The sequence below is a fragment of the Glycomyces sp. NPDC049804 genome (genome assembly GCF_040674615.1).
Classification (GTDB): Bacteria; Actinomycetota; Actinomycetes; order Mycobacteriales; family Micromonosporaceae; genus Glycomyces; species Glycomyces niveus.
This window is the reverse complement of record NZ_JBFAMQ010000022.1, coordinates 1-53,543: the sequence shown is the minus strand read 5'-3', so window position 1 is coordinate 53,543 and position 53,543 is coordinate 1. Positions and strand designations below refer to the sequence as shown.

At 69.5% G+C, this 53,543-nt stretch carries 57 protein-coding genes, 1 pseudogene and 1 riboswitch; of the genes and pseudogenes, 41 read left to right on the top strand and 17 right to left on the bottom strand.

Annotation, left to right across the window (positions count from 1 at the left end):
• The first annotated feature begins 509 nt into the window (after nt 1–509).
• Complete coding sequence (locus AB0K52_RS23705) at nt 510–1,163, top strand: hypothetical protein (RefSeq protein WP_363536316.1); 654 nt, start codon at nt 510–512, stop codon at nt 1,161–1,163.
• Nucleotides 1,164–1,167: 4 nt separating this feature from the next.
• Here the strand turns inward: AB0K52_RS23705 and AB0K52_RS23700 are convergent, their stop codons facing one another.
• A complete protein-coding gene (locus AB0K52_RS23700; protein ID WP_363536314.1) occupies nt 1,168–1,905 on the bottom strand; it encodes a DUF2306 domain-containing protein in 738 nt (245 codons plus the stop codon).
• 142 nt (nt 1,906–2,047) lie between these two features.
• Here AB0K52_RS23700 and AB0K52_RS23695 point away from each other — a divergent pair, with 142 nt between their 5' ends.
• A complete protein-coding gene (locus AB0K52_RS23695; RefSeq protein WP_363536311.1) occupies nt 2,048–2,737 on the top strand; it encodes a TetR/AcrR family transcriptional regulator C-terminal domain-containing protein in 690 nt (229 codons plus the stop codon).
• A gap of 58 nt (nt 2,738–2,795) precedes the next feature.
• On the opposite strand, the gene AB0K52_RS23690 is transcribed toward AB0K52_RS23695, so the two are convergent.
• Together AB0K52_RS23690 and AB0K52_RS23685 are read right to left on the bottom strand one after the other, a co-directional pair.
• Entirely contained in the window at nt 2,796–3,440 is a 645-nt protein-coding gene (locus tag AB0K52_RS23690) for a DNA-binding response regulator (RefSeq protein WP_363536308.1), read from the bottom strand.
• Between the two features lie 20 nt (nt 3,441–3,460).
• The gene (locus AB0K52_RS23685) at nt 3,461–4,636 is read right to left on the bottom strand and encodes an ATP-binding protein (RefSeq protein WP_363536305.1); all 1,176 of its coding nucleotides are present in this window, start codon (nt 4,634–4,636) and stop codon (nt 3,461–3,463) included.
• Between the two features lie 159 nt (nt 4,637–4,795).
• On the opposite strand from AB0K52_RS23685, the gene AB0K52_RS23680 reads away from it, so the two are divergent.
• The 6 genes from AB0K52_RS23680 to AB0K52_RS23655 all read left to right on the top strand — a co-directional run bounded on the left by AB0K52_RS23680 (nt 4,796) and on the right by AB0K52_RS23655 (nt 8,644).
• Complete coding sequence (locus tag AB0K52_RS23680; RefSeq protein WP_363536302.1) at nt 4,796–5,038, top strand: helix-turn-helix transcriptional regulator; 243 nt, start codon at nt 4,796–4,798, stop codon at nt 5,036–5,038.
• Between the two features lie 219 nt (nt 5,039–5,257).
• Complete coding sequence (locus AB0K52_RS23675; RefSeq protein WP_363536322.1) at nt 5,258–5,506, top strand: hypothetical protein; 249 nt, start codon at nt 5,258–5,260, stop codon at nt 5,504–5,506.
• 161 nt (nt 5,507–5,667) lie between these two features.
• Entirely contained in the window at nt 5,668–6,384 is a 717-nt protein-coding gene (locus AB0K52_RS23670; RefSeq protein WP_363536300.1) for an ABC transporter ATP-binding protein, read from the top strand.
• On the top strand, nt 6,381–7,910 hold the full coding sequence (locus AB0K52_RS23665) for a hypothetical protein (RefSeq protein ID WP_363536297.1): 1,530 nt from the start codon (nt 6,381–6,383) through the stop codon (nt 7,908–7,910). The genes AB0K52_RS23670 and AB0K52_RS23665 overlap by 4 nt, the downstream gene beginning before the upstream one ends.
• On the top strand, nt 7,849–8,124 hold the full coding sequence (locus AB0K52_RS23660) for a hypothetical protein (protein WP_363536294.1): 276 nt from the start codon (nt 7,849–7,851) through the stop codon (nt 8,122–8,124). The genes AB0K52_RS23665 and AB0K52_RS23660 overlap by 62 nt, the downstream gene beginning before the upstream one ends.
• A gap of 40 nt (nt 8,125–8,164) precedes the next feature.
• Nucleotides 8,165–8,644 carry a hypothetical protein gene (locus tag AB0K52_RS23655; RefSeq protein ID WP_363536292.1) on the top strand — a complete coding sequence of 160 codons (480 nt, stop codon included), beginning with the start codon at nt 8,165–8,167 and terminating at the stop codon, nt 8,642–8,644.
• Nucleotides 8,645–8,757: 113 nt separating this feature from the next.
• Here the strand turns inward: AB0K52_RS23655 and AB0K52_RS23650 are convergent, their stop codons facing one another.
• Nucleotides 8,758–10,119: a dicarboxylate/amino acid:cation symporter gene (locus AB0K52_RS23650; protein ID WP_363536289.1), complete on the bottom strand. Its 1,362-nt coding sequence runs from the start codon at nt 10,117–10,119 to the stop codon at nt 8,758–8,760.
• 127 nt (nt 10,120–10,246) lie between these two features.
• Entirely contained in the window at nt 10,247–10,330 is an 84-nt protein-coding gene (locus tag AB0K52_RS23645) for a putative leader peptide (protein WP_363536319.1), read from the bottom strand.
• 114 nt (nt 10,331–10,444) lie between these two features.
• Between AB0K52_RS23645 and AB0K52_RS23640 the strand changes: the two genes are divergently transcribed.
• The 7 genes from AB0K52_RS23640 to AB0K52_RS23610 all read left to right on the top strand — a co-directional run bounded on the left by AB0K52_RS23640 (nt 10,445) and on the right by AB0K52_RS23610 (nt 16,730).
• Nucleotides 10,445–10,891, top strand: a complete 447-nt coding sequence (locus AB0K52_RS23640) for a CrcB family protein (RefSeq protein WP_363536286.1) — start codon at nt 10,445–10,447, stop codon at nt 10,889–10,891.
• Nucleotides 10,888–11,250: a fluoride efflux transporter CrcB gene (gene crcB, locus AB0K52_RS23635; protein ID WP_363536283.1), complete on the top strand. Its 363-nt coding sequence runs from the start codon at nt 10,888–10,890 to the stop codon at nt 11,248–11,250. The genes AB0K52_RS23640 and crcB overlap by 4 nt, the downstream gene beginning before the upstream one ends.
• Nucleotides 11,251–11,551: 301 nt before the next feature.
• Nucleotides 11,552–14,047: a S8 family serine peptidase gene (locus AB0K52_RS23630; protein ID WP_363536280.1), complete on the top strand. Its 2,496-nt coding sequence runs from the start codon at nt 11,552–11,554 to the stop codon at nt 14,045–14,047.
• A 349-nt stretch (nt 14,048–14,396) separates the two neighbouring features.
• Complete coding sequence (locus AB0K52_RS23625) at nt 14,397–14,699, top strand: hypothetical protein (protein WP_363536277.1); 303 nt, start codon at nt 14,397–14,399, stop codon at nt 14,697–14,699.
• Nucleotides 14,696–15,499 carry a hypothetical protein gene (locus AB0K52_RS23620; protein ID WP_363536274.1) on the top strand — a complete coding sequence of 268 codons (804 nt, stop codon included), beginning with the start codon at nt 14,696–14,698 and terminating at the stop codon, nt 15,497–15,499. The genes AB0K52_RS23625 and AB0K52_RS23620 overlap by 4 nt, the downstream gene beginning before the upstream one ends.
• Nucleotides 15,500–15,636: 137 nt before the next feature.
• On the top strand, nt 15,637–15,966 hold the full coding sequence (locus tag AB0K52_RS23615) for a hypothetical protein (protein ID WP_363536271.1): 330 nt from the start codon (nt 15,637–15,639) through the stop codon (nt 15,964–15,966).
• Nucleotides 15,967–16,181: 215 nt separating this feature from the next.
• Nucleotides 16,182–16,730: a hypothetical protein gene (locus AB0K52_RS23610; RefSeq protein WP_363536268.1), complete on the top strand. Its 549-nt coding sequence runs from the start codon at nt 16,182–16,184 to the stop codon at nt 16,728–16,730.
• Between the two features lie 53 nt (nt 16,731–16,783).
• Here AB0K52_RS23610 and AB0K52_RS23605 read toward each other — a convergent pair whose 3' ends face one another.
• Both AB0K52_RS23605 and AB0K52_RS23600 read right to left on the bottom strand, forming a co-directional pair.
• Complete coding sequence (locus AB0K52_RS23605; protein WP_363536265.1) at nt 16,784–17,167, bottom strand: hypothetical protein; 384 nt, start codon at nt 17,165–17,167, stop codon at nt 16,784–16,786.
• Nucleotides 17,164–18,828: a hypothetical protein gene (locus tag AB0K52_RS23600; protein WP_363536262.1), complete on the bottom strand. Its 1,665-nt coding sequence runs from the start codon at nt 18,826–18,828 to the stop codon at nt 17,164–17,166. The genes AB0K52_RS23605 and AB0K52_RS23600 overlap by 4 nt, the downstream gene beginning before the upstream one ends.
• Before the next feature lie 315 nt (nt 18,829–19,143).
• Between AB0K52_RS23600 and AB0K52_RS23595 the strand changes: the two genes are divergently transcribed.
• The 4 genes from AB0K52_RS23595 to AB0K52_RS23580 all read left to right on the top strand — a co-directional run bounded on the left by AB0K52_RS23595 (nt 19,144) and on the right by AB0K52_RS23580 (nt 22,726).
• A complete protein-coding gene (locus AB0K52_RS23595) occupies nt 19,144–19,461 on the top strand; it encodes a hypothetical protein (RefSeq protein ID WP_363536259.1) in 318 nt (105 codons plus the stop codon).
• Nucleotides 19,462–19,470: 9 nt separating this feature from the next.
• The gene (locus AB0K52_RS23590; protein ID WP_363536256.1) at nt 19,471–21,279 is read left to right on the top strand and encodes an alpha/beta hydrolase; all 1,809 of its coding nucleotides are present in this window, start codon (nt 19,471–19,473) and stop codon (nt 21,277–21,279) included.
• Nucleotides 21,280–21,287: 8 nt separating this feature from the next.
• Nucleotides 21,288–21,962, top strand: coding sequence for a hypothetical protein (locus tag AB0K52_RS23585; RefSeq protein ID WP_363536253.1), 675 nt, complete (start codon nt 21,288–21,290; stop codon nt 21,960–21,962).
• Between the two features lie 128 nt (nt 21,963–22,090).
• The gene (locus tag AB0K52_RS23580; protein WP_363536250.1) at nt 22,091–22,726 is read left to right on the top strand and encodes a hypothetical protein; all 636 of its coding nucleotides are present in this window, start codon (nt 22,091–22,093) and stop codon (nt 22,724–22,726) included.
• Between the two features lie 82 nt (nt 22,727–22,808).
• Here AB0K52_RS23580 and AB0K52_RS23575 read toward each other — a convergent pair whose 3' ends face one another.
• Nucleotides 22,809–23,549 carry an SDR family NAD(P)-dependent oxidoreductase gene (locus AB0K52_RS23575; RefSeq protein WP_363536247.1) on the bottom strand — a complete coding sequence of 247 codons (741 nt, stop codon included), beginning with the start codon at nt 23,547–23,549 and terminating at the stop codon, nt 22,809–22,811.
• Nucleotides 23,550–23,640: 91 nt separating this feature from the next.
• Nucleotides 23,641–23,850: riboswitch (cobalamin riboswitch) on the top strand.
• A gap of 40 nt (nt 23,851–23,890) precedes the next feature.
• On the opposite strand from AB0K52_RS23575, the gene metE reads away from it, so the two are divergent.
• From metE to tsaD, 7 genes are all read left to right on the top strand, one after another.
• Nucleotides 23,891–26,134 carry a 5-methyltetrahydropteroyltriglutamate--homocysteine S-methyltransferase gene (gene metE / locus AB0K52_RS23570; protein WP_363536244.1) on the top strand — a complete coding sequence of 748 codons (2,244 nt, stop codon included), beginning with the start codon at nt 23,891–23,893 and terminating at the stop codon, nt 26,132–26,134.
• 77 nt (nt 26,135–26,211) lie between these two features.
• Nucleotides 26,212–27,399 (top strand): alanine racemase, encoded by a 1,188-nt coding sequence (gene alr / locus AB0K52_RS23565; protein ID WP_363536241.1) that lies wholly within the window; start codon nt 26,212–26,214, stop codon nt 27,397–27,399.
• Between the two features lie 81 nt (nt 27,400–27,480).
• Entirely contained in the window at nt 27,481–28,683 is a 1,203-nt protein-coding gene (locus tag AB0K52_RS23560; RefSeq protein ID WP_363536238.1) for an alpha/beta hydrolase, read from the top strand.
• 52 nt (nt 28,684–28,735) lie between these two features.
• A complete protein-coding gene (gene tsaE, locus AB0K52_RS23555; protein WP_363536235.1) occupies nt 28,736–29,212 on the top strand; it encodes a tRNA (adenosine(37)-N6)-threonylcarbamoyltransferase complex ATPase subunit type 1 TsaE in 477 nt (158 codons plus the stop codon).
• Nucleotides 29,209–29,859, top strand: coding sequence for a tRNA (adenosine(37)-N6)-threonylcarbamoyltransferase complex dimerization subunit type 1 TsaB (gene tsaB, locus AB0K52_RS23550; protein WP_363536233.1), 651 nt, complete (start codon nt 29,209–29,211; stop codon nt 29,857–29,859). The genes tsaE and tsaB overlap by 4 nt, the downstream gene beginning before the upstream one ends.
• 10 nt (nt 29,860–29,869) lie before the next feature.
• A complete protein-coding gene (rimI, locus tag AB0K52_RS23545; RefSeq protein ID WP_363536230.1) occupies nt 29,870–30,331 on the top strand; it encodes a ribosomal protein S18-alanine N-acetyltransferase in 462 nt (153 codons plus the stop codon).
• Entirely contained in the window at nt 30,328–31,386 is a 1,059-nt protein-coding gene (tsaD, locus tag AB0K52_RS23540) for a tRNA (adenosine(37)-N6)-threonylcarbamoyltransferase complex transferase subunit TsaD (protein WP_363536227.1), read from the top strand. The genes rimI and tsaD overlap by 4 nt, the downstream gene beginning before the upstream one ends.
• Here tsaD and AB0K52_RS23535 read toward each other — a convergent pair.
• Nucleotides 31,288–31,794, bottom strand: a complete 507-nt coding sequence (locus tag AB0K52_RS23535; RefSeq protein WP_363536224.1) for a hypothetical protein — start codon at nt 31,792–31,794, stop codon at nt 31,288–31,290. The genes tsaD and AB0K52_RS23535 overlap by 99 nt on opposite strands.
• Before the next feature lie 59 nt (nt 31,795–31,853).
• Between AB0K52_RS23535 and AB0K52_RS23530 the strand changes: the two genes are divergently transcribed.
• Entirely contained in the window at nt 31,854–32,444 is a 591-nt protein-coding gene (locus AB0K52_RS23530) for a TetR/AcrR family transcriptional regulator (protein ID WP_363536221.1), read from the top strand.
• Here the strand turns inward: AB0K52_RS23530 and AB0K52_RS23525 are convergent.
• Nucleotides 32,437–33,567 carry a Cmx/CmrA family chloramphenicol efflux MFS transporter gene (locus AB0K52_RS23525; protein WP_363536218.1) on the bottom strand — a complete coding sequence of 377 codons (1,131 nt, stop codon included), beginning with the start codon at nt 33,565–33,567 and terminating at the stop codon, nt 32,437–32,439. The genes AB0K52_RS23530 and AB0K52_RS23525 overlap by 8 nt on opposite strands.
• A 216-nt stretch (nt 33,568–33,783) precedes the next feature.
• Between AB0K52_RS23525 and AB0K52_RS23520 the strand changes: the two genes are divergently transcribed.
• From AB0K52_RS23520 to AB0K52_RS23500, 5 genes are all read left to right on the top strand, one after another.
• The gene (locus AB0K52_RS23520; protein ID WP_363536215.1) at nt 33,784–34,374 is read left to right on the top strand and encodes a DUF664 domain-containing protein; all 591 of its coding nucleotides are present in this window, start codon (nt 33,784–33,786) and stop codon (nt 34,372–34,374) included.
• A 697-nt stretch (nt 34,375–35,071) separates the two neighbouring features.
• On the top strand, nt 35,072–36,019 hold the full coding sequence (locus AB0K52_RS23515; RefSeq protein ID WP_363536212.1) for a phosphotransferase: 948 nt from the start codon (nt 35,072–35,074) through the stop codon (nt 36,017–36,019).
• Between the two features lie 80 nt (nt 36,020–36,099).
• On the top strand, nt 36,100–37,563 hold the full coding sequence (locus AB0K52_RS23510) for a serine hydrolase domain-containing protein (protein WP_363536210.1): 1,464 nt from the start codon (nt 36,100–36,102) through the stop codon (nt 37,561–37,563).
• Nucleotides 37,560–38,561 carry a histidine kinase gene (locus AB0K52_RS23505; protein ID WP_363536207.1) on the top strand — a complete coding sequence of 334 codons (1,002 nt, stop codon included), beginning with the start codon at nt 37,560–37,562 and terminating at the stop codon, nt 38,559–38,561. The genes AB0K52_RS23510 and AB0K52_RS23505 overlap by 4 nt, the downstream gene beginning before the upstream one ends.
• The gene (locus tag AB0K52_RS23500; protein WP_363536204.1) at nt 38,558–39,211 is read left to right on the top strand and encodes a response regulator transcription factor; all 654 of its coding nucleotides are present in this window, start codon (nt 38,558–38,560) and stop codon (nt 39,209–39,211) included. Before AB0K52_RS23505 ends, AB0K52_RS23500 begins: the two co-directional genes overlap by 4 nt.
• Before the next feature lie 94 nt (nt 39,212–39,305).
• Here the strand turns inward: AB0K52_RS23500 and AB0K52_RS23495 are convergent, their stop codons facing one another.
• The gene (locus AB0K52_RS23495) at nt 39,306–40,127 is read right to left on the bottom strand and encodes a CPBP family intramembrane glutamic endopeptidase (RefSeq protein WP_363536201.1); all 822 of its coding nucleotides are present in this window, start codon (nt 40,125–40,127) and stop codon (nt 39,306–39,308) included.
• A gap of 335 nt (nt 40,128–40,462) precedes the next feature.
• Between AB0K52_RS23495 and AB0K52_RS23490 the strand changes: the two genes are divergently transcribed.
• From AB0K52_RS23490 to AB0K52_RS23465, 6 genes are all read left to right on the top strand, one after another.
• Nucleotides 40,463–40,999, top strand: coding sequence for a hypothetical protein (locus AB0K52_RS23490; protein ID WP_363536198.1), 537 nt, complete (start codon nt 40,463–40,465; stop codon nt 40,997–40,999).
• A gap of 71 nt (nt 41,000–41,070) precedes the next feature.
• Nucleotides 41,071–41,769: a hypothetical protein gene (locus AB0K52_RS23485; protein ID WP_363536195.1), complete on the top strand. Its 699-nt coding sequence runs from the start codon at nt 41,071–41,073 to the stop codon at nt 41,767–41,769.
• An 18-nt stretch (nt 41,770–41,787) separates the two neighbouring features.
• The gene (locus tag AB0K52_RS23480) at nt 41,788–42,351 is read left to right on the top strand and encodes a hypothetical protein (RefSeq protein WP_363536192.1); all 564 of its coding nucleotides are present in this window, start codon (nt 41,788–41,790) and stop codon (nt 42,349–42,351) included.
• Between the two features lie 9 nt (nt 42,352–42,360).
• Complete coding sequence (locus AB0K52_RS23475) at nt 42,361–42,900, top strand: GrpB family protein (RefSeq protein WP_363536189.1); 540 nt, start codon at nt 42,361–42,363, stop codon at nt 42,898–42,900.
• A gap of 47 nt (nt 42,901–42,947) precedes the next feature.
• On the top strand, nt 42,948–43,862 hold the full coding sequence (locus tag AB0K52_RS23470) for an aminoglycoside phosphotransferase family protein (protein WP_363536186.1): 915 nt from the start codon (nt 42,948–42,950) through the stop codon (nt 43,860–43,862).
• On the top strand, nt 43,852–44,655 hold the full coding sequence (locus tag AB0K52_RS23465; RefSeq protein WP_363536183.1) for a TIGR02569 family protein: 804 nt from the start codon (nt 43,852–43,854) through the stop codon (nt 44,653–44,655). Before AB0K52_RS23470 ends, AB0K52_RS23465 begins: the two co-directional genes overlap by 11 nt.
• Here the strand turns inward: AB0K52_RS23465 and AB0K52_RS23460 are convergent.
• On the bottom strand, nt 44,649–44,750 hold the full coding sequence (locus AB0K52_RS23460) for a DUF1963 domain-containing protein (protein ID WP_363536180.1): 102 nt from the start codon (nt 44,748–44,750) through the stop codon (nt 44,649–44,651). The genes AB0K52_RS23465 and AB0K52_RS23460 overlap by 7 nt on opposite strands.
• 301 nt (nt 44,751–45,051) lie before the next feature.
• Here AB0K52_RS23460 and AB0K52_RS23455 point away from each other — a divergent pair, with 301 nt between their 5' ends.
• Complete coding sequence (locus AB0K52_RS23455) at nt 45,052–46,089, top strand: endonuclease/exonuclease/phosphatase family protein (protein ID WP_363536177.1); 1,038 nt, start codon at nt 45,052–45,054, stop codon at nt 46,087–46,089.
• A 98-nt stretch (nt 46,090–46,187) separates the two neighbouring features.
• Nucleotides 46,188–46,754 (top strand): dihydrofolate reductase family protein, encoded by a 567-nt coding sequence (locus AB0K52_RS23450; RefSeq protein ID WP_363536174.1) that lies wholly within the window; start codon nt 46,188–46,190, stop codon nt 46,752–46,754.
• Nucleotides 46,755–46,800: 46 nt separating this feature from the next.
• Here the strand turns inward: AB0K52_RS23450 and AB0K52_RS23445 are convergent, their stop codons facing one another.
• The 5 genes and pseudogenes from AB0K52_RS23445 to AB0K52_RS23425 form a co-directional block, all read right to left on the bottom strand.
• Nucleotides 46,801–47,301 (bottom strand): GNAT family N-acetyltransferase, encoded by a 501-nt coding sequence (locus tag AB0K52_RS23445; protein ID WP_363536171.1) that lies wholly within the window; start codon nt 47,299–47,301, stop codon nt 46,801–46,803.
• Between the two features lie 126 nt (nt 47,302–47,427).
• Nucleotides 47,428–47,859: pseudogene (locus AB0K52_RS23440) on the bottom strand (integrase core domain-containing protein); the annotation flags it as partial.
• A gap of 118 nt (nt 47,860–47,977) precedes the next feature.
• Complete coding sequence (locus AB0K52_RS23435) at nt 47,978–49,966, bottom strand: hypothetical protein (RefSeq protein WP_363536168.1); 1,989 nt, start codon at nt 49,964–49,966, stop codon at nt 47,978–47,980.
• Between the two features lie 282 nt (nt 49,967–50,248).
• Nucleotides 50,249–51,238, bottom strand: coding sequence for an LD-carboxypeptidase (locus AB0K52_RS23430; protein ID WP_363536166.1), 990 nt, complete (start codon nt 51,236–51,238; stop codon nt 50,249–50,251).
• A gap of 84 nt (nt 51,239–51,322) precedes the next feature.
• Nucleotides 51,323–52,387 carry a hypothetical protein gene (locus AB0K52_RS23425; RefSeq protein WP_363536163.1) on the bottom strand — a complete coding sequence of 355 codons (1,065 nt, stop codon included), beginning with the start codon at nt 52,385–52,387 and terminating at the stop codon, nt 51,323–51,325.
• 96 nt (nt 52,388–52,483) lie between these two features.
• Between AB0K52_RS23425 and AB0K52_RS23420 the strand changes: the two genes are divergently transcribed.
• The gene (locus tag AB0K52_RS23420) at nt 52,484–53,062 is read left to right on the top strand and encodes a histidine phosphatase family protein (RefSeq protein ID WP_363536160.1); all 579 of its coding nucleotides are present in this window, start codon (nt 52,484–52,486) and stop codon (nt 53,060–53,062) included.
• The last annotated feature ends 481 nt before the right edge of the window (nt 53,063–53,543 follow it).

Genomic DNA, 53,543 nt, shown 5'->3' with positions numbered 1-53,543 from the left:
CCTACTCGCCACCTGTACGTTTTCCGCATCCCCGTGCGTACTACAAGTATCCCGCGAACCGCCTTCGACCGTCATCACCCACAAGGGCAAAGAACCCTCACATTCCCCGCCCCCGATCCGATGCGACGCAACGCAACAGGCGACGACCAGCCCCGGCGGTCGAGAGTGTCACCGGCCCCGACACCAACCCGCCACCCGCCAACCGACCCGCCCCGACATCCACCTCCTCGTCGCCGCCGCCTTGACGACGAGGCGGACGGATCGCACACCCGCCACCGCGCCTCGCGGTCGCTGACGCGTCGGAGACCGGCACGGGACCGCCCGCTTGGCGGCGTCCCGATAAGGTGGCGGACCGACGCTTGAGAAGGAGGTAACCAATGGGTTACCCACCCCCCGGACCTGCCACGCCCGCACCGAATTACGGCATGCCGCAGCCACCCGGCCACCCTGGTGCGCCGCGGAATGCTCCCGCGTCCGCTCCACCGCCGAAGAAGCGGAAGAGGACCGGGTTGACCGTCGGTCTGGTGATCACCGCGGTCGTCCTCTGCGTGGCGGGCTTCGGCCTCTGGTTCTTCGTAGGCGGCGGTGACGACGTGCTGGCCGGAGTCGAAGACCCCGCCCTGCCGCAGGCCTATGAGCCGCTCGCCGAGCCGTACAGCGGCGAGGGCGTTTTCCAGCCCACGGACGGGTTCGACCTGTGCACGGCCTTCTCGCATCAGGGAATCGAGACAGTACTGCCGGTCACGCGAGCCGATTCCGTCGGGGGAGCCCCCGGAGACCATCAATGCAACATGCACCTCTCGAACAGCGGCGATGGCGTGGGGGACTACAGCTCGCAGGGCGACATCTGGATGCGGGCGAGCGTCCTGGGCTCCGCCGAGGACGCCGCCGACGCGTTCAACGCCTCTTTGGAGGGCCGTGCTGCCAGCGACCCGCAGCCCCATGCCGCAATGGCCGTGGATTCGTTTGTGCTGTTTTACGACGAGCGCAACGGCAAGACCGCCTGGCTGGAGGCCTACAGCGGCAACCTGCTCGTCCAAGCGCAGTTCAACATCAACCGGCCCTACCTCAACCACGGCCCGCCGGAGGTTCCGGACGAGGTGCTGGGGGACGTCCTCGCGGACATCACTAACGAGGCGATGACCGCCCTCGCCGGGGCCTGACCCGTCAGGCCGCCGCGGTCTGCCGCGATCGGCTGTGGCGCTTCGGCTTCCGGTCGAGCCACCACTGGGCGATCATGAGGTTCACGACCCAGCTCATCCAGATGGAGGCGACGGCCGAGTCCTCGATGAGCTGGTCCATGTCGCCGCCGTAGTAGGAGTCCTGGAACGGCAGGAGCGCCACCATGATGACCGCGAACCACACTCGGTTGACCACAATGGAGGTGCAGAGGGCGAAGCTGCGGATCATCCAGCGCCGGTGCTCCTGGAAGCGGCGGCGCCGGGCCGCGACGAGGCCCGCGGCGGTGGTGCCGAACCACAGGAGCGTGAGGAGCACGTTCCCGATCTTGCCGTCCGGGCCGATCACCGACACGATGCTCACGGCGAGGGCGAACAGGCCGGAGGGCAGGACGCCGGCGAAGACGTAGACACGCCCGGAGACGCGGTGGACCTTCGGGTGGTGCCGGCGCAGCCAGGGCCAGACCTGCATGGAGCAGGTGATGATCGCGATCGAGCCGAACAGGATGTGTCCGGAGAGCATCAGGTAGTGCGTCTCGGGGAAGGCGTCCTGGAGTTGGACGAGCGAGTCGCCGGTGTCGAAGGTGAGGTAGGCGGGCAGGCGGGCGGCGACGAAGAGGCCGACGATGACGAAGAGCGGGACGATCCAGGGGCGGCGGTACCACTTCGGTCTCGCTGGCGCGGGCGGCGTCTCGGGGTTCGGGGCGAGGAGGGTGGACTCGGCCATGGGGTCTCCGATCACGGGGATCCGAACGATGCGTATGCGATACGCTAATTAGCGTACCTCATACGCACGAATGAGGCGTGCCATCCGATCCGGGCGCGACGTAGGCTGCGGTGCACGGGACGCGAGCGGAGGGGAAGCGCCAGTGGGACAAGCGGAGTACGACCTGCTCTGGGGCGAGGCGACCCGCGCCGGGCGCGGCCGCCCGGCCGCCCTCAGCCGCGAGCGCATCGTCGCCGAAGCCGTCGCCATCGCCGACGCCGAAGGCCTGCAGAAGGTCTCGATGAAGCACCTGGCCGAACGGCTCGGCAGCGGCGTCATGTCCCTCTACCGCCATGTGCCCGGCAAGGACGAGCTCGTCGTCCTCATGTACGACTCCCTCATGACCGGCCCGCTCCCCTTCGCCGAGGCCGACAACTGGCGGGACGTCCTGCGCCACTGGGGACTCGGCGTGCGCGACCTCTTCACCGCCCACCCGTGGGCGCTCGGCGTCGCCACCGGCGAACGCGCCATGGGGCCCGGCGAGGCCGGCTGGGTCGACGCCGTCATCGGCCGCCTCACCGCCGTCGGCATGCCCGCCGAACTCGGGCTCATCGCCGTGCTCACCGTCGACTGCTTCGCGCTCGGCGCCGTCCGCCCCGAGATAGGCGGCGCCGGCGGCGACACCGAGTTCTTCCAGTTCCTCGCCGACCCGGCCATGCGCGCCCGCTTCCCGAACCTCGCCGCCCTCGCCGAACCCGGCACCGCCGCCGAGGGTTCGATGGAGGACTACTTCGACTTCGGCCTCGAACGCGTCCTCGACGGCCTCGAGAGTTTCATGGAAGCCCAGGGGTGATCGCTACCGAAACCTCCCGATCGCCTTCGGCCAGGGCCGAACGGCGTTGGATCCGCCGTCACTGATGAGGATCGACGGGCCAGAAGTCGACGAGGTCACCGGGTCCGAGGCCGAGGGCGCGCTCGATGTCGCCGGGCGACGTCTCCTGAAGGTACCGGGAGACCGTATCGGTGAGATCCCGCCAATATCCCCGCAGCGTGGATTCCGACAGAAAGAGGAAGCGGCTCAGTTCGGCATAGGTCAGGCCGCGGGCGCGGCCGGCCAGGACCTCGCGCTGCCGGGCCGTCAGGATGGTGAGCGCGCCCCGGCGTGCGAGCACCTCGATCAGGCCCGTGACCGTCGGCGGCGCCACCAGCTCCCCGTCCGCCACCGCCTGGAACGAGAGCTCGGTGTCCTCGAGCGACGACGATTTGGACACCACTCCCAGTGCTCCGGCGGCGAGGCAGGCTGCGAGGACGAACCGGCGTTCCTCCTGCGTGTACACGCACACCCGGTACCCGGCCTCGATGACCTTCCTGATGGCCGCGATGCCCTGGCTGGCACTCGGCTGGAGGGCGTTCGCCAAGTGCAGGTCGAGGATCACGACATCGGCGGTCGGGCGCTCGTCGAGCAGCTCCTCGACATTGCGGTGGACCGATGCGAAGCGCAGCGCGGGCAGCAGGCTCGCGATCGATGCCCGCAGCGCCGTCGCATCGTCCACCATGACGAACCGCGTGGGTGGCATCAGGACTCCTCGCCGTGCGTCTTCGAGTATCGCGCGACCATGGTGACCATGGTGCCCAAGCCGGGCATGCTCGTCACCTCGGTGGTCACCCCGAAGGTCGAGAGCTGGTCGATGACGACCTGGCGCAGGCCGACCCCGTAGGTCTCCGGGGCCGGCTCGAATCCGATGCCGTCATCGTGCACGGTCACCGCCCAGCCCGCGCCGTCGGCGGACTCCTCGGCGTGGACCACCACCTGCTCGGCTTTGGCATGCTGGCGGACGTTCAGGAGCAGACTGCGCAGGGCCGCGGCGAGATCGGCGGCGAGACCGGGTTCGAGACGCACCCCGATGGCGAGGTCGGCGACGACGGTCAGGGGCATGTCGGAGTGCTCTTCACCGATCGAGGCCACCAGCGCCGCCAGGTCGGTCCGTTCGTCGTCGGCGCGGGGCGCCCCGCGCAGATAAGCGCGCATCCGGTTGGCCTCGGCTTCGGCCTGCACCCGCAGCCGCTTGCGCGTGGTCTCGTCCGCGGACTCGTCGGAGAGCAGCCGCAGCAGCGCGGTGCCATTATGGACGGCAAGTTTGGCGCGGCGCTCCTCCTCCTCGCGGGCGATGCGCGCGGCGTAATCGCGGGCCTCGTCCGCCTTGTCGCCCAGGCGGAGGATGACGCCGGCGCAGATCCAGGTGAACGGACCGAGAGCGAGCAGGGTGAGCAGGTTGCCGACCGCGGTGGGGACGCCGGCGGTGTTCTGGACCGTGGGAGCCAGGTACACGGACTCGGCCGCGGCCAGCGCGACGAACAGCGCCGTGTACATCTTCGGGCTGCGAACGCCCGCAAGCGAACAGGCGATGCACAGCGTGTAGGCCATCTGGAAGCCCTCCCAGGTTCCGAAGCGGAGCGCGGGCGGCACCGTCCAGAGCCCGGCGACCAGCAGTCCTACCGACACCGCTACATCGAGGACCGCGATCCGGGGCCCAGGGGCCTTCCGGCGGGCGATGGCGACTGCGGCGACACCGATCAGCATGCCCAGCGCCGCGGTCCAGCTGACCGCGGCCAGCAGCGGATGTTCGGTCCGGCTCAGGGCGAGGGGGGCGGACGGCACCATCTGGATCAGCGTGGCGAGGCGAAAGCCGCCGACGAAGTACGCCACCAGACGCTGGGCTTCGAAACGGGTGGAGCCGATCGGTTCGGGCACCGGTCCATTTTGGCTCCCCGGTGCCAGGGGCGCCGGGCCGCCTCCGCGAAGACTGCGGATTCGTTGGTATCGGTACCGGCACAGACGGTTCTAGCCTGAGGTAATTGAGGGCGAAACGCCCGTCCTCGACTTCCCGACACCCCACCTTAGGGAAACGCAATGCAGATAGAGCCAGTGCACAACGACACCATCAGCTATCTGACCCCACGTCAGCGCAAGGTGATCGCCTGTATCGCGCAAGGCATGTCGAACGGCGACATCGCGAGCGCCCTGTTCATTTCGCTCAGCACGGTCGAACGGGAGGTGCGGCGCGCCTGCAAGACGCTTCGCGTCGCCAACCGGGCCGAACTCGCGGCGATCGCCGCGGTTCGAGGACTGATCGCCGTTCGGAGATCAAGTTGAAGGGGAACCGTCGCGGATCGACGGCGTCCCCGCAGTGCATCCGCGACCGCTTGACCGCACTGCGCTAGCGCCATCACCATCGAAGAGGGCGCGGGACGAAGGTCCGGCCCCGCGGCCCCGAGTAGCCGGATCAGCTCGACGGCTGACGCGATGCGCAAGGGCCGCAACCAGTTTCCTCAGGATCCCCAACGAAAGAAAGGCATCATCATGACTGAGCTCATGACACTGTTCGGCGCCAAGGCCGCCACATCCGGCGCCGCGCTGGTGGAGAAGGCCAAGGAGCGTTTCGACAACGCGCTCGTCCGCTATGACGCGTGGTTCCTCGTGCTCGTCGCCGTTCTCCTCGCGCTCGGCGCGACGATCCTGCTCGGCATGGCCATCTGGTGCGTCGTGAACCAGAAGGGCCGGTTCTCCGGCTCGTGGCACTGGGCGAACGGCTGGACCATCAGCATGGAGTGCATCCGGTAGAGGGACGCACCCCATGTACTGACGCTGTCAGTGTCGAACAGTGAGGGGTTCGTCCGCTCCGGTGCCGAGAAGCGCCGTGCCTGGCGCGATCGACTTCGTCCGGACGGGCGGACCTCTCCACTCCCATGCTAACCGACAGGCATCAGAAGGGGAAGCAGCACGTGAACGACCTTGAGATCACCGGCCTCAGCTATTCCTACGGGCGCGACGTGAAGGCCCTGGACGACGTCGGCTTCTCCGTTCCGCGCGGATCGATCGTGGGACTGCTGGGCCCCAACGGGTCGGGCAAGTCGACGCTCATCAAGAACGTGTTCGACCTGCTGCAGTCGCAGTCCGGATCGATCACAGTCGCCGGCGCCCCTCACACCACTTCGCAGGCCAAGCGGGAAGCGATCTACCTGTCCAGCAACGACTATCTTCCCGAGTTCCTCACCGCCGCCGAATACGCGGCCATGATCGCCAGGTTCTACGATCTCGAAGTCGAGCACGACCTCGCCCGCGAGCTCTTCTCCGAGTTCTCTATGGACGGACGCTACGACGACCTGATCGAGAACTACTCGCACGGCATGAGGAAAAAAGCCCAGCTCATGGTGGCGCTGCTGGTGCGCCGCCGCCTCACCGTCATCGACGAGACCCTCAACGGCATCGACATCGAGGCCCTGCACCTGGCCGAGAAGGAACTGGCGGGGCTTCGCGACGAAGGACTGTCGGTGCTGCTGTGCACCCACGACTTCCCCGTGCTCGAACGGCTCGCCGACGAGATCGTGTTCCTCGACCACGGGCGCACCGTCTACAACGCGCCGACCTCCGCACTCGTCGCCGAACACGGTTCGCTCGAGCGCATGGTCTACGACTACCTCGAATCGGGCGACCGGTGAACGTCGGCGTGCGGCAGTCGGCGAGGTTGGCCGGACTGCTGCTGCTGTTCTTCCGCCGGCGAGTGCTACGGGTGGGCCTCCTCCGCTCCCGGACCGTCCGAACGGCCGCCGCGGCCCTGGCCCTCGTCTTCTTCGGCGTGCTGTGCGCGGCGGCGTACCAGTTCCTGGAACCCCTGGCCCTCACCCGGGAGCTGTGGGACCTGATGTTCGAGATCGGCACCGTCTCGCTCGTCATCTGGGCGATGGGCGCGTTCCTGGTCGTCAAGGTCCTGTTCATCAACGCGGCGGACATGCTGGAGCTGTCCTACCAGCTCCCGGTCACCAACCGCGAGCGCGCGCTGGCGTTCCTCATGTACGAGGCCGCCATCACCGCCATCGTCGTCGCGCTGGGGTTCTCGGCGCTCGCGGTGACCTCGGTCGCGCTCCTGGGCCTCGAAGCGCTCCCCCACCTCCTGACCGCGTTCGTCATCCCCGCCGCGATCGTCTACTTGGGACTGAGTGTGCTGCACCATCTGCTGGTGCGGGTCTGGACCTTCCTCCGGCTCGGGAACATCGCCGGCCTCCTCTCCGTGATCGCGCTGTTCATGCTGCTCGTCCTGTACTCGACGACAATGAACGACACCGTCTTCGCGATCACGGACGACTACTTCGAAGGAGGCGGCGCGTTCCAGTGGCAGTCCGCGGTCTCGTGGTTCTGGGGGCACAGCCCGGTGCTAACCGGGGCGGGTTCCCTGGCCGCGATCGCCGTCCTGATCGGCGTGAACCTGGTCTTGACGCCGAACCAGTACGTCCGCCAGTCCAAGTTCCTGGCGGTGTTCACCGGTCGCCACGCCCGCCACGTCCTCCACCCCTACGACTACTGCCTGTTCCGCAACTCGCAGACAGCGGTCGCCGCAGTCATCGCCGTCGCGCTGTTCGCCTACCTGCTCCTCGGAGGCGGCGAGACGAATCCGATGTGGAGCCTGGCGGCACTGTCGACGGCGGGCCTCTACCACTACTCGGGCACCGAGCCGCTTCGCAGGCTGCCGGTCTCGACGCGTTCCGCGCCGGCCGTCTACGCGCGGCTCGTCAAGGGCCAGGCCATGCTGCTCGCCGCGTTCGCCGTACCGGAGTTCCTGATCGGAGCGATCGTCGATCCCGCACGGATGGGCGACTCGGCTCTGGCGCTGCTCGGTGCGGCCTCGGGCATGGTCCTGGCCGTCTGGGTCTCCGTCGTGTTCCCGTCGGAGAAGAACAACCCGTTCTCCGTCCTGCTCGGCATCGCCTGCGCTGCGGTCATATTCGGCCTCATCGTCATCGGACTGGGCATGCTGCGCCTTCCGGCACCGGTCACACAGCTGATTCTCGCCGTCTGCGGCCTGGCGGTCATCGCCCACTCGATCATCGAGATCCACGACAACGAAATGAGAAGGAGACACAGTGAAGACGATCAGAATCGTCCTGGTCTCGCTGGGGAGTTCCCTGGTGATCACCGCGACGGCGACCGTGGTGGCCCTGATGCTGCTCATGTTCTCGACCAGCGGTGACGAACCGATCCGCAAGACCGGGCTGTTCGGCGCCGTGTTCTTCGAGGTCACCGAAGCCACCGCCGACACGACGAACGTGACGATGGGCGTGGGCGGGGCCGTTCCGCTGGCCGTGATCTTCGTAGCGGTCGCGGGCTTCATCGCTCTGGTCCAGGTGATTCTCGGCGGGCTCCGGACCCGCCGCCGCCAGCTCCTGGCGCAACGGAGTGAGTAGGCTCGCCGCCGGCACGCGCTCCGGACTTCCCCTCCGGAGCGTGGCGCTGGCGGTGGCGGGGCAGCTCTGGCCGCTGCTGCTGTTCGTCTCGCTGGCCCTGGGGACGGCGGCCGCTTGGGCGGCGGGCACCGGCGACACCACGCAGCTGCCGCTGGCGGGGTGGATCTTCGCCGCCGCCGTCGCAGGACTGACGGCGTCCTTCACGCTTCACGAATGCGCCCATGCCGCTGTTCTGGGTCGCATCGCCACCGTTTCGGAGGTGTCGATCGAGCGCACCTTGGGGCGCGTCTCGCTGATCCCGCACGGGCACATGACCGGACGGCAGGCGGCGGCGGTGGCCGTCTCGGGTCCGGTCGCCTGCGCGGCCGTCGGCGCGGTGCTCGCCGTGCCGGAGGCGACCCGCCCGCTCTCCTGGTGGTATCTCGGCCATGGGCTGTTCCTGCTGCCGGTCTTCGGCGACGGGATCGCCCTCGTTAAGGGGCTGCTGGCCGGATCGCGCCGGATCGACCTCGCGCCTTGACCCGTCCGCTCGTTCGCCGCAGCCCTGCCTGCACGGCATGGACTTTCAAGGCGAAACGGGGGCCGGCCCTTGTGCGGACCGGCCCCCGATCTTTCAGGAGAGAGAGAAAAGCCTTAAGCGGGCTGCAGCGCGGGCTCGCCCTTGCGCGGCGGCTCCTCCGAGCCGTCGAGCCCAGTGCCGCCGAACGCCGACTCGGCGTCGAGCGGGACCGGCTTGGCGTCGTACACCTCGCGGTCGAGGAGCTTCTCAGACTTCGCCACGATCACCGGCACCACCATCTGCCCGGTCACGTTCGTGGCCGTGCGGATCATGTCCATGATCGGGTCGATCGCCAGCAGCAGGCCCACGCCCTCGAGCGGCAGGCCCAGCGTCGACAGGGTCAGCGTCAGCATCACGGTCGCGCCGGTCAAACCCGCCGTCGCGGCCGAGCCGATCACCGAGACGAACGCGATGAGCAGGTAGTCCTGCACGCCCAGCGGCACGTTGTACACCTGCGCCACGAAGATCGCGGCGATCGCCGGGTAGATCGCGGCGCAGCCGTCCATCTTCGTCGTCGCCCCGAACGGCGACGCGAACGACGCGTAGTTGCGGTCCACGCCGAGGCGGTCGGTGACGATCCGCTGCGCCAGCGGCAGCGTGCCCACCGACGAGCGCGACACGAACGCGAACTGGATCGCCGGCCACGCCTTGCGGAAGAACTGCACCGGCGAGACCTTCGCGACCAGGCGCAGGAGCACCGGGTAGACCACGAGCATCACGATGAGCGCGCCCACGTAGATGTCGATGCTGAACACCGCGAGCGGCTCCAGCAGGTCCCAGCCGTACGCGAACACCGCGTTGCCGATGAGCGCCGCGGTGCCGATGGGCGCCAAGCGGATCACCCACCACAGGGCCTTCTGGATCAGCGCCAGCGCCGACTCGTTGAACTTCAGGAACGGCTCGGCCTTGGGGCCGAGCTTCGCGGCGGCCGCGCCGACGACGATCGCGACGAACACGATCTGCAGCACGTTGACGTTCACGAACGCGTCGACCACGTTCGTGGGGATGATCCCGGTCAGGAAGTCCGTCCACGACCCGGTGGTCTCCGGGGCGGCGGCCGGGCTCGTGAGGGTCACGCCCTCGCCGGGGTCGGTGGTGAGGCCGATCGCGAGGCCGATGCCGACCGCGATGGCCGAGGTGAGCGCGAACCAGCCGAGGGTCTTGGCGACCAGGCGGCCCGCGTTCGCGAGGTTGCGCAGGTTGGCGATCGAGGCGACGATCGCGGTGAAGACCAGGAACGGGACGATGAGGAACAGCAGCTGCACGAACAGCGAGCCGACCGTCTCGAGGGTGGTGCCGAGCCAGGCCAGGGACCATTCGCGGGCCGCGAAGCCCAGGACGAGGCCGAGGGCGAGGCCGATCAGGAGCTGCCACGCGAACGGGATCTTGAACCGCTTGCGCTGCTTGGTGTCGTTTGCTTCCGCGGTTGCGGACATGGTGAACCTCTTGGATTCTGGGCGTGCAAGGGCACGCCCTGCTGCTTTTTCGGGAACGCTGGGGTGGGCTCAAGGCCAGCGGAAAGAAAGGGAGTCATCGGCGAGCCCGCCGGTGAAGAGGTTCGGGCTAACGACAGAGCACGGTGGAGACGCGGCAGAGATCGATGTGAAGTCTGCGCGTCAGATCCTGGAACGTGGTCGTGTAGCTCATCGCCTGACCACGTTAGCGGTCCTCGCATATCGGGCGCAAGGACCAGTGAGTGATCGCATACGGCACGCGCCTAGGGAATAACGGCGGGTCCGCAGGTCACGCTAGATTCAGGGCGTGTCCGATTCAGCGCCCGCGCGTCCGCCCCTGCGCCGCTTGCTCCGCTCCGTCTCCAAGCCCGCCCTCGCCGCGGTCGCGGCCGGCGGCGCGATCGGCGCGCTCGCCCGCTACGGGCTCACCGCGGCCTTTCCGACCGAGCCCGGCTCGTTCGACCTGGCGACCTTCATCGCCAACACGGTCGGCGGCCTGCTCATCGGCGTCCTCATGATCCTCGTGACCGAGGTCGCGCCCGGCCTGAGCATGATCCGGCCGTTCGTGGGCGTCGGCATCCTCGGCGGCTTCACCACCTTCTCCACGTACATCGTCGACATCGGCCGCGCCGCGAACGCCGGGGCCACGCTGCTCGCGGTCGTGTACGCGTTCGCGACCATGGCCGCGGCGTTGGGGGCCGCCGCGCTCGGCATGTACGCGACCCGCAGGCTCCTCCTGCGGAGGCGCGCATGACGCTCATGCTCATCGCGCTCGGCGCGGCGGTCGGCGCACCGGCACGCTTCCTCACCGACCTGGTAGTCGCCCACTACGCGGGCCGATTTCTCCCCTGGGGCACGTTGGCGGTCAACGTGTTCGGCTCCGGCCTCGCGGTGTTCCTCGTGGTGGCCGTCGCCGACCCGGGCTGGTCCGCGCTGCTCGTCACGGGCTTCTGCGGGGCGCTCACCACGTACTCGACCCTCTCGTACGAGACGCTGCGGCTGGTCGAGGAGGGGCGGTGGCGCCACGCGGTGTGGAACATGGCCGCGAACCTCGCGGGCGGCCTCGGCGCGGGCCTGGCCGGCTTCGGCCTCGCGCACCTGATCACCGGCTGAGCGACGGCCGCATCCGGATCACGGGCCTCCGAATGTCAGACCCTGATGCGACCGTGGTCTTTTTCGGTTGGTCGGAGGCGGATGCGGGTGGGAAGGGGCATGCCCTACGGCCCGTGGCACACCGCCCCGCCGCCAGACCGCCCCCGCCGATGCCCTCGTCCCGACACGCGACCCGCCCCAGGCGGCAAATCCCCCGTTCGGGCAGCCCCATGCCCCACGATCGAGGTCCTGCCATAGCTGTCGGCCGGGGCGCCCGGGCTTCCGCGGCGTCCCGGCCGGCACGACTCGAAAGGGACCCCTGATGCCGGGCTTCAGCGCACACCCGCGCCCGCGAATCGACCGCCGCGCCATTCGGCCGACCATAGCCGCCGCGATCGCCCTGCCCCTGCTGGTCGCTTCGGCGCCGGTCTCGGGCGCGGACGCCGACCCGGCCCAGGTCTGGCTCGTGGAACTCGCGCCCGGCGCGAACGCCGCCGCCCTCGAAGCCACGTCGCTCGGGCTCGACTACACGGTCCGCCATGACTTCTCGCGCGTGTGGAACGGCGTCTCGGTCGAGGCCGACCCGGCGACGGCCCGCCGCCTCGAACGCCTCGACCTCGTCGAAGAGGTGTGGTCGGACCGGTTCGTGATGGGCCCGGCCCGGGTCAGCGCATCATCCGACCCGCAACCCGAACTGGCCCAGGCGATCCAGACCACGCGCGCGGCGGACGCGCACGCCCGCGGCATCACCGGCGAGGGCGTCAAGGTCGGCGTCATCGACACCGGCATCGACTACACCCACCCCGACCTGGGCGGCTGCTTCGGCTCCGGCTGCCGGGTCGCCTACGGCACCGACTTCGTCGGCGACGACTTCGACTCCGACGACCCCGAGCACGACGAGGTCGTCCCCGACGCCGACCCGTCCGACTGCGGCGGCCACGGCACGCATGTGGCGGGCATCGTGGGCGCGGACGGCAAGGTCACCGGCGTCGCCCCCGACGTCGAGTTCGGGGCCTACAAAGTGTTCGGCTGCAGCGGCTCCACCAGTTCCGAGGTCATCATGCAGGCCCTCGAAGCGGCGCTCGAGGACGGCATGGACGTCGTCAACCTCTCGCTCGGCCAGTCGTTCCAGTGGCCGGGCTACCCCACCGCGCAGGCGGCTGACACGCTCGTCGAAGAAGGCGTCACGGTCGTCGCCTCGATGGGCAACGACGGCGAGGCAGGCGTCTTCTCCGGCTCAGCGCCCGGCGTCGGCTCCGAGGTGATCGGCGTGGCCTCCACGGACAACCCGCAGCAGCGCATGGACGCCGCGTTCGTCCCGGCCCTGGACCGCAGCATCGGCTACCGCTCCATTGCGGACACTCCCGAGCCTTCGGCCGCGACCGACCCCCTCGTGTGGTTCGGCCGCGCCTGCGCCGACGACGCCTCGGAAGGCGACGTCGCCGGGAAGGCCGCGCTCATCATCCGCGGCACCTGCACGTTCAAGGAGAAGTACGCGCGGGCCATCGCCGAGGGCGCCACCAGCGTCGTCATCTTCAACGACCGCTCCGGCCCCTTCGGCGGCGGCGGCATCGAGGACGCCACCGTCCCGGCCATCGCGCTCACCGACACCGACGGCGAAGACCTCCGCGACCTGGCCTCCATCGGCAAGGCCCCGGTCCTCGAGTTCAACGGCGAGACGGTGCTGGTCGACATGCCGCGCGGCGGCTTCGCGTCCTCGTTCACCGCTTACGGACCCTCGCCCGACCTGTCGCTCAAGCCCGACCTGACCGCGCCCGGCGGCGGCATCTGGTCGACGGTCCCGGTCGCCGACGGCTCGTACGAATCCCTGTCGGGCACTTCGATGTCGAGCCCGCACGTGGCGGGAGCGGCCGCGCTGCTCATCGACGACGACCCGAACCTGCGACCTCGCGACATCCGCACCCGCCTGGCCAACTCCGCCAAACCCGTCCTGTGGGGCGACAATCCCGACCTGGGCGAACTCGAAGCGGCCCACCGCCAAGGCACCGGCGTCATCGACGTGATCGACGCCCTCGACGCGAAGGCCTGCCTCTACCCGACCGGCGTCAACACCGGCGACGGCACCGCGCCGCGCACCTTCGAACTCCAGCTCACGTCCCGCGACACCGCCGTCCGCACCTACGAGCTCACCCACGCATCCACCATCGCCACCACGGGCGACGAACGCGACCCCGGCTTCAACGCCGCCGAACCGAAGGTGACCTTCGAGCCGAAGACCCTCGACCTGTTCCCGGGCCAGACCGCGAAGATCAAAGTCACCGTCGAACCCAGCGCCGACCTGCCCCTCGGCAGCGTCTTCGGCGGCCGCATCACCGCCCGCCCGGACGCCGGCGAGTCCCTGACCGCCGTCTACTCCGGCTACCAGGGCGACTACCTGTCGATTCCCGTCCTCGAACACCCGGAGTTCCCGCGCCTCGCCGCCATCGTCGGCCAGGACCCGGTCACCCACGAGTTCGACTACCGCGACCTCGAAGAGAGCGAGACCTTCAGCCTCCAAGACCCGGCCCTCGCGGCCCTCGTCTACCTCGGACACCAGGTCGCCGCCCTCGAGATCACCGCCGAGAACACCAAGACCGGTCAAACCGTCATCTGGGAGCGCCAGCACTACCTCCAGCGCTCCCCCGGCCCCGACGACGCCATGGGCATCCACCTCAGGGACCTCATCGCCGAACGCCCGAACGCCTTCGAGCCCGGCCAATGGACCCTCAACATCAAGGTCCTCAAAGCCCTCGGCGACGAGTCGAACCCGTCCCACTGGGAACACTGGCAATCCCCGACGTTCACCCTGACCGAGTGACCGCAAGGTGCGCCCCGCCGCAAGAGTTCCGGTGGGGCGCACCTGCTTCGCAGTCACCCGCATTTCGCCCGTACCGCACCACGGGTCACCATCCACTAACATGAACCAAGTCAACAATCCCATCAAACCCCCTTAAGTCGAACGCTTCCCACTCCACGCCCCGGCCGGACCAACGCCGTTCCGCCTCCCGCCCGCGATCCCCGGGAGTCCCCCTCGAAATATCGACTCCGAAGCAACCCGCGAAGTCGCCACCAACGACGTCCCCGCACTGGCCGACGCCTACGAGCACCTCGAACAGCTCATAGTCGACGCCGGCGGCTACCTGAACGGCTCCGGCGTTTCCGAAGAGATGTCGACCGACTTCACCGACTACCATCTCCTACTGCGCAACGCGGTCGTAGAGTCGCGCCAGAACTACGAAGACCTCAGCACTGCCTTGGAGCAGATCGCGGACGACGACGAACGCACCGAGGGCGAGATCTCCGCGACACTCGGGGCCTTGGCCGAAGAGACCGAAGGTGCTTTCAGCGCCGAGGGATACACCACGATGGTCGAAGGCCAGCACGGTGATTCGCTGACCGAGGCGCCCAGCGAGTTCGACAAACACCTTGCCCCCGAGACCGAGACGCGCGGGGAAGGGGTGGCCCTATGAGCTTCTGGGATGAGGTCGCCGAGACCGCCGAGGGCCTGGTCACCGACCCGGTCGGCACCGTGTCTGACAGTGTCTCCGAGGCGGGCCAAGCTTTCGAGTGGGCCGGGAACGAGTTCCAGGAGCAATTCCTGCAGCCGGAAGAAGGCACCTTCACTCCGGCTCCACCGCAGCCGGAAGGCCCCTATGACCAGACCGGCGTCCCGACGAAGCCAGAGATCATGGATTTCGTCGACGGGTTCGAGCCGCCGGTGCGCGATGCGATGGCCCGCGAGTTCGCGAAGGAGCTCTACCCGGGGTACGCGGGGTACATCGACATGTCGAAGGATCAGTGGGAGCAGCAGAAGTCAGCGTTCGGCGACGACATCACCATCGGCGGGGACGGCTGGGGCTCGGAAACCTACACGGCGTTCAAGTGGTACGACGAGATCGAGATGGTCCTGCCCACTGTGGAGGGCATGAACTACTACCGGATGCAGGACCCGATCGGACCCGACCCCGAGACGATGATCGGCGAAATCGCGCTCGCAGGGGAGGCGCGGTCGGGGATGCTGGTCGGCGATCTTCGCACGGCGTGTGAGGAAGCGCTGAAGTTCCACGATCTCGACGGTATTTCCATACCGCGAAGGCGCACTCGGGCCTGTACGCGGCGTTCGTGTCGGCCCAGAGTGACCTGTCGGGCGCCATCGCCCACATCGAGGCACTGGGTGCGGACTGGGAAGGCGATGACGCCGATCAGTTTCGGATCCAATATGCGGGATCCGTCCGTACGGCGCTTGATAGGCATGCCGCCATCGCACTGAACCTCAGTAGGGGCGCTGACTCTGATCTTGGGCTCCAGGTCGCCCCGCACTTCTCGATAGCCGGTGTTCTTCGGGCCGGACAGAAACGGATCGACGAACTTTCGGTGCGACGGCTCTTCGGAGACAAAGGCATCAGTGTGCTCACCGCAGCGAGCACCATCGGCGGCATCGTAGGGTTGTATCCAGTGCTGAGCACCGGAGTCGCGATGGCGATCGGCTTGAGCGGTCTCGCAATGACCGCCGCCAGCTCGGCGGGGGCGGATGCCAAGCTGAACCCGAAGACCGAGCTCATTCCTTCCAGTGAAGACATCCGGGAGATCATGACCACGATGACCGAGGGCATCAGGCAAGTCGCCGAGGACGATTCAGTGCTTCGTAAGGACTGTGCCGCCCAGATCAGAACCCTCTCCAGCGCAGACTTCAATCTGACAGGGAGCAACGATCTGGTACCAGGAAGCGGGTACTGAAGGTGACAAGGTTTCCTCGACTGATCGCAGGAGTCGCAGCGGCTGCTTGCGCAACGATCTTCGTGGCTGGATGTACCCCTGAGGCCGAGGATGTGCCCCGAAATGAGACGCCGGAGCAGGAGAGCGCTTCGCCCGCTACTCCTGTGCCCCCCGATCCGCAGTCTTTCCAAGAGCGCGCTTCACAGATGGCGAACTGGGAAAACACTTGCGACGCCATGGATCTCGCGCCCCTTGCCGACCAGTTCGGGGAGGTCGAAGCCGTCGAGTACCAGCCCGGGGACTCCTATCGACCCGAAGGCCTCTGGAACGGCTCCTGCGTGATCTGGCTTGAACTGAACGACGGAAACACGATCGATGCGGTGTACCTGCACATTGAAGCGTTCGAAACCAATACGCTCGCTTTCGAATACTTCCACAAACTGGTGATCAAAACTCCCGAGATCTTCAGCGATACGGCAGTCGACCAGGAATTCAGTCTCGGATCGGACTCGGATTGGATCGAGTCGCGCGTCACCGCTCAGGAAACTCCGACCGTGCAGTCCGCTCAAAGGGCCCAGGCGAGCGCAGCGCTGCTCGGAGACTTCTACACCATTCAGCTATTGGTGCGGTTCCGCCCGGGCGAGGTCAACCGCACCGACTGCGGGCCCGGGGCCTCCGAGGACTGCACCATGACGGCAACGACCATGGCCGAGTTCATGGCGACCAGCGGGTTTCTTGAAGATGTGCATGCCGGCATCGAAGCCTCAATCGAGGCCGGGGCGTGAGTGCCGGGTGTGCCGACGGATTGATCCGGCGGCGCACCCGGCATTTGGTTTCGTTAGTGGTTGCAGGACTTGGTGTTGGCGGTCCAGATTCGGGTGGCGGTTTCGGTGAGGGCTTGCTCGTTGGTGAGGGCCCATTCGGTGTGGGTGGGGTCGGAGATGATCAGGCGTGGGTTTGGTGTTTCGAGGTCGATGATGTGGCCGATGAGGTCCGGTCGGTTGTACTTGAAGGTCAGGCGGAAGCGGGTTTGGCCGAGGACCAGGGAGTACTGGACCTGGTGGTGGTCGATGGTTTCGGTGCCGAGGATGGGGAGTCCGGCGAGGTCGATCGGGAGGACCTGGTCGGGCGGGTCGGTGCGGCGGACGGGGAGCGGGATCGCATTGAGGGCCTTGATGTAGCGGGCTCTGATGCGGCGGGTGGTGTAGCGGTCGGGGATCATGCGGCACCGCCGAAGATCAGTGTCGTGCTGGTGTCGAAGGCGTGTTCCCATGCCGTCATGTAGGTGCTCGGTTGCGGGCGCGGTGAGGGGCGGGGCCTGTTCTGGCAGGGTTGGGTGCGCCAGTGCACGGTGCCTGGCGTGGACGGGCTGGTTCGGTTGGCGCTGTTGCGGACTGCTGCCGCGAGGTCGTGGTTGGTGCGGGTGGTGCGGTCGGCGATGGTCTTTCGGGCGGCGCGCGCGCCGCCGATGGCGGCGGCCATCGCCACGCCGGGCCGACGTGAAGCATCCGCCTCGACCGGTTGCGGCCTTGCAGCCGGTGATGCTGGGGTGTGGATTTCGTCTGCGGGCCAGGCTTTCTCCGCTCGCTCAGCCTCCTTCTCGCGCGCGTCAGGAACGTGTTGCATCGGGATCGGGTGCGTCGCAGCCGATCCGTGGGGATGCTGTTGCTGCTTGAGTGGTGCGGGCATGGGCACAAGCCCGATGGCGAACACCCACACCAGCCACCGCAGCATCCAGGCGGCGCGTTCGCGGAGGTAGGGCTTTTGGGGCGCGAAGTGCGCGGCGCGCAATTGGGCGGAGTTGGCGATGAAGCGGTCGAAGGCGTCTTCGCGGAGTTTCGAGAAGCGATGGGCTGGTGGGTCTTCGGGTTCCGTGTTGTCATTGGTCGGGATGTCGCAGGCGCCGCTGATCCAGCCCCAATCGCCCGTTGCGCGGGAGCTGCCCCAGCGCGGGTGCTCCCTGTCGGGCCAGAACCGGGGACGGCGCGGTTCCTCTTCGCGCGCTTCGGGTTCGTCGGGCTCGGAGGGGACCGGGCGACCGCGCAGGCCCCATGGCGGGGGCCGGTCGGCGCCACCGCGACGGCCTTGAGGCTCGTCCCGGTGGCCGGAGCCGCCTCGGCCTTGGGATTCGTCTCGGCGGTCGTGGTCATGGTCGTGACCGCCTCGGCGGTGGGCGCGGGTGGGGGCCGGTATCGGTTCGGGTTCGGGTTCGGGCCAGTCGGCGGTGCCGGGGAACCAGGCGTTCGCCGGTGGGATCCAGTCTTCGGCTGGCAGCGGGTCGGGGGTTTCGTCTCGGCGGTGGCGGCCGGTGCGTTCGTCCTTGTACCAGCCGGGTGAGCCGTAGGGGCCGGGGTCGAACGGGTCGTAGGGCCGGTTGGTGTCGATGATCCAGGTGTCGCCGGGCTTGTGGCGCAGGTGCATCGGCTCGTAGCGCGGGCTGCGCGGGTCCGAGTCCGGTGCTTCGAGATCGCAGCACGCGGGGTTGTGCTGGTACCGGTAGGCGCCGGGGCACATCGGATCCGGCTCGCCATCGGCGAGGAAGAGGCGGCGGCCCGCCCAGTCGTAGTAGCCGTCGCCTTCACCCTGTCCGGTGATCTCGCGCAGCGGCGCGCCCGGGCCGAGGTGATCGTGCCGGTAGAAGGCCTGTTGAAGGAGCACGCGCATGCGTGCCTGGTTCACGGTCGTCGTGAGTTGATGAGTTGCGCCATGCCTGTTTTGGCGTAGGGTGGACTCTGCCATGGGAGGCTCGCCTTCCTTGGATGAAAGGTGGGCCGCCGGATGTTTTTGCGGACAAGGGGCGGCCCACCGGCCATATTCAATTGGTTCTTCGACGTGCGATTCGCACGTGAGTTCAGGCTGACACAGCTTTTCGCGCAACTGCAAGCGCGACACACCTTCGCGTGCAAAAGCGTCTAGAAGCCCTCCGACACCCCACGATCATCAACGGTGCCTTGGTGTACCCCACGCAGGGCAGCGGTCCGCTACCCTGGGTTGCGGCTCTTGAACATTCCCGGCATATCCCCTCGGAGGACCCCATCCGAACCCCAGCACACCCTCGATCCCGCGCGACCCAAAGCGCCCCAGCACAAACACGCGATCTCGTCCCGCTTCCCCAGGCCTTCGGTTCACTGGAGGTGTCCAGTGGCCGGAGCTGATGTCTTCGCCATGGAGCCCGACCAAGTCCACCAAGCGGTGGAGGTGCTGTTCGGCATCGAGGCGGAGGTCGACACGATCACCAGCGGGATTCGCACCGAAACCGAAGGCATCGCTTCGACGCTCTCCTCCGCGAATTGCGCAATCGGCGACGCCCTCAAGACCGCCTCGGACTTCTGGTGTGTGCAACGCGTTATCGGCTTCACCGGCCTCGTCGGCAATCTCGGTGAGTACCTGGCCGTTTGCGCCGAAGAGGCCGTCGAGATCGACGACTACAACGCCCACGATTTCGCGACCCTTGCCGACCTCGATCGGTACCCCGGCCGAGCCGCCGAGAACGCTTCGGCACGACCGGACTGGTAGGGGCCGACAATGAGCGAAATGCACTGGAAGGACCTCAAGGAGACGGACTTCAGCGCGCTCAAGACGCTGGCCGACCTGTGGGGCACCTACATCAACGACATGACGGCGCAGTCCGAAACCATCTCCGAGGACGTGGTGAACAAGCACCTCAGCGTCGACAACTACGAATCCGAGACCGCCGACGATGTACGCCACCAGGCGGAACTGCTCGCCGACTCGCTTCAGGATGACCTCCACGAGTACGCGATGGTCAAGATCAAGGCGACCCTCGAAGACGCTCACGACGAACTCGTCGCATGCCAGGCTCAGCTGTTCGAGCTCATCGATACGGTCACCGGCTCGTACCGTTTCGAAGGCGGGGCCGATGATCCGTACGTGGTCATTTCTGATGGTCACAGGGAGCGGATCAGTAATCTTGATCCGGATTCAGACGTCATGGCGCGCGTCGGCGTCACCGAGACGATGCTCAGCGGCGATCCGATCTATGTCCAGGGGCTGCTCCTCGACGGCGCCCAGCAGATCGCGGACGAGTACGGAAGTGTGCTCCAAGCCATCATGACTCGTGCCCATAATTCCGACGACCAAGCCGCCGCAATCCTGAAATCGATCGTCGACACCCCGGCCGAGCAGCCCCCACCACTCGGTGCGACCTACGACGACCTCATCGACGACTACGAGACCGCCGATGCCGAACGCAACCGCGATTTCCTCCATGAGCTCGCTTCTGGAGAGTCCGAGGCCACTGCAAATGGCGTCAACGACTGGTGGACCTCCTTGGCCGAAGAAGAGCGCGCGGCGCTGATCGAGTCGCATCCAGATCTCGTCGGTGGCCTCGACGGCATCCCCTCGGGAACTCGCGACGGTGTCAACCGCGACCTCCTCGAGGCGGAGATCCCCGCACTGGAGAACCAGATTGCAAATCTGGAGACCCAGATCGATCACATGGAAGCCGGCGGCTCTCCTTACGGTGCTTACGATGGCAAGGATCTTTCGGAGCTCCAAGCCGAGCTCTCGGAGGCCCAAGGCCGGCTGGCCAACGCAGAGGCATTGCAAACCGCTCTGGCCAACGGATCGCAATCAGGAGCGCCGCTGCTCTTGATCGACTACGACAGCGGCGAAGACGGCAAGGCCGTGGTCTCGATCGGAAACCCCGACACCGCTAGCCACAACGCGGTCTATGTACCGGGGACCACTGCGGACATGCAAGGCGTCGATGGCCTGATCGCAGACGCGGGCGTCATGCAATTCGACGCAGATAAGGCGGGTAACGGCGAGACGGCCGTAACGATGTGGCTGGACTACGACGCTCCAGATGGCGCCTACCCCGGGCACAGCGGCGATATCAGTCCCGAGGCATGGGAAACCGATCAGGCTGAGGAGGCAAGAAGCAGCCTCAACTCTTACCTCGACGGTCTCACCGCAACGCATGACGGCGAACCGCACACCACCGTGCTCGGCCACTCGTACGGCAGTTCAGTGGTCGGAGCCACCGCAGCCGAATACCAAGTCGAAGCAGACCAGATCATCGACTTTGCCAGCCCCGGACTCATGGTCGACACCGCCGACGAACTCAGCGTCGGCGGCGACAACGTTTACTCCAGCCGAGCCGACCACGACGTCATCAACGCCGCCGTCAGCACTGGTGCCCTCGGCGCCGATCCGACAGGAGAGTTTTACGGCGGCAACACTTTCGAGTCCGATGCCATCGGCAGCGGCCCGATCGACATTCACAGCGGCTATCTGAGGGAAGACGCAGAAGGAAACCCGAACCAGGCTCGAGACACGATGGCCCAGATCATTACTGGGCAGCAGGGATGATCGCCCGTATGCGCTACCGAATCTCCATCTTGCTCGCAGCTCTCACCTTGGTCCTCGGAGGATGCTCGATGTTCCAAGACCCGCCGCCCGCCCGCGAATTCGACGAGGCCGAGGCCTATCCGCTCATGGAGCAGATCGTGCTCGACACCATCGCCGAACTCCCCGACTTTCCAGGATTCGAAAAGCGGGTCTACCTTCGCCCGCAAGATTGCGCCGAATCACTCGGTGAGCAGTACGAGGGCTGGGTCGCCCTCGAAATCAGCTACACGTTCAGTGACGAGAATTCCGCACTGCCACGGGTCCAGACCGGCTACACACCGATCCTCCGGGAGCAGTGGGAGGCGGCCGGATACGACATCCACCGCGACAACATCGACCCCGAGACCGGACATGGATCGCTGGAGGCGGAACGGCCCGATGGGATCAATCTGTGGTGGTGGGTCATGGACGGGGTCTCCCTGACGGTCCAGACCGGTTGCGTACCGAAGACTCCCGATTTCGACAATCCTGATTACATCCCCCCGGCAGGCGGCGTGCTCCCGGAGAACGACGCGGCCGCGCAGAACCGTATGAACCCGCCGGAGGAGGCCACCGACGAGGCCACCGACCCGTTCGCGACCGCCCGGCCCGCCTCCGCACCGGTGCCCTTCGATTCGCCCGAGAACTACGACGGCCTGATCTGAATGCAGATAACGAACAGGCCGTTCATCTCTGCGGCACACTTTCCAAGACCGACGCAATGGGTCGAATGAAACGCCATTTGGAAGCCGCTCCAACCACCATCTTCCTCACCCTCGGAGGATGCACGTCCATGCCTGAAGAAGTCACGCTGCCAGAACGCGAGTTCAACAACGACGAGGTGTATCCGCTCATGGAGCAGCTCGTCGCCGAGGCGGTCGAAGTCCTACTCGACTTCCCGGGCTTCGTAGAGCGCAGAGGCCTCTTCCACGAGTGCACAGACGAGAGGGACAACCCCATCGACGGATGGGGGAGCATCGAACTCAAATACGCCTTCAGCGACTCCGCCTCGTTGACGGAGCAGGTCCGCCAGGAGTACACGGACATACTCCGTGATGCCTGGACCGAGGCCGGTTACGAGATCTCGTGGGACGAGGCCTCGCCAGATGGTTCGCAGTACAACCTCGAAGCGTCCCGATCCGATGGCATCGTGCTCTGGTGGAGGGTCTTGGGAAGGACGAGCCTGACTATCCAAAGCGGTTGTGTGCCGCTCGCTGGTGACGATGTGCATCCCGATACGTATATCCCGCCCATCGGTGGAGTTCTGCCGGAGAACGATCCCTTCGGAAACGCCATCGACCTGGAGGTCTACAACACTGAAACGCCAAGCGGCCAATCGACTGATGCGGCCGTGAATCCCTTCAGCGATGGAGCGGTGGTTGCGTACAGCGCGCCGCTCGACTCGAATCCGTTCACTGGCGAGCTCTGAGATACGCCGCAGACCTCACTTGCTCGACTCTGCGATGAGAACGGCCCGGCGAAAGCCCGCCGGGCCGATTTGTTTGCGCTGCTTATTGGTTGCGGCGGTGGACTTGTTGGGCTCCGATCTGGTCTCGGGGCATGATGGTGATCTGGTCGACGTTCACGTGGGCGGGGCGGGTGGCGACCCAGGCGATCGTCTCGGCGATGTCGTCGGCGGTCAGGGGGGTCATGCCGGCGTAGACGGCGTCGGCCCGCTCTCTGTCGCCGTCGAAGCGGACCAGGCTGAACTCGGTTTCGACCATGCCGGGGTCGATCTCGCAGACGCGCACGGGCTGGCCGACGAGTTCGAGGCGGAGCACTCGGGTCACGGCCGCTTCGGCGTGTTTGGCCGCGTTGTAGCCGCCGCCGCCCGGGTAGGGCTGGCGGGCCGCGATCGAGCCGATCACGACGACTTGGCCGTTGCCGGAGGCGACGAGTTTCGGCAAGAGCGCCTTGGTGACCCGGATGGTGCCGAGGACGTTGACGTCGTACATCTGCTGCCAGAGGTCGAGGTCGGCCGTGGCGATGGAGTCGAGGCCGAGGGCGCCGCCCGCGTTGTTGACCAGGAGGTCGCAGCGGCTGATGACGGCGGCGAAGGCGGCGACCGAGTCCTCGTCGGTGACGTCCAGGGGCAGTGCGGTCCCGCCGCACTCGGCGGCGACCTCGGCGAGGCGGTCGGTGCGGCGGGCGCCGAGGATGACGTCGAACCCGGCTTTGGCGAGGGCTTTGGCGGCGGCGGCCCCGATGCCGCTGCTGGCTCCCGTGACTACTGCTACAGGTTTGGTGCTCATGGGCCCCGAGCCTACCCATTCGACGACATTTCCGATCTGCGCTCGTCCCACTCTGCGGCCTTGTGCCGGATGCGGACCCGCAGCCGGCCGTACCATCGGTTCCGACGCTGGTTCCGGCGCGGTGCACTTGCCGCTCCGGCTAAGAGGGAATCTGGTGCGAATCCAGGACTGCCCCGCAGCGGTGAGAGGGAACGAAACCCGCCATGAGCACTGGGCCCGGAACCTGGGAAGCGGCGGGAAATAGGAGCCGGAGACGGCACGCCCTCGAGTCCGAATACCTGCCCGCGTACCGCGCGCGACCGCGCGCGGTCCCGTTGTCGCAAGTTCGAGGGAACTGACACATGAACACGACTACCAGCGTGCCCGCGAAACCGCAGGCCACCGCACTCGGATACCCGCGCATCGGCCCGAACCGCGAGCTCAAGCGCGCGCTCGAGGCCCACTGGTCCGGCCGGCTCGACGCCGCCGGCCTGGAGGCCGCCGCGGCGGCCGTCCGCTCCGGGATGCTCGACGACCTCTCGGTGCTCGACACGGTTCCGACCGGCACCTTCTCCTACTACGACCACGTGCTCGACACGATCTGCGCCGTCGACGCGCTCCCGCCTCGCCACCGGCGCGACAGCGAGCTCGCCTCGTACTTCGCCGCCGCTCGCGGGGACGACGCGGCCGTGCCGCTCGAGATGACCAAGTGGTTCGACACGAACTACCACTATCTGGTGCCGGAGATCGGGCCGAAGACCGCGTTCGCGGCCAAGCCCGCCAAGGCCGTCGCCGAGTTCATCGAGGCCAAGGAACGCGGCCTGGACGCCCGCCCGGTGCTGCTCGGTCCCGTCTCATTCCTCCTGCTCGCCAAGCCGAGCGAGGACGCGCCCGAGGGATTCGCGCCGCTCGACCGGCTCGAGGAGCTGGTCGAGGTCTACGTTGCACTGCTTGGCGCGCTTCACGATGCTGGAGCTGGGCTGATTCAGATCGATGAGCCTGCGCTCTGCGCCGACCGCACTGAAGCGGAGCTCGCAGCTACCGCTGCGGCGTACCGGCGACTCGTCGCCGAAGCCGAGATCGTCGTCGCGGGTGGCTATGGACCGTTCGGCGAGGCGCTACCGGTGCTCCTGGAGGCCGGCGTCGAGGGCATCGCCCTGGACCTCGTGCGGGGCCGAAGTGACCTCGATGCACTTGAGGCACTGGATGTTTCACGTGAAACATTTTTCCTCGCCGGTGTCGTCGACGGCCGCAACATCTGGCGCGCCGATCTCGCCAAAGGGGCGGCCGATCTCGCACGGCTGCAGGCGATCAGCGATCGCGTCGGGGTGTCCTCGTCGTCCTCGCTGCTGCACGTCCCCGTCGACCTCTCGCCTGAGACCGAGCTTCCCGAGGGGTTGTTCGAGCGGCTTGCTTTCGCCCGTCAGAAGCTCGCCGAGATCACGGCCATCGCTGATCCGGCCGGATCCCGTGAGACCCGGCCCTCGACGCCCGCCGCATGGCGCGACGAGGCCGTGCGCGAGCGGCTTTCGGCGCTCGGCGCGGACGCCGACCGGCGGCTGCCTTACGCCGAACGGCAAGCGGCCCAGGCCGAGCGCGTGCCGCTCCCGCCGCTGCCGACGACCACCATCGGGTCGTTCCCGCAGACCGCCGAGCTGCGCAACGCCCGCGCCGCGCACCGGCGCGGGCTCATGATCGACGCCGATTACAAGGCCCGCATGAAGGCCGAGGTCGCCGCCGTCATCGCCGAGCAGGAGAAGCTCGGACTCGATGTGCTGGTGCACGGCGAGCCGGAACGCAACGACATGGTCCAGTACTTCGCGGAGCAGCTCACCGGGTTCGCCACGACCGCCGCGGGCTGGGTCCAGTCGTACGGTTCGCGCTGCGTGCGCCCCCCGATTCTGTTCGCCGACGTGGCGCGGCAGGCCCCGATGACCGTCGAGTGGACCTCGTACGCGCAGTCGCTCACCGAGAAGCCGGTGAAGGGCATGCTGACCGGCCCGGTCACCATCCTGGCCTGGTCGTTCGTGCGCGACGACCAACCGCTCGCCGACACCGCCGACCAGGTCGCCCTCGCACTGCGCGACGAGGTCGCCGACCTCGAAGCGGCCGGGACCGCGATCATCCAGGTCGACGAGCCCGCCCTGCGCGAACTGCTGCCCGTGCGGGCGGCTTCCCGTGCGGCGTACCGGGACTGGGCCACCCGCTCGTTCCGCATCGCCACCGCGGGAGTGCGCCCGGAGACCTCGATCCACACGCACCTCTGCTACTCCGAGTTCGGCGAGGTCATCGACGCGATCGCGGCCCTGGACGCCGACGTCACCTCGATCGAGGCGTCCCGTTCGAAGATGGAGGTCCTGGCCGACCTCGACCGCGCGAACTACCGCAGCGCCGTCGGCCCCGGCGTGTGGGACATCCACTCGCCGCGCGTCCCGGCCGCCGAGGACATGGCCGAGGCGCTGCGCCTCGCCGTGGCCGCGCTCGGCCCCGAGCGGGTGTGGGCGAACCCCGACTGCGGGCTGAAGACCCGCCGCTATGAGGAGGTGCGCCCGTCCCTGGAGGGACTGGTGGCCGCCGCGCGGACGGTCCGCGAACAGCTCGCCTGAGGTGAGGAGGTGCGTGCCCGCGGACGCGGCTTCGGCGCTGTCCGGGGTCGCGGCGGCGGGCACGTACCCTTGCATATGTGGCGATCGACAACTACCGCGTCCTGAGCGAGCCTGAATTCGGCACTATGTCCGGTCTGGCGAAGGCCAGCGCCGACTGGCGGCGCCTCGCGCACAACGTCGAGGCGCTCGCGGCCCTGGCCGGGGTGCCGATGATGGCGATGGTGAAGGCCGACGGATACGGGCACGGCATGGTCCCGACCGCGCGCGTCGCGGTCGAGGCCGGGTGCGCGGCGCTCGGCGTGGTGACCCTCCGGGAGGCGTGGCGGCTCAAGCGCCTGCCCGACCTGACCGACACCACCGTGATGGCGTTCTTCTTCTCCCCGGACCAGCCCGGACTCGCCGAGGTGATCGGCGAGGGCATCGAACTCGGAGTCTCCTCGATGCCGCAGCTCGACGCCGTCGCCGCGGCGGCCGAGAAGGCCGGCCGGCCCGCGCGGATCCATGTCAAGGGCGACACGGGGATGTCGCGCGGCGGCGTCGCGGAGCCCGAGTGGGCGTTCGTGGCGGAGGCCGCCGCGAAGCACCAGGCCGCAGGTTCGCTGACCGTGGTGGGCGCGTGGAGCCACCTGGCGTGCGCCGACGAGATCGGGCACCCGGCGAACACCGACCAGAAGGCCGCGTTCGAGCGGTTCCTGGAGACCGTGGCCGCGTCGGGCCTGGAGCCCGAGGTGCGGCACCTGGCGAACTCGGCCGCGCTCATCTCGGACCCGGAGACCCGCTACGACATGGTGCGACCGGGCATCGCGCTCTACGGCTACAACCCGGTGCCGCAGTTCGACGTCGACCTGCAGCCGGTGATCGAGATCCGGTCGGTGGTGATGTCGGTGAAACGGCTCCCAGCGGGTACAGGGATCTCGTACGGGCACACCGTGCACCTGGAACGGGACGCGAACGTGGCGCTCGTGCCGCTCGGCTACGCCGACGGCGTGCCGCGCGCCGCCTCCGGCAAGGCCGAGGTGTACCTGGCGGGCAAGCGCCGCCGGGTGCTCGGCCGGATCTGCATGGACCAGTTCATGGTCGACTGCGGGGACGACGCCGTGAAGCCGGGCGAGCCGGTGATCCTCATCGGCGCGGGCGAGCAGCACCCGGACGCGGACGACTGGTCCGCGTGGGCCGGGACGATCCCGAACGACGTGCTGACGGGGATCGGTTCGCGGGTGCCGCGGTTGTGGAACCGGGGCGTGGTTCCGCCCGACGGCGCCTGAGGACCGCGCGCCGCGTCTGCCGCACTGCGGCGGCGTCGCGGCCCGGGACTTGGTGTTCATTCGAGAGCATTGCGAGGCCGCATGAGTGAGAAGCAGTCCCGCCGCAGGCGGGGTCTGGCGATCGCGGGCGGGGTCACCGGCGGCGTGGCCGTCGGGGCCGCGCTGGCGTGGGGGGTGCCGCGGTACCTGGCGCGGCGCACGCGCGCGGCGTCGAGCGACCCGTACGCGCACGAGCCGTTCGAGCTGCCGCCGCAGCGGTCGGTGTTCACGGTGGAGTCGAGCGACGGCGTGCCGATCCATGTGGAGACGGCGGGTCCGGAGGACGCGGACCTGACGGTGGTGTTCGTGCACGGCTACATGCAGGACATGGCGACGTTCTACTTCCAGCGCAAGGCGGTCGCCGAGGCCGACCGGGCCGGGGTGTCGCTGCGGGCGGTCCTGTACGACCAGCCGGGGCACGGCCGCTCCGGCCCGCTGCCCCGCACGGAGTACGGGATCGAGGACCTGGCGGGGGTCCTGAACGACGTGCTCGCCGCGGTGGCACCGAGGGGGCCGCTGGTGCTGGTCGGGCATTCCATGGGCGGCATGACGATCCAGGTGTACGCGCGCCTCTACGAGCAGGACTTCCGCGAGCGTGTGAAGGGCGTGGCGTTCTTCTCGAGCAGCATGGCGGGGCTCGACACGGTCGAGACGAAGCCGATGCGGGCGCTGCGGCGGCTGCGTCGCACGGTGCTGCCGATGCTGCAGCAGGTGGCGGGCTGGACGCCGGACCTGATCGAGCGGTCGCGGCTGCTCGCGGGGGACCTGGGGTGGCTGTTGACGCGCCGGGCCGCGTTCGGGCACATCGATCCGCCTGCGTCCCTGGTCACGCTGGTGGAGCGGATGAACCGGCGGACGTCGATGCAGAGCATCGTCGGTTATGCGCGAGCTATCCTCGACCACGACGAGACGGCGACGATGCCGCTGTTCACGGGGCTTCCGGCGCTGGTGGTCGTCGGTGACGAGGACCTGCTGACGCCGCCGGAGCACTCGCGGCGGCTGGCGGCGGCGCTCGGCGGGTCGCGATTCGCGCTCATAGCCGAGGCGGCTCACTCACCGCAGCTGGAGTACCCTGGTGAGATCTCACAACTGTTGTTGGAGATGATCGACAAAGTCGTGGCTGAGATCGGCAATGGTTCCGCCATGTCCGCTGGCGCTGCGGTGACGCAGCCTGAGCGGGAACCCGAGCGGCACCGCAGGTGGTCGCCGTTCTCCCGCCACCACGGACCTCGTCTCGAACCTTGACCGGGTCCCGCGGCGACCGGCCGCGGCCCATACGCACTTGGAGGAGTGAAACGTGAGGCTCCAGCTCCAGACGCCCGGAGACACCCACGATTTCGGACGGCGCCTGGCCGCCGTCCTTCGCGCGGGCGACCTCGTGATCCTCACCGGCCCGCTCGGGGCCGGCAAGACCGCCCTCACGCAGGGCATCGGCGCCGGGCTCGGCGTCGAGGGCCGGATCACCAGCCCCACGTTCGTGATCGCCCGCTCGCACCGCGCGGGCGAGGCAGGGGTGCCGCTCGTGCATGTCGACGCGTACCGCCTGGAGACCCTCGACGAGCTCGACGACCTCGACCTGGACACCGACGTGGACACGGCCGTGACGGTCGTCGAATGGGGCGCCGGCCTGGCCGAGCGGCTCGCGGAGTCGCACCTGGAGATCGCGATCGAGCGGCGGGCCGACGAGGTCCGCGAGGTCGTGCTGCACGGCCGCGGCGGCGACTGGGCCGACCGCCTCGCCTCGCTCGAGCTCCCGGTGGGTGCGGCCGCATGAGGGTCCTCGCCATCGACACGTCAACGGCCGCAGTGCAGGCCGCGCTCGTCGACCTCGACGACGACGAGCTGTTCCTGACCTCGTTCCGCCGCGAGGTGGACGCGCGCGGGCATGTGGAGAAGCTGGCGCCGTTCATCGAAGGCTGCCTGGCCGACGCGGGCCGCACCGTCAAGGACGTGGACGCGGTCGTCGCGGGCGTCGGCCCGGGGCCGTTCACGGGCCTGCGCGTGGGCATGGTCACGGCCGCGGCGTTCGCCGACGGCGCGGGCATCCCCGTTTACGGCGTCTGCTCGCTCGACGGCATCGGCGCCAACACGCGGGGCCGCGCGCTCGCGGCGACGGACGCGCGCCGCAAGGAGATCTACTGGGCCGTCTACGAAGACGGCGTGCGCGAAGGCGAACCGCAGGTCGGCAAGGCCTCGGAGCTGCCCGAGACCGGCGCGGACTACGCGATCGGCGAGGGCGCGAGCAAGTACGCCGACGAGCTGCCGATGGAGGCCGAGGCCACTCCGGTCTACCCGGACCTGGTGAAGCTCGTCGAGCTCGCGGGACCACGGCTGCTCGCGGGCGCCCCGTCCGAGCAGCTCACCCCGCTGTACCTGCGCCGCCCGGACGCGCAGCCCGCCGAGGCCGCGCCGAAGGCCTAGCCTTTCGCGCGTGGTACAGCTTGATGTGATGAACGACTTGCGGATCGACCGGCTGCGCTGGTGGCACCTGCCCGCCGTCGCCGAGATGGAGACCGCGATCTTCGGGCCCGAGGCCTGGAGCGAGGGCCTGCTGTGGACCGAGCTCTCGGCCGGGAACGACTACCGCGCGGTCTTCGACGGCGAGCGCATCCTCGGCTACGCGGGCACCGCTTTGAGCGGCGATGAGATGTGGCTCAACAACATCGCCGTCGCGGCGGACGCCCGCCGCCGAGGGGTGGCGCGGATGCTCATGGACGACCTGCTCGCCCGGGCGCGGGCGCGCGGCGTGAAGTCGGTGTACCTGGAGGTGGCGGTGGACAACGTCCCGGCCCAGCGCCTTTACGACGGGTACGGTTTCGTGGGGCTCGGCGTGCGCAAGAACTACTACCAGCACACCGGCACCGATGCGGCAGTGATGAGGATGGAATTGTGAAGAGCAACCCTGTGGTGATGGGCATCGAGACCTCGTGCGACGAGACCGGTGTCGGGATCGTGCGCGGCCACGAGCTGCTGGCCGACGCCGTCGCGTCCTCGGTCGACGAGCACGCCCGCTTCGGCGGGGTCGTGCCCGAGGTCGCCAGCCGCGCGCACCTGGAGGCCATGGTGCCGACCGTGCAGCGCGCCCTGGACGACGCCGGGCTCACCCTCGCCGACCTCGACGGCATCGCCGTCACCGCCGGTCCCGGCCTGGCCGGGGCGCTGATGGTCGGTGTGGGCGCGGCGAAGGCGTACTCGCTCGCCACGGGCGTCCCGCTGTACGGCGTCAACCACTTGAGCGCGCACATCGCCGTCGACACGCTCGAGAACGGCCCTATTCCGGAGCCCGCGATCGGCCTGCTCGTCTCGGGCGGCCACTCCTCGATCATGATGGTCGAGGACCTGGCCGGGAAGGTCACCCAGCTCGGCGCCAGCATCGACGACGCCGCGGGCGAGGCCTTCGACAAGGTCGCGCGCCTGCTCGGCCTGCCCTTCCCGGGCGGCCCGTACATCGACAAGGCCGCCAAGGAGGGCGACCGCGCGTTCGTGCGCTTCCCGCGCGGCCTCACCGCCGCGAAGGACATGGAGAAGCACCGCTACGACTTCTCGTTCTCCGGCTTGAAGACCGCCGTCGCCCGCTGGATCGAGGCGCAGCGCGCCGAAGGCAACAACGTGCCCGTCAACGACGTGGCCGCCGCGTTCCAGGAGGCCGTCTGCGACGTCCTGACCCAGAAGGCCATCCTCGCCGCGAAAGAGCACGGCGTCGGCACGATCCTCCTCGGCGGCGGCGTGGCCGCGAACTCGCGTCTGCGCACCCTCGCGGTCGAGCGCGCCGAGGACGCCGGGATCACGCTGCGCTACCCGCGCCCGAAGCTGTGCACCGACAACGGCGCGATGGTCGCCGCCCTCGGCTCACACCTCGTCTCGGCCGGCGTGGCCCCCTCGGTGATCGACTTCCCCGCGAACTCGTCCATGGACGTCGAAGTGGTGAGCCTCGCCAACCGCCTGTAAGACGGCTTGGGCCGCAACGGGTGCCGCCGCGTTCCTAGCGGCGCGGCGGACGCCGGCGAGGTAGAGGACCGAGGCGACGACGGCGAGGATCCACGGCGAGAGCACGAGGATCACCGTGTTGGCGGCCGCCCAGACGAGGACGGTCCAGCCGAGGAAGGCGGGCGGGGTGAGGCCGCGGCGCTGCATCCACAGGACGGTGAGCCCGAAGGCGAGGAGCGGGACGCCGAAGCCGCCGATGCCGAGCCAGTAGCCGGACATGGCGGGGCTCATGTCGAGGATGCCCTCGTCGGGCGTCCAGAGACCGCCGCTGAACCAGGCTGCGGCGTGCTCGGGGGCGACGAGGGCGAGGCTGAGCACGGTGTGCCCGATGCCGAGGAAGACGAAGATCCGACCGGACCATTTGACCATGACGACCCCTAATTACGGAACTGCTAGTTTCAATACTCTTGGTTCCGTATCCTAGGGCCATGCCGGATGCGAAGCAACCCGTGGGCCGCCCCCGCGACAGCCAGATCGATCACGCCATCGCCGCCGCGACGCGGGCGATCCTGGCCGAGCGCGGGTACGCCAGACTCACCGTGGACGCGGTGGCGGCGCGGGCGGGGATCGGGAAGGCCGCGATCTACCGGCGGTTCGCGACCAAGCAGGAGATGATCTTCGCGGCCACCGTCCACGACATGGAGGAGCAGCCGCCGCCCGACTCGGGTTCGCTGCGCGGCGATCTGGAGGCGATCGGGGAGGTCATCGCGTCGCAGCTGTCGACCGCGCCTCCCGATGTGCTGCACGGGCTCCTGGCCGACATCCACGGCGACGCGAAGCTCGGGGCGCGGTTCACCGGGACGTTCATCGAGCGGGAGCGGTTCGTGATCGACACGGTGCTGACGCGCGCGGTCGAGCGCGGCGAGCTGGCGGCGGCGCCCGACGCCGCGATCGTGCACGCCCTGCTGCTGGGGCCGATCTTCTACTGGCTCCTGATCCTCATCGGCGACCGCACCAAGCTGGACGAGCTGGTGCGGACCACGGCCGGCGCGGTCGCCGAGACCCTGCGGGCTAGCTGAAGACGCGGCGGTTCGCCGCCGCGAGCAGCAGGGCGGCCGCGACGAGGACCGCGGCGACCCCGAGCGGCCCCGCGGGGTCCGCCAGTGCGAGCCCGGCGAGGACCGGACCTGCGGCGGCGCCGACGTTCAGTGCGGCAGTGGCGTAGGAGCCGGCCATGGAGGGCGCGTCGGCGGCTTCGTAGAGGACGCGCGCGATGAGGGTGCTGCCGACCGCGAACGCCAACGCGCCCTGTGCGAAAGCCAGCGTGAACAGCAGGGCCGGGTGGGCGGCCCACAGCGCGAGGGCGCACCAGCCGAGCAGGAGCGGCGGCCCGGCGGCCGCGATCACCAGGCCGGGCCTGCGGTCGGAGAAGCGACCGGCGATCGTCACGCCGGTGAACGAACCCGCGCCGAAGAGGACCAGAACGACCGGTACCCACAGGTCGCCGAGGCCGGCGACCTGGGTGACGACCGGCGCGATGTACGTGAACGCGCCGAAGGTCGCACCGTTCACCAACGCGCCCAAGGCCATCACCAGGATGAGCCGGGGCCGGCGAAGGACGGCGAGCTCGGTCCGCAGTCGCGTCCCGCGCGCCGCGCGGGTGTCGGGCAGGCCCCGGAGGACGCCGAGGGCGGCGGGCAGGCACAGGACCGCGACGGCCCAGAATGTGGCCCGCCAGTCGAGGAGCGCGCCGAGCAGCGCCCCGCCCGGGACGCCGGCGACTGTGGCGATCGTGGTGCCTCCCAAGAGGACCGCGAGGGCGCGGCCTTTCCGGTCGGGCGCGACCAGGGCGGCCGTGGCGGTGAGGGCGACCGCGAGGAACCCGGCGTTGGCGAACGCGGCGAGGACGCGGGTCGCGAGCAGGACCGCGAAGGTCTCGGTGACCGCGCCGATCACGTGCGCGGCGAGGAAGAGGCCGAGGAACGCGAGAAGGCTCGCGCGCGGCGGCCAGCGGCGGGCGAGGGCCGCGAACAGCGGTGCGCCGACGACCATGCCGATCGCGAAACCGGAGGTGAGCAGGCCCGCGGTGGCGGCGGTGACGCCGAGGTCGGCGGCGAGGTCCGGCAGGAGGCCGGCGAGCATGAATTCGGAGGTGCCCATGGCGAACACGGCCAGGGCGAGCAGGTAGACGGGAAGCGGCATCGGGTGACTCCGTGGTGTCGAGCGTGCAGTGGGTACGTCTCGTCACCGCGGCCAGCGGCCCCGGGTGCGCCTGGTGGCTCAGGGGGCTGGCGGGTGACCGGCAGCCCCTGCCGTGTCCGATTCCGGATTCACCATGCCCCGGACCTTAGGCGCGCGGGCCGGGCGGCGCAAACGCATTTGCCGCGGGGTGTCGGCGGGCCGGTCTACGGTGGCGGCATGGCTGAGAACGACTTCTGGTGGGAGCCGCCGCTGGCGGGGACCGAGGAGGCGCACCTGCTGGGCGCGCTGGACCGGCTGCGGGTGACGTTCCGCTGGAAAGCGGACGATCTGGACTCTGCGGGGTTGAACGCGCGCATCGGGGCATCGGCGCTGACGCTCGGGGGGCTACTGAAGCACCTTGCGCGCGTTGAGGACGTGACGTTCAACTGGAAGCTGCGCGGGCGCGCGCCGGGCCCGGACTGGGACGAGAGCCTGCTCGACGACACTGTTAAGAATGGCGCTGTCGAGTGGGAGTTCGCGTCGGCGGCCGAGGACTCCCCGGAGTTCCTCTACGACCTGTGGGACGGGGCGGTCGCGCGCTCCCGCGAGCGGCTCGCGGCGATCCTCGAGGAGGGCGGGCTCGACCAGCCCGCGCACCTCGAGTGGCCGGGCCAGGGGCACCTGAGCGTGCGCCGGGTCGTGTTCGACCTGGTGGAGGAGTACGGGCGACACACCGGCCACGCCGACCTGCTGCGCGAGGCCGTCGACGGCAGGGTGGGCGAGGACCCGCCCGCGGGCTGGCGGCCGGTGAGCGGATCGGGCGCCTAGGAGCATGCCCGGGGCAGCGTGCCGCGCGGGCGCGTGGGCGGCGGCCCTCCCGGCGCGGCTTCAATGCGCGCGTGCCCAGACGGCGATCGAAATTCACGTACGGGGCATGGCGTAGGCCTCGCTGCCGGGTGCTCCACTGTGCCCGCTGCCCGCGGCCAGACGGCGATCGGAAGTGCGACGCGAGGCATGGCGATAGCCCCAGAGGGGCTACGCCCGCCCCCGGACGGCGAGCGGACGTGCGGCACAGGGCATGGCGTCAGCCCAGCCTCGGGGCTGTGCCCCGGACGGCGAGCGGACGTGCGGCACAGGGCATGGCGTCAGCCCAGCCTCGGGGCTGTGCCCCGGACGGCGAGCGGTCGTGCCGCACAGGGCGTGGCGTTCAGCCCCGCCTCGAGACTCTGCCCCGCACGGCGAGCGGACGTGCCGCACAGGGCATGGCGTCAACCCCGCCCCGCGGCTCTGCCCCGCACGGCGAGCGGACGTGCCGCACAGGGCATGGCGTCAACCCCGCCCCGCGGCTCTGCTCCGGACGGCGAGCGGACGTGCCGCACAGGGCATGGCGTTCACCCCCGCCTCGAGGCTCTACCCCGGACGGCGAGCGGACGTGCCGCACAGGGCGGCCTGATGCGCTCCGACGCCCCGGCCGCCCCTCGCTTATCCGCTTGCCTCCGGGCCGGGCTCGCGGAATGCTGGCCGCATGACCGGCAACCCGATCTGGCCGAACGGCGAACTCCGGCTCGACCTCCCCGTGTTCTTGGCGCGCTTCGGCATCGAGGCCACCGGACCGGCGGAGCCGCTGCTCGGCGGCGAGGACAACATCAACGCTCGGGTCGCCGCCAACGGCGGGGACGTGGTCGTGCGCGAGTACGTGCGTTCCGAGCGTGCCAAAGTCGCCGCCGAACTCGCGCTCGTCTCGCACCTCGCCCGCGGCGGATTCCCCACCCCGGCCCCGTTCACCGCCGACAACGGCGACCGGTTCGCGCTGGTCGGCGGGAAGCCGATCGCGGTGTTCCCCTTCGTTTCCGGCGACGTGCCGCCCGCGATGACCCCGGCGCTCGCCGAGGAGTGCGCGACCCTCCTGGCCCGCATGCACACCGCGAGCGCCGACTGGTCCGACGACCGCGTCCCCGTCGTCGACCGCGTCGGCCTCCTGCAGACCGCTGCGGACAGCGACGTCGCGCTCGCCGGGGCCGACCGGTGGCGGGAGGAGAACCGCGACTTCCTCGACCGGCACGCCGACGCGCTCGCGCTCCTCGCCGGGCAGCCCGCCGGGCCGCTCCACCACGACCTTCACCGCGGGAACCTCCTCGTGCGGGACGGCCGGGTCGCCGCGGTGCTCGACTTCGACGAGCTCAACCACGGCCCGCTCGTGCTCGACCTCGCGCGGCTCCTCCAGTACGCGGCTTCGGAACAGCCGGACCGGCGCCTGCCCGCGGCCGTCGCCGAGGCCGTGCTCTCGGGCTACCAGAAGGTCCGGCCGCTCACCTTGGCCGAGCTGGAGATCCTTCCGCTCGCGTTCGACCTCGCGTGGCTGGTCGACGCGGCCGGCTTCATCATCTGGGCCGCACCGCAGGTAGGCGTCGACGACGTCGAGGACTGCCACAGCTGGGCCGGGTACCTCGCCAACCGGAACGCGCACGACTGACGGACCCCTGACTTTCGTCAGGGGTGGTTCTGGAAATTCGACCGAGGGCGGGGCCTCCCGAAATCCATAGCCTTCAAGACATGCACGCGAACGAACCGCACCACCCCGCCCGACCGCGACTCGCCAGAGGCCTCGCCTTCACCGCGATCGCCCTGGCCGCCCTCACCCTCACCGCCCCGGCGGCGGCCGCCGCGCCCGCGGCCGAACTGACCCCTGAGTCGATCGACGCCTACATGACCGACCTGTACGAGACCTCGGGTGTGCCTGGGCTCTCGGTCGTCGTGACAAGCGGGGAGGAGGTCGTCCACGCCGCTGGGTACGGGCACGACTCGAACGGCGACGCGGTCACCGCGGACACGCCGTTCCGCGTCGCCTCGGTCTCGAAGTCGTTCACCGCCATGGCCGTCATGATCCTCGCCGAGGAAGGCGCGATCGCCTTGGACGAACCCGTCGCCGATCAGCTGCCCGCGTTCACGATGGCCGACCCGCGGGCCGCCGAGATCACCGTCCGCCAGCTCCTGAACCAGACCTCCGGGTTCTCCGACACCACGATCGACGTGGTCGAACTCGAAGCGGCCTCCTCCCTGGAGGACTACGTCGCCCGTCTCGCCGACGACGCCCTCGCCACCGATCCCGGCACCGACTGGGAGTACTGCAACCCGAACTTCAACGTCGCGGCCCGCCTCGTCGAGGTCGCGAGCGGGCAGCCGTTCGAGACGTTCATGGCCGAGCGCGTCTTCGGCCCGCTGGGCATGGGGCACAGCGCGACCCGCGATGAGACCCTCGACCCGGGGCGGGGCTACAACAACCTCTTCGGCGTGTGGACGCCGCGAGGCGTCGAGCCCGACGGCATGCTCGACAACTCGGGCTCGGGCGGTGTCATCACGAGCGCGGCCGACATGGGGCGGTGGCTCATCTCCCAGAACGGCGAAGGCCCGCAACTGGTGTCCGAGGCGGGACTCGCCGCGATGCACACGCCCTCCCCGGTCCAGGACTACGGCATGGGCTGGGGTGTCGAACCGGACGGCACGCTCGTGCACTCCGGGAACCTCATGACCTTCAACGCGGTCGAGTGGATCGACCCCGAGTCCGGTTACGGCATCGCGGTCCTCACCAACGGCGCCGGCATGACCGACGTGACCTACACGGCGATGGAAGCCCTGGCGGCCATGGCGAACGGCGAGGAGCCCGGGCAGCCGAGCGGCGACGGCATGATCCAGCTCGCGCTCGCCGCGCTCACGGTCGTCGCGATCGCACTGGGCGTCCTCGGCGTCGCCCGCTCCCGCAGTTGGGCCGCGAAGCGCCGGGGGCGACCGGCGTGGCGGATCGCGCTGCGCTTCATCCCGGTGCTGCTCCCCGCGGTGGTGTTCCTGTCCTACCCGGCCCTGGTCTCGCTCATCTCGAACGGCCGCACGGTGACCTGGCCGTCGGTGTTCTACTTCGCGATCCCGCTCACGCTCATGCTGCTGACCGCGGCACTGGCCGGCACGGCGACGGCGATCGCGCGCCTGCTCCGGCTCCGATCGGTAGGCTCGGCCGCATGAGACTCGGCCGCATCAGGGACCAGGCGCTGCTGGCGGTCATCGCGACGGCCGGGCTGGTCGACGGCGTGGCGACGTTCGCGGTGCCGATGTCGCGGCAGGCGCTCCTCGTCCTGGTGGCCGCAGCCGCTTATCTGCACGGGTGGCGGCTGACGGCCCGGTACGGCTGGTGGATCCTCGGCGGCGTCGCCGTCCTCGGGGCGCTGCTCGGCACCCTCAGCGACCGGGACCCGTTCATCACACTGCTCACCTTCGGGTCGTTCGTGGTGTTGCCGTGGCTGATCGGGCGGTTCCGGCGGCAGCAGGCCGACCTCATCGCCGCCGCCGCCGAGCGCGTCAGCCGCCTCGAACGGGAACGCGTACTCGTCGCGGGCCGGGCGCGGGCGCAGGAGCGGGCCCGGATCGCTACCGACATGCACGATTCGCTCGGGCACGAGCTGGCGCTCATCGCACTTCGGGCCGGGGCGCTCGAGCTCTCCCCCGCCATGACCGGGGAGAACCGCGAAGCGGCGGCCGCCTTGCGCCGCAACGCGGTCGACGCCACCGACCGGCTCCGGGAGACCATCGGGATCCTGCGCGACGAGCAGGCCCCGGCGGCACCGCTCGACGAGTCGGTCGAGGCCCTGGTCGGGCGGGCCGTCGACGCGGGCATGCGGGTCGACTTCGCGACGGACGCGGTCCCGCTGCCGCCGCTCGCGGGGCGGACCGTGCACCGGGTGGTCCAGGAGTCGCTGACGAACGCGGCGAGGTACGCGCCGGGCGCGAAGGTGGAGGTCACGGTGAAGGTCGCCGATGCGGTGGCGCGCGTGTCGGTGCGCAACAGCGGCAGGCACGTCGAGATCGCCTCGGGCAAGGGCAGCGGCCTGGTCGGCCTCGAAGAACGGGTCCGGCTCCTGGGCGGCACGTTCAAGGCCGGGCCGGTCGGCGACGGCTTCGAAGTGCGGGCCGAAGTGCCGCTTGAGAACGCCAAGCTCGACGTGACATGGCAGGGGAACCGATGATCCGCGTACTGCTCGCCGACGACGAGGCCATGATCCGGGCCGGTGTGGCGGCCATCCTCGCCACGGACCCCGGCATCGAGGTGATCGCCGAGGCGGGGGACGGCGCCGAGGCCGTGGAACTCGCCCGCGCGCACCGGCCCGACGTCGCGATGCTGGACATCCGCATGCCGAAGCTCGACGGCCTCGCGGCGGCGGCCGAGCTGCGCCGGGTGATGCCCGAGGTCGCGGTGGTCATGCTGACCACTTTCGATGAGGACGCCTATGTGGCCCAGGCGCTCTCGCAGGGCGCTAGCGGGTTCATGCTGAAAGCCGCCGATCCGCGCGAGCTGATCATCGGCGTGAAGGCCGTCGCCGACGGCGCGGCCTACCTCTCCCCGCGGATCGCCCAGCGGGTGATCACGAAGCTCAACAACGGCAGGCTCGACCGGGTCGCGCCTGCCCGGGAGCGCATCGACGCCCTCACACCGCGGGAGCGCGAAGTGCTGGCGCTCATCGGAAGGGGCGAGTCGAACCACGAGATCGCCAAGCGGCTCCACGTCTCCGAAGGCACCGTGAAGAACCACGTGAGCACCATCCTCACCCGCCTCGAAGCCAAGAACCGGGTCCAGGCGGCGATCACCGCGTACGAAGCGGGCCTCGTCGACGACTAGCGCCGGGGCGGCGCCACGGTGCCGAGGACACGGTTTTGGGGGACGAGGCCGGTGCCTCGTCCCCCAGAGCGGTGGCCGGTGTCGTTGTGAGGTCCTACAGGGAGGTGCGGCCGAGGGCGACGGCGATGACGCCGACGACGGTCAGGAGCAGGGCCGAGCCGGGGTGCATGCCGATCGAGATGCGGATGTCCTGCTTCTTGTAGGCGAGCCAGATGCCGGGGAAGAGGAACACCAGCTTCGACAGCACGGTCCAGGGCGCCCAGAAGTGGTAGATCGAGAACAGGGTCATGTTGAAGACGGGCGCCCAGTTGCCGAGCTGCGGCAGGCGGGGGAGCAGGAAGCCGCGGAAGTAGTACTCCTCGATGAGCGGCAGGATGAACCCGGTGAACGGGCCGCAGATCAGGAGGGTGGTCAGCAGCATCTCGCGGGAGTAGCCGTTGAGGTAGGAGGTGGCGCTGTCGCCGGTGCCCTCGTACTGGATCCACGAGAACGCGGCGTCGTAGAGGAAGTTGTCGAGCGGGAGCAGGGCGAGGGAGACGACCGTCATCCACAGGAGGCAGAACACGATCATGCCGGTGACCTTGCCGCGCGACACCGGCCGATCCATGTAGGACAGGAAACCGCGGAGCGTGTATTTGCCGGTCTGCTGCTTGCCGAGCCACAGCAGCCCGAACTGGAGCGGGGAGAGGACCGCGCACAGGGCGATGGCCCAGGCGAGGAACGGCGGGTATTCGATGGCCCGCACCAGAGGAGCGGCGACGAAGGCGTACACGGCGACGATGAGCGCGCCGGGGACGAGGTGGAGGGCGATCGAGAACGGGATCGAGTGCTTGTCGGCGAGCAGCTTCTCGACGAAGCGGCTGCGGTTGCGGGCGGCGGACTGGGGGGCGGCCGTGAGGCTCTGCTCGTTGTTCATGTCCAAGAGCTTGACCCCGGCGGCTGTCGCCGACCTGTCATCGCACTGACCCCGCCCCTGACACACGACAGGAACCGACGCGGCGGCGCGACACGCCGCGGCCCGGCGGCCCCTGACTCGGGTGTGTCGCCGCTCGAATCCCCCGATGACAAGGGTCCCACCGGGGTCCGACAGCGCCCGCGAACAGCCGAAACGCGCGATTGCCGGACCCATGTGGGATCGTCATGGGCATTGCTTCGGTTGGCCGGAGGCGGATGCGGGTGGGAAGGGGCATGCCCTACAACCCAAGCGGGCAGCCGGGACCGGTCCCGGCCGGCACCGCCTATGTTCCGCGCATGTCCTCCACGATCGCCCTCGCCTGGCGCCACCCCGCTGCCGCGGTGCTGCTCGCCGCGCTCGCCCTGACTGGATGCTCCGGATCCGCCGACAACGACGCAGGAAGCACCGGCACGGATGCCGTCACCACCGCCGGCGCCGAGCCGACCGAGGAGTCTTCCGCGGAGCCTTCTGAGCAGCCGACCGAGGTACCGCCTTCGGCGGCTGACGGCACCGATTACTCGAAATGCGACTCCCGCTGCGAAGTCGAAGTCCGTGCCGGCGTCGAAATCGAGTACGGGGCGTTCACGATGGTGGTCGCCGACGTCGCCGCGGACCAGGTCCAACTCAGCACGAACAACGGCGAGGGAAGTACCAGCAGCGCCTCGATCACGCCCGGGTGCACCGTCTTCTTGACCGAATCCAGCGCCGGTGTCGTCTGCAGCGGCATCCCCGAGGTGCCCCCGGAGCCCGAGGTCGCAGCGGGCCAGGTCGCGGTCGACCTGCTGCATCTGGGCGAGGACGGGACGGCGATCGTCCGCATCGTCGCGGGCTGAGCGTGCGGCGCCCGCGGCGTCGATCGGGTTAAGGTCGGGGCGCTACGGCCGCAACCGCCTTGGAGGTCACGTTGTCCTTCCCCCGACCCGACCACGCCGGCCTGCGGGCGCACTACGAGCGGGAATGGGCTGCGGGCCGGACCGCCTTCGCCGAGGGCACGTTCCATCCCGATCCGGTGCCGCGCGACGGCGTCCCGCGTTTCGGCCTCAGTTTGGTGGTCCGCGCCGAGGGCGGCTTCGCCGACCGGATCGCGGCCGAATCAGCGGCGATCGCCGCCCGCTGCCGCGGCACCCACCTCAACTACGTGCCGCGCGACCTGCACATGACCGTGCGGAGCCTCGAGGGCTTCCAGGGCACCGTGCCGCAGCACCAGATCGACCACTATCTCGGGCAGCTCAAAGCAGCGGCCGAAGACCTCGGTCCGATCGCCGCCCGTTTCGAAGGCCTCGGCGGGTCCCGGGGCGGGCTCTACGTGCGCGGCTACCCGAACGCCGACCTCCTCGAGCTGCGCCGCCGCATGCGCGACGCCCGCATCCCGATCGGCAACCTCGGCCCCGCCGGAGGCGATGGCGACCGGTACCGGGACAACGCCCACATCACGTTGCTCGTCCCGCGCGAAGCGGTCCCCGAACCCGAGGTCGCCGCCTACGTCGACGCCCGCACCGGCGTCGACTTCGGCTCGATCACCACCCGCGAGATCGCGCTCGTCCGCTGGCGCCCCGACCTTCGCGCCGCCAACATCGAAGTGATCGAACGCGTCACCTGGTAAGCCCCGCAAGGAGAACCGATGCTCCGCATCGAGTGGACACCGCACGAGCGCAAGCCGCAGGCGGCGATCGACGAGCTGCACGCCGACCTGCATGCCTCCATCGAGATCGACGGGCCGACGGACTTCGCCGCCCTCGTCTGCGCCGCCCAGCTGCTCGAGACGCGTTACGTGATGGCGCACCTCCGCGGGTTCGGCGACCGCGAACGCACCCTCGACTACACCGACATCGTCGAACTCTTCGAGAACCTGGACGCGGCGCTAGAGGCGCTCGCGGCCGGGCGGACCGGGATCATCGCGTTCTACCCCGGATCCGGCGCCGAGTATCCCGTCTTCGAGTGCGTCGCAGACGAAGTCCGGCTGTTCAGGGTGCCCTGGCTCGACGCGGAACGGCTCGACCGGTCCCGGCCGCTGCCCGAGGACCTCAAGGCCGCCCCGAGCGCGACGTCCGGGCGGGCGCAGCTCATCGGCCATCTCGAGGAACTGCGCGGCTCCTTCGCGCGGTCGGCCGTCGCGCACGATCCCCGTCTCGCGCAGTACGACCCGATCCGCCGCTGGCTGGCCGCCCGCGGATCCGACGAGTAGAGGAAGCGCATGTCGATCGGTCTTCGCGTCGTCGAATACGAACCCGACTGGCCGCGGCAGGCGGCCGCGATGATCGGCGCTCTCGATGCCGCCGCGCCCGGCCTGTTCGCCGCGATCGAGCACATCGGGTCGACGGCGGTGCCCGGGCTGGCGGCCAAGCCGATCATCGACCTGATGGCCGCCGTGCCGGAACTCGATGCGGTGCCGCCGCATGAGGCGGCGCTGGCCGGGCTCGGGTTCTTGCCGCACGACAACGGGATGCGCGATCGTGCGCTGTTCGTGCGCGCGGACGACGGGGTCCGCACCCACATCCTGCACGTGGTCACCGAGGCGAGCTGGCCGGCGCGGAACCAGCGGCTGCTGCGGGACTTCCTGCGCGCCAATCCGGAGGACGCGGACCGGTACGCCCGGCTCAAGCGCGGGATCGTCGCCGCGGGCATCGGGCCGGGCGAGTACGCGCGGGCGAAGACGGCGCTGGTGCAGGAGTTGACGGACAAGGCCCGCGCTGAGGTCGGGCTGGCGCCGGTGCCGGTCTGGGAGAAGGGGTAGCCGGCAATCCAGTTGCCGGGGCACCGGGGACGGCTTAGCCTGCGGTGATGTGGAAACCCATGATCGACGCCGCAGTGGTCCGCGAGCGGATCGCCGGGGAGATCGGCCCGGTCGCCGCGTGGGAGGCCGTCACCGAGGGGGAGAACTCGCAGGCTTACCGGGCCGTCGCCGACGGCCGCGACATCGTTGTGCGCGTGAACCTCCGGCGGGAGGGCTTCGACCTGGACGCTTGGGCGAGCCGGCTCGACCACGGCATCAGGGTTCCTGACGTGCTCGCGATCGGCGCGCTCGACGGGGCTTGGTTCTGCGTGAGCACTCGCCTGGCCGGGTCGCGGCTCTGCGACCTGGACCTGCCTGCGGCTGAGGCCGCCGCGCCCGCCGTTGCCGAGACCCTGCGCCGCATCCACGACGTCCCCGTGGCCGCCGGAGGCTACGGCGGGATCGATCCGGTCACCGGCAGCGGCCGCGCCCCGTCGTGGGCGAGCGCCGTCGCATGGGGTGTGCCCGAGTCCTGGTCCGAGATCGCCGATCAGGCCGATCGGGCATTCCTGGAGGAGCTCGCGGCATCGGTGCTGGCCGAGGTGCGGACGCTTCCGGACTTCGACCGGCTGCTGCACGGCGACTTCACCGGCGACAACCTGATCGTCGGCGAGGACGGCGGGATCGGCGTCATCGACTGGGAGACCGCGATGGTCGGCGACCCGCTGTGGGACGTGGCCTACCAGTTGTTCTGGAGCCGGGTCATGGCGAACATGGTCCCGCAGGCGCGCGCGGCGGCCGCGGGCGCGACTCTTGAAGGCCTCGACCGCATCCGCTGCTACATGCTGGTCACCGGCCTGCGGTCGGCGTCGTTCTATCTCGGCCAGACCCGCACGCCCGCGCTCGATCTGATGATCGACATGCTGCGGGGCATGCCGAAAGCCCCCGCAACGGTCGCGGACTTCCTGCCCGATGCCGCATAAGCCGCCGCAAGACGTCCTCGCCGCGTTCGCCGCCGCCGGCGAGCCGCGGCTGCTCGACGGCGGCCAAGGCGAGACCTGGCGGGTCGGCGGCATCGTCCTCAAACCGGCGGGCCTGGCGGCGGAGGTCCGTTGGCGGGCTTCGGTGCTCGACGCGCTGCCCGACACCGACCGGGTCCGCTTCGCCCGGCCGTTGCGCGCGGCCTCCGGCGACTGGCTGCACGAGGGCTGGGAGGCCTGGCACCACCTGCCCGGGCGCACCGATCCGAGGCGCTGCGACGACGCCGTCGAAGCCGGTGCGGCGTTCCACGGACTGCTCGCGGACGTGCCGCGCCCGAACTTCCTGGCCGTCCGGGACAACTGGTGGAGCCGCGCCGACCGCGTCTCCTGGGACCTGGACGCCGTCGTGCGGGCGCCCGCCCTGCGACGGCTGACGGCGGCCAGGGTGCCGGTTTCGGTCAGGGAGCAGCTGGTGCACGGCGACCTGCTCGGCAACGTCCTCTACGAGCCGGGCCTGCCTCCGGCGATCATCGACTGGGCGCCGTACTGGCGCCCGACGTCCTGGGCGGCGGCGGTGGCCGTGGTCGACGCGTTGTGCTGGCACGGCGGCGACGCGGCGCTGGTCGAACGTTGGGCCCATCTCGCCGCGTGGCCGCAGATGCTGCTGCGCGCCTTGCTGTACCGCATGCTCACCGACCTGGAGGCCGCCCGATCACGCGGCGAGGGCTGGGAGCCGCATCCGGCGTACGGGCCGGTCGCGGCGTTGGTCCTCGGTCGGATCGAAGGCGCTCAGTAGCGGCTCCAGGAGCACTCGACCCTGTCGAACCGGCGGGCCGCGAGGACCTCGCGGCCGATGGTCCACTCGAAGGCGCCGCAGTCGCCCCAGGTCATGCCTCGCCCGGGTCGTAGTCCCTGCGGGCCAAGCGGATAGGCAAGTCGAACGCCGCCGGGTCAGGGCGCGCGACAGGTCGGGTATCTGCGCGTTCGGCGCGCGCGGGGCCTCCCCGGCGACCGAAGCGGCCACCGGCGAACCGCCGTCGGCGCGCCGCAGTCCGATCGAATCCCGCCACGGCGCCCGCCGCTCGCCAAGCGTCTCCATCCCCGCGTTCCCCATCCCCGACCAGCCCATCCGCATGCCGGGGTCGCCTTGGCCGCGTTCGGCTATGGACGGGGGACTGTAAGCTCCCGGCGCATGAGCGATGCCACCGTCTTGTTGGAGACCGTCCCTGGAAGCGGGGCTGCGAAGCCGCGTCCCTGGTACCGGTGGCGGTGGCTGCGGGTGCTGTCGTGGGTCGGGACGGCCGGTGCGGTGGTGTACGCGCTGGTGCGGCTGCTGGGGTTGGAGACCGGGTTCTTCCTGGTGACGACGGTGGCGTTCGTGCCGTACTTCGTGGTCGCCGCGCTCGTCGGGGCGGGGATGCAGGCGGCGATCCGGCACTGGCTCGCCGCGGGGGTCACCGCGGCCGCCGCGGTCGGGCTCGCGGTGGTGCTCGTGCCGCGGGTCGTGGCCGACGAGCAGCCGCAGGCCGCCGGCGGGGCGGAGCTGACGGTGATGTCGGTGAACCTGTATGTGGGGAACGCGGACTTCGACGCGATCATGGCGATGATCGAAGAGCACCAGCCCGACCTGCTGAGCGTCCAGGAACTCACCCCCGGCGCGCCCGACGCGTTCGCCGAGCGGGGCCTGGACGAGATGATGCCGTACTCGATCCTCGAACCGGACGACCTCGCGGTCGGGACCGGCCTGTACTCGCGGTACCCGCTCGAGCGGATCGAGACGGTCGGGCGCGACGCGATCTTCTACCAGATCGCCGCCGAGATCGACCTGCCCGAGGGCACCGACATCCGCTTCATGGCCGCGCACCCGGCCGCGCCCGCCTCCGCCGAGCGGATCCCGTTGTGGGAGGAGGACTACGAGCAGCTGCCGCGCCCTGACGGCGGCCTGCCGTGGGTGCTCGCCGGGGACTTCAACGCCACGATCGACCACCAGAACATGCGAGAACTGCTCGACTCGGGGTACACGGACGCCGCCGAGGCCATGGGGGAAGGACTCGACGCCACCTGGCAGCCGACCGAGGGCTACCTGAACGGCCTGGTCAAGATCCCCGCCGTCACCCTCGACCATGTGATCGCCGAGGAAGGCATCGAAGTGCTCGACTGGGAAGTGCTCGACAAGCGCAACAGCGACCACGCCCCGATCGTGGCCCGCCTGCGGCTCCCCGCCGCCTGATCCGCGAGAAAGTTTTCCCGGCAAGCGATGAATCCCCGCGGGGCGCCTCGTCATAGTGAGTGAGAGCAACAAGAATTCACTACTGAAAGGCCAGTCACATGCGTCAGCTCATCATCACCGCGTTCGTGTCCCTCGACGGCGTCATGGAGGCCCCCGGCGGCGAGGCCGGGTACCGCAACACCGGCTGGACCTTCAAGGACATCGAGTTCGTGCCCGAGGCCTACGAGCTCAAGGAGCGCGAGCAGAACGAGGCCGGGGCGCTGCTGCTGGGCCGCCGCTCCTACGAGGCGTTCGCGCCCGTGTGGCCGACGATGGTCGACGAGTTCGCCGGCTACAACTCCATGCCCCGCTACGTCGTCTCCACCACCCTCGAGCACGACGACGAGCGCTGGCCGGCCACGATCCTCCGCTCGCTCGACGACGTCGCCGCGCTCAAGGAGACCGAAGGCGGCCCGATCTCGGTGCACGGCAGCGCGACCCTCGGGCAGAGCCTCGCGGACGCCGGGCTCGTCGACCGCTACCACCTGCTGGTCTTCCCGAAGCTCCTCGGCGCGGGCAAGCGCCTGTTCAGCACCACCGACAAGGATGCGACCCTGCTGAACCTGGTCGAGCACGAGGTCTACAAGAACGGCATCCAGAAGCAGGTCTTCGACGTCGTCAAGTAGTGGGCAGTCTTCATGGGCCGGAAGCGATTCCGGCCCATAATGCTGCTCAGTCCTCGACGCGGTGGTCCTTCGGGAGCACCGACCGCGCGCACGGCAGCTCGGCCCCGCTGATCAGCTCGGTCTTGCGCTCGCCGTCGGGGACGAAGCCGTACCGCGTGTAGAAGCGGCGGCTGATCTCGTTGCCCTCGAGCTCCCACACCCGCACCGGCCAGAGCCCCTGCTCGGCGAGCCACCGCTCGCCTTCGCGCATGAGGGCGCGGCCCGCACCGCGGCTCCAGTGGTCGGGGTGGACGTAGAGCATCCGCACTTCGCCGGGGGTGCCGGGCCCGGCCTCCTCCTCGGTCGCCTCCGTGTGGTCCCAGGTGAAGACCGCGAAGCCGATGACGTACGGGCCCTTCTCGGCCACGAGGGTGAGTTCGAGGTCGGGACGGTCGGCGAGGCGGCGCACGTAGCGTTCGGAGGCCACTTCGGGGAGCCCGGCGAGCACGTCGGCGTCGATCAGGCCGGCGTAGGCCGCTCGCCATGCCGCGGTGCGGATTTGAACCATCTCATCGGCGTCTGCGGGGGTTGCCGTTCGGATCTTCATGTCTACCAACCGTGCCTGAAGGTCCACAAGAAAGCAACCATTGACGCGCGCCGAATTGCCGGAGCAACCCGCCTGTGCAAGAAACGTCTAGTTGCATTGCCCTGTGAGGTTGGGAACGCGGGCGGCGGGTGATTGGCCTCCGAGTGCGGTGTGGCCGCGGTGGTGGTTATACCAGTGCAGCCATGCCGGGAGGGCGTCGCGGCGCTCGCTTTCTGACCGGTAGGGGCGGGCGTAGGCCCATTCGTCGGCCAGGGTGCGGTGGAAGCGTTCGGCTTTCCCGTTGGCCTGGGGTCGGTATGGACGGATCCGCTTGTGCTTGATGTCGACGTCGGCCAGTAGGTCTCGCCACAGGTGCGAGCGGTGGCCGGGGCCGTTGCCGGTCAGGATCCGCTCGACACCGATGGCCCGGACGTGTTCCAGGGCGCGGGCCATGAAACTGGTCGCGGTCTCCTTGGTCTCGTCGGGCAGGATCTCGGTGCGGGCGGTGCGGGAGTGATCGTCCAAGGCCGTGTGCAGGTAGGCGCAGCCGAGCTTGGATGCAGTGATCATCCCGACCTGGCCAAAAGGCTGAGGGGTCACCAGTCACGGCCTTCACCGGAAAAGGGCCCGGCAGGTTGTCCCGCCGGGCCCTGTACTCCTACTTCAGGCCGAAGGACCGGATCGTGGTCTGCTCGACCTCGGTTCCGGCATCGTCGGTCGCGGTGAAGCGGGTCGAGGCGAACTCGGCGCCTTCAGGGTGTTCGAGGGTCGCGGTCGCGGTGCAGCCGTCGAAGTCGAGCGGGACGTCGGTCCAGGAGACGCCGTCGTCGTAGGAGACCTGGAAGGTCATCGACTCGGCGGTGACCGGTGCCGCGTGCCGTGCGACGGCCAGGTCGAGGCTGATCTCGAGCGGTTCAGCGGCGACCGCGTAGCCGCGTTCGACGCCTTCGGAGCGCATCGCCACGACCGGCAGCGACGGCCGCGACTCCTCACCGTCGGCCAGCGCAGTGGGGTCGAGGTCGAACGACCAGGCCAAGGTGTTGCTCGTGCCGAACGGCACCGTGTCGGTGCCGCGGGTCGACTCGGAGGTCAGCGTGTAGCGGCCGGCCTCGGTGAGCGCGGCGTCAACGACCAGTGCCGAACCGGCGCCGTCGAACTCGCCCAGCACTTCGCCGTCGAGGCTGAGTTCGGCGGTGCCGCTGTAGCCGATGAGCTTGACGTTCTCGCCGTTGTAGCCCACGGCCGGGAAGAGGTATGTCGTCGCGGCGGGGTCGCCGCCGTAGAGGACCATCTCGGGGGCCCCGGCGCCGAACAGGCCGTGGCCCTTGGTGACAGCGGTGTCGCCTGTTTCGAGCACGGCACCGGTGTAGGTGTCGGAGAAGCCGTCGATCATTATGCCTTCGGCGTTGAAGACGCCGAACTCGTTGTAGCCGTTCCACTCGACCTCGGGTCCGGCGCTGCGGTAGTTGGTGCGTGTCGAAGGCGCTTCAGTGGGGATCCCCAGGCACCAGCCGCCGTTCACCGAGCCGGTCGGGTTGCCCGAGTCGCAGGTCGTGCCCGACAGGTCGGCGCCGAAGCTGTTGTAGGTGGTCTTCTCTACCGCGAGTTCGTCATCCGAGACGTAGAACGACAGATCCTCGGGGTAGCCGCCGATCTCGCCGAACGCGAGGTTGTACAGGTACGGCTCCTCAGCGTCCGCGGGGCTCGACAGCAGCGGCTGGTAGATGAAGTCGAGTACTGGTCCTTCGGGCATCTCGGGTTCGGGCAGCACGTAGACGTCGGTGTCCGGCCCGGGGAAGGCCGTGATCCCGGAGCCGGTCCCTTCGGCCTGGGACGCGCCCTGGAATCCGACGCCGAGGATCGCGCTGTCGACGACGGCGTCCGGCTGGTCGACATCGACGGTGACCGGCGAGGCGTCGGCGCCGTTGAACTCGGTCTTGACGGGCTTGTTCCCGAGGGTCACTGCGGTGATCCCCATGACGAGTTCGGTCTGCGAGCCGTCGGCGTCCTCGTTCCAGACCTCGCCGAACACGAGATACTCGCCCTTGGGCAGCTCCGCTGTCGCGACGCCCTTTTCGTCGAACGAGAAGTACCCCTCTTCGCCGGTGGCGGCGTTATAGGCGCCGATGAGGTTCCCGTCAGGGACCTCCCCCGAGATGTCGGCGATGGCGACTGTGAGCTTCTGCGTGTCGCCCTTGGCGGCCATCTCGCTCCCGGCCGGCACGAGGCCGTCGTAGTCGCGGGCATCGAGTTCGGCCGCAGGGACGGCGGCTGCGGCGGTGTGGCCGCCTTCCAGCAACTGCGACACGTTGTACCGCCGCGCGTCCTCCTCTCCGAAGCGGATCGCCTCCACCTTGTCGGAAGGGAACACGATCCGGTCCCCCGAAGGCGTGGTGAGCGCCAAGAAGTGGACGTCCTCCCGGCCCGCGGCCGGTGCAACACCGGTGACGCCGTTGGGCGCCACGGTCACCCGGTCGCCGGTTGGAAGGACGACGGTGCCCACGGCCGCCGACGACACCGGCACCGCCTCGGCCGCCGCCGGCGGCCCGGACTCGTTCGCATTCGCGTTCGCCAACGGAATCACGGCCATCCCTGCCACCGCGAACCCACCGACGGCCGCCGCCGCCATGCTCTTTCGTCTCCGCATGGAGAGTCTCCTCTGAATTGGAAGGACCAGAAGGCGCGCACCGACCAGGAGACGCGGCAGACGACGAGAACGGTTGCGCCGACCTCACGGAAATTGTTCGCACCAAGAACATGGCGAGCAGGTAGGTGTGGCGGCGGCGAGGTGTCCGTCGGGTACGCGGCCGAGGAGCGCCGCCGCCCGGCCGGAGCCCGCTGGCCCGCAACGTTTGCTACGAGCAGTACCCGTCGGCCCGGCGATATCCGAGACCGCCCGGCCGCTCAGCGCGGCCGGGCACGACGGACCTCAGGACAGGCCCTGGTCGACGGGCGATTCCAGGAGCCGCAGGGTCCGGGCGGTGGCATCCACCTCGGCTCGCGTGCCGATGGGCATCGGCAGGTTGGGGCCGGTATGTCCGAAGTCGACACCCGCGAGGACGGGGAAGCGGTAGTCGCCGAGCACGTCGAGGACGACGTCCCGCACCGAGACCGGTCCGCCAGGGGCTCCATCGGGGATCGCGACGTCGAGCGGGATGCCCACCACCATGGCGCTGACGCGGTCGAAGACGCCCTGCATGCGCAGCACGTGGAGCTGGTTCCAGACGTGGCCGAGGTTGCGGCCCACGTCCTCCCAAAAGAACACCGCGCCGTCCCAGGTCTCGGGCGCGAACGCGTACGGCGAGGCCTGCACATTGATGATCCGGTCGAGCAGGCCCCCGACGAGCCGGCCCGCGGCCTTGCCGGGCTTCCAGGTCTCCCAGGCGTTCTCGGCCGGGAGGCTCACGTCGTCGATCTTGCCGGTGAGCAGGCCGAAGACGAGGTCGCGGATCGCGGCGTGGCGCTCGGGGGACTGGGGCCAGTGGACGCCGCTGAAGCCGTGAGCGAGGTCGGCGTGGAAGCCGACGAGTCCGGTCTGGGAGTGCAGGGCCAGGTGGAGGGCGGTGATGTCGCTGTAGCCCAGGAGTGGCTTGGGGTCGCGGCGGACGGCGTCGTAGTCGATGCGGTCGAGGTAGGCGGTGGTGCCGTTGCCGCCGTTGAAGGCGATGATCGCGCGGACCTCGGGGTCGACGAGGAGCCCGTTGAGCTCGGCCGCCTGGACCTCGGGCGCGGCCGCGCGCCAGAAGTGGTGGTCGCCGGATTCGACGAGGGGCGTCACGCGGGCGCGGAAGCCGAGGTCTTCGATGACGGCGACCGCCGCGCGCAGCTCGTGGTGCCGCTCGAGCGGAGCGGGACCGGACGGAGCCGCGATCGCGACCGTGTCGCCGGGCTCCAATCGCTTGGGACGCAGGGGTTCCATGAAGACAATGCCTCCTTCGTGGGGAACGGGGCCGCCCACAGCCTACGGCTGGGGCGGCCCCGGTGCAATCCTTGAGTGAAAGCGTTATCGCACCGGCAGGGCGGGCTCGATGACCTCGTGCGAGCCGTCCAGCACCGGGTTCGCCTTGCGGGCCTTGCGGACCGTGAGCGCGATACCGGCGGCCGCGACGAGCACCGAGGCCGCGAAACCGGCGAGCGTCGCCGCGTCGGGGGCGACGAACGACTGGCCGCGCACCGCCTGCACCGCCGTCGTGGCGAAGACCCCCAGGTAGCCGACGGAGAGCCAGCGCACGATCGCGGCGCGGAAGCGCTCGTCCCGCATCCAGGCGCGGCGGGCCGCGACGAAGCCCAAGAGCATCGCGACGCCGATGAGGACATGGATGCCGTGCAGGCCGATGAAGTGGGGGACGCGCATGTCGCCGCCGGTGGTCGACCAGCCGGTGAGGAACATGCCGTTGCCGTCCAGGTCGCCGACGCCGTGCCCGGCGTTGAGGACGACCTCGTCGCCGTTGGCGTCCACCGCCGTGCGCTCGCCCTGGCCGCCGACGGTGACGATGAAGAACGCGGCGAACATGCCGAGGGTCGAGAGCAGCAGGCCCCAGCGGACGACCGCGGTGACGGCCTTGTCGCCGATGCGCTGGAACAGCACGATCACGGCGATCACCAGGTTGGCCATGAACATGACCGGCACGAACTGGAAGGCGAGCTGCACGACCTGGTTGAACGGGTCCTCGGAGGTGTTGAAGTGGCTGTAGGTGCCCATCGCGGCGGCCGCGACGATGACGCCGACCTCGGCCGCGCTGATGACGGCGAAGAGCGTGCCGAAGGCCCAGCCGGTGCGGCGGAGCTTCGTCATGTGGGAGAGGAGCCAGGCGAGGCTCAGGCAGTAGGTGGCGAAGGAGAAGCCGAACTTGAAGGCCTTGATCCAGACGCTCTCGCCGTTGATGAGGCGGTCGTCGAAGGGGATCGCGGCGAGGGAGGCGAGGGCGACGACGCCGCAGGCGATGCCGAGGACGAGGAGCGGGCGGTGCCAACGGCGGCCGCCCTGGGTGAGGGCGAGGCCTGACGCGGCGGCCTGTTCGGTGAGGGAGGCGCTGCGGTGGCGGGCGGCGGCGGGGGTCTTGTTCATGGCTATGACGTTATGGCGATCCGCGTTGCGGCACATTGACGTTGGCCGCCGAATAAAAGGTGGGGCCAGCCTTACCTCCGGCGCTACGCTGCGGCGATGGGAATCGTGTACATAGTGCAGCACGGCGAGAAGGAGCGGGTCCCGGGCGATCCGGGCCTGACGGCGCGCGGGCGGGAGCAGGCGGCGCTGGCCGCGGCGTGGCTGCGGGACAAGGGACTCAGGGCGGTGTACGCGAGCCCGCTGGCGCGGGCGCGGCAGACCGCGGAAGCGGTCGCGGCGGTGGCGGGCCTGCCGGTGCTGGTCGATGCGCGGGTGGCGGAGCGGATGAACTGGGACGGGAGCGTGCCGCTCGAGCGGTTCGCCGAGGACTGGGCACGGGCCAGCGCGGACCGGGATTTCGTTCCGGTGGTGGGCGACTCGTCGCGGGCGGCGGGGGCGCGGTTCAGGGAGTTCCTGGAGGAGCGCGGCGGCGACGAGCCGATCGCGGTGGCGTGCCATGGCGGGGTGACGGTGGACCTGCTGCGGACGCTCGTCGGGGACGCGGCGGTGCCGGAGGCGCTGCTCGCGGACGGTGTGCCGTCGGGGGCGATCACGGTGATCGACGGCCTGCGCCCGGTGTCGATCGCCTCCACGGGCCACCTCGATGGCCTGGAGACCGGGCACCGGCCCGGGTGAGGCCGCGGCGAACCCGTTTCGCCACAGCCGTCCGCTCACCCTCCCCCTCTCTCCATGATGCGGCGGTTGTAGGCGCTGCCGGGTGATCCAGCGGTTGGCGCCGCAGCCTGGTCGGCCGGGGAACCGTCGGCCGGAGGGCCTCTCTGCCGCTGTCGTGCCTCGCACCGGTGCCCGGATCGGCGTATCTCCCCTGGGCACGGCACTGCCGGTGTACCGGCGCTGCATGCTTACTCCGCACGCCTCTCACCGGTGTGTCCCCAGGCGATTCGCCTTGCTGCGGCGATCCGTCCCGAGAGCGCACTGCGGCACCTCGGCGGGTCGTGCTTCCCTTGCACACCATGATGACGCCGGTGCGCGAGGGCCTGTTCGCCGTGCGCGTGCGGCGGTGCGAGCCCGGGTCCTCGATTGCCCGGCCGAGCAGTGCCCTACGCGCGCTGGCGGTCTCACTGGTCTTGCCGTGGTGTGCCTCGTTCAAAGCACT

Excerpts from the sequence above, each read along its gene's own strand:
- AB0K52_RS23700 (WP_363536314.1), bottom strand. The coding sequence starts at position 1,905 with ATGGCCGAGTCCACCCTCCTCGCCCCGAACCCCGAGACGCCGCCCGCG.
- AB0K52_RS23690 (WP_363536308.1), bottom strand. The coding sequence starts at position 3,440 with ATGGTGGACGATGCGACGGCGCTGCGGGCATCGATCGCGAGCCTGCTG.
- AB0K52_RS23680 (WP_363536302.1), top strand. The coding sequence starts at position 4,796 with ATGCAGATAGAGCCAGTGCACAACGACACCATCAGCTATCTGACCCCA.
- AB0K52_RS23675 (WP_363536322.1), top strand. The coding sequence starts at position 5,258 with ATGACACTGTTCGGCGCCAAGGCCGCCACATCCGGCGCCGCGCTGGTG.
- AB0K52_RS23650 (WP_363536289.1), bottom strand. The coding sequence starts at position 10,119 with ATGTCCGCAACCGCGGAAGCAAACGACACCAAGCAGCGCAAGCGGTTC.
- AB0K52_RS23645 (WP_363536319.1), bottom strand. The coding sequence starts at position 10,330 with ATGAGCTACACGACCACGTTCCAGGATCTGACGCGCAGACTTCACATC.
- crcB (WP_363536283.1), top strand. The coding sequence starts at position 10,888 with ATGACGCTCATGCTCATCGCGCTCGGCGCGGCGGTCGGCGCACCGGCA.
- AB0K52_RS23630 (WP_363536280.1), top strand. The coding sequence starts at position 11,552 with ATGCCGGGCTTCAGCGCACACCCGCGCCCGCGAATCGACCGCCGCGCC.
- AB0K52_RS23625 (WP_363536277.1), top strand. The coding sequence starts at position 14,397 with ATGTCGACCGACTTCACCGACTACCATCTCCTACTGCGCAACGCGGTC.
- AB0K52_RS23620 (WP_363536274.1), top strand. The coding sequence starts at position 14,696 with ATGAGCTTCTGGGATGAGGTCGCCGAGACCGCCGAGGGCCTGGTCACC.
- AB0K52_RS23610 (WP_363536268.1), top strand. The coding sequence starts at position 16,182 with ATGGATCTCGCGCCCCTTGCCGACCAGTTCGGGGAGGTCGAAGCCGTC.
- AB0K52_RS23605 (WP_363536265.1), bottom strand. The coding sequence starts at position 17,167 with ATGATCCCCGACCGCTACACCACCCGCCGCATCAGAGCCCGCTACATC.
- AB0K52_RS23590 (WP_363536256.1), top strand. The coding sequence starts at position 19,471 with ATGAGCGAAATGCACTGGAAGGACCTCAAGGAGACGGACTTCAGCGCG.
- AB0K52_RS23585 (WP_363536253.1), top strand. The coding sequence starts at position 21,288 with ATGCGCTACCGAATCTCCATCTTGCTCGCAGCTCTCACCTTGGTCCTC.
- AB0K52_RS23580 (WP_363536250.1), top strand. The coding sequence starts at position 22,091 with ATGCCTGAAGAAGTCACGCTGCCAGAACGCGAGTTCAACAACGACGAG.
- AB0K52_RS23575 (WP_363536247.1), bottom strand. The coding sequence starts at position 23,549 with ATGAGCACCAAACCTGTAGCAGTAGTCACGGGAGCCAGCAGCGGCATC.
- metE (WP_363536244.1), top strand. The coding sequence starts at position 23,891 with ATGAACACGACTACCAGCGTGCCCGCGAAACCGCAGGCCACCGCACTC.
- AB0K52_RS23560 (WP_363536238.1), top strand. The coding sequence starts at position 27,481 with ATGAGTGAGAAGCAGTCCCGCCGCAGGCGGGGTCTGGCGATCGCGGGC.
- tsaB (WP_363536233.1), top strand. The coding sequence starts at position 29,209 with ATGAGGGTCCTCGCCATCGACACGTCAACGGCCGCAGTGCAGGCCGCG.
- AB0K52_RS23535 (WP_363536224.1), bottom strand. The coding sequence starts at position 31,794 with ATGGTCAAATGGTCCGGTCGGATCTTCGTCTTCCTCGGCATCGGGCAC.
- AB0K52_RS23530 (WP_363536221.1), top strand. The coding sequence starts at position 31,854 with ATGCCGGATGCGAAGCAACCCGTGGGCCGCCCCCGCGACAGCCAGATC.
- AB0K52_RS23525 (WP_363536218.1), bottom strand. The coding sequence starts at position 33,567 with ATGCCGCTTCCCGTCTACCTGCTCGCCCTGGCCGTGTTCGCCATGGGC.
- AB0K52_RS23520 (WP_363536215.1), top strand. The coding sequence starts at position 33,784 with ATGGCTGAGAACGACTTCTGGTGGGAGCCGCCGCTGGCGGGGACCGAG.
- AB0K52_RS23515 (WP_363536212.1), top strand. The coding sequence starts at position 35,072 with ATGACCGGCAACCCGATCTGGCCGAACGGCGAACTCCGGCTCGACCTC.
- AB0K52_RS23510 (WP_363536210.1), top strand. The coding sequence starts at position 36,100 with ATGCACGCGAACGAACCGCACCACCCCGCCCGACCGCGACTCGCCAGA.
- AB0K52_RS23505 (WP_363536207.1), top strand. The coding sequence starts at position 37,560 with ATGAGACTCGGCCGCATCAGGGACCAGGCGCTGCTGGCGGTCATCGCG.
- AB0K52_RS23500 (WP_363536204.1), top strand. The coding sequence starts at position 38,558 with ATGATCCGCGTACTGCTCGCCGACGACGAGGCCATGATCCGGGCCGGT.
- AB0K52_RS23495 (WP_363536201.1), bottom strand. The coding sequence starts at position 40,127 with ATGAACAACGAGCAGAGCCTCACGGCCGCCCCCCAGTCCGCCGCCCGC.
- AB0K52_RS23490 (WP_363536198.1), top strand. The coding sequence starts at position 40,463 with ATGTCCTCCACGATCGCCCTCGCCTGGCGCCACCCCGCTGCCGCGGTG.
- AB0K52_RS23480 (WP_363536192.1), top strand. The coding sequence starts at position 41,788 with ATGCTCCGCATCGAGTGGACACCGCACGAGCGCAAGCCGCAGGCGGCG.
- AB0K52_RS23475 (WP_363536189.1), top strand. The coding sequence starts at position 42,361 with ATGTCGATCGGTCTTCGCGTCGTCGAATACGAACCCGACTGGCCGCGG.
- AB0K52_RS23470 (WP_363536186.1), top strand. The coding sequence starts at position 42,948 with ATGTGGAAACCCATGATCGACGCCGCAGTGGTCCGCGAGCGGATCGCC.
- AB0K52_RS23465 (WP_363536183.1), top strand. The coding sequence starts at position 43,852 with ATGCCGCATAAGCCGCCGCAAGACGTCCTCGCCGCGTTCGCCGCCGCC.
- AB0K52_RS23460 (WP_363536180.1), bottom strand. The coding sequence starts at position 44,750 with ATGACCTGGGGCGACTGCGGCGCCTTCGAGTGGACCATCGGCCGCGAG.
- AB0K52_RS23455 (WP_363536177.1), top strand. The coding sequence starts at position 45,052 with ATGAGCGATGCCACCGTCTTGTTGGAGACCGTCCCTGGAAGCGGGGCT.
- AB0K52_RS23450 (WP_363536174.1), top strand. The coding sequence starts at position 46,188 with ATGCGTCAGCTCATCATCACCGCGTTCGTGTCCCTCGACGGCGTCATG.
- AB0K52_RS23445 (WP_363536171.1), bottom strand. The coding sequence starts at position 47,301 with ATGGTTCAAATCCGCACCGCGGCATGGCGAGCGGCCTACGCCGGCCTG.
- AB0K52_RS23435 (WP_363536168.1), bottom strand. The coding sequence starts at position 49,966 with ATGCGGAGACGAAAGAGCATGGCGGCGGCGGCCGTCGGTGGGTTCGCG.
- AB0K52_RS23430 (WP_363536166.1), bottom strand. The coding sequence starts at position 51,238 with ATGGAACCCCTGCGTCCCAAGCGATTGGAGCCCGGCGACACGGTCGCG.
- AB0K52_RS23425 (WP_363536163.1), bottom strand. The coding sequence starts at position 52,387 with ATGAACAAGACCCCCGCCGCCGCCCGCCACCGCAGCGCCTCCCTCACC.
- AB0K52_RS23420 (WP_363536160.1), top strand. The coding sequence starts at position 52,484 with ATGGGAATCGTGTACATAGTGCAGCACGGCGAGAAGGAGCGGGTCCCG.